The 56,817-nt window shown below is 69.1% G+C and carries 48 protein-coding genes (1 of these 48 cut by a window edge); 22 read left to right on the forward strand and 26 right to left on the reverse strand.

Annotated features, from left to right (window positions below):
* Positions 1–252 precede the first annotated feature (252 nt).
* The 6 genes from ABIC51_RS11980 to ABIC51_RS12005 all read left to right on the forward strand — a co-directional run bounded on the left by ABIC51_RS11980 (position 253) and on the right by ABIC51_RS12005 (position 7,926).
* The gene (locus ABIC51_RS11980; RefSeq protein ID WP_175897884.1) at positions 253–1,719 is read left to right on the forward strand and encodes a carbohydrate porin; all 1,467 of its coding nucleotides are present in this window, start codon (positions 253–255) and stop codon (positions 1,717–1,719) included.
* Positions 1,720–1,784: 65 nt separating this feature from the next.
* Complete coding sequence (locus tag ABIC51_RS11985; protein WP_146253404.1) at positions 1,785–2,918, forward strand: hypothetical protein; 1,134 nt, start codon at positions 1,785–1,787, stop codon at positions 2,916–2,918.
* An 11-nt stretch (positions 2,919–2,929) separates the two neighbouring features.
* Positions 2,930–4,228, forward strand: a complete 1,299-nt coding sequence (gene efeB, locus ABIC51_RS11990; protein ID WP_226152141.1) for an iron uptake transporter deferrochelatase/peroxidase subunit — start codon at positions 2,930–2,932, stop codon at positions 4,226–4,228.
* 65 nt (positions 4,229–4,293) lie between these two features.
* Positions 4,294–5,328, forward strand: coding sequence for an iron ABC transporter substrate-binding protein (locus ABIC51_RS11995; protein ID WP_354006489.1), 1,035 nt, complete (start codon positions 4,294–4,296; stop codon positions 5,326–5,328).
* A 2-nt stretch (positions 5,329–5,330) separates the two neighbouring features.
* Positions 5,331–6,848 (forward strand): ABC transporter permease, encoded by a 1,518-nt coding sequence (locus ABIC51_RS12000; protein ID WP_354006490.1) that lies wholly within the window; start codon positions 5,331–5,333, stop codon positions 6,846–6,848.
* Between the two features lie 28 nt (positions 6,849–6,876).
* On the forward strand, positions 6,877–7,926 hold the full coding sequence (locus ABIC51_RS12005) for an ABC transporter ATP-binding protein (RefSeq protein ID WP_175853347.1): 1,050 nt from the start codon (positions 6,877–6,879) through the stop codon (positions 7,924–7,926).
* Positions 7,927–8,036: 110 nt separating this feature from the next.
* Here ABIC51_RS12005 and ABIC51_RS12010 read toward each other — a convergent pair whose 3' ends face one another.
* The 9 genes from ABIC51_RS12010 to ABIC51_RS12050 form a co-directional block, all read right to left on the reverse strand.
* Entirely contained in the window at positions 8,037–8,552 is a 516-nt protein-coding gene (locus ABIC51_RS12010) for an SRPBCC family protein (protein ID WP_049097657.1), read from the reverse strand.
* A 44-nt stretch (positions 8,553–8,596) separates the two neighbouring features.
* Positions 8,597–9,229, reverse strand: coding sequence for a LolA family protein (locus tag ABIC51_RS12015; protein ID WP_027788221.1), 633 nt, complete (start codon positions 9,227–9,229; stop codon positions 8,597–8,599).
* Entirely contained in the window at positions 9,226–9,645 is a 420-nt protein-coding gene (locus tag ABIC51_RS12020; RefSeq protein ID WP_088611360.1) for a cupredoxin domain-containing protein, read from the reverse strand. Before ABIC51_RS12020 ends, ABIC51_RS12015 begins: the two co-directional genes overlap by 4 nt.
* Before the next feature lie 40 nt (positions 9,646–9,685).
* Positions 9,686–10,471 (reverse strand): anti-sigma factor family protein, encoded by a 786-nt coding sequence (locus ABIC51_RS12025; RefSeq protein ID WP_027788223.1) that lies wholly within the window; start codon positions 10,469–10,471, stop codon positions 9,686–9,688.
* The gene (locus ABIC51_RS12030; RefSeq protein ID WP_027788224.1) at positions 10,468–10,983 is read right to left on the reverse strand and encodes a sigma-70 family RNA polymerase sigma factor; all 516 of its coding nucleotides are present in this window, start codon (positions 10,981–10,983) and stop codon (positions 10,468–10,470) included. Before ABIC51_RS12030 ends, ABIC51_RS12025 begins: the two co-directional genes overlap by 4 nt.
* A 27-nt stretch (positions 10,984–11,010) precedes the next feature.
* Complete coding sequence (locus ABIC51_RS12035; protein WP_027788225.1) at positions 11,011–11,370, reverse strand: COG4315 family predicted lipoprotein; 360 nt, start codon at positions 11,368–11,370, stop codon at positions 11,011–11,013.
* A gap of 301 nt (positions 11,371–11,671) precedes the next feature.
* Complete coding sequence (locus ABIC51_RS12040) at positions 11,672–14,056, reverse strand: beta strand repeat-containing protein (protein ID WP_354006491.1); 2,385 nt, start codon at positions 14,054–14,056, stop codon at positions 11,672–11,674.
* A gap of 497 nt (positions 14,057–14,553) precedes the next feature.
* The gene (locus ABIC51_RS12045) at positions 14,554–15,798 is read right to left on the reverse strand and encodes an NAD(P)/FAD-dependent oxidoreductase (protein ID WP_226229851.1); all 1,245 of its coding nucleotides are present in this window, start codon (positions 15,796–15,798) and stop codon (positions 14,554–14,556) included.
* A 67-nt stretch (positions 15,799–15,865) separates the two neighbouring features.
* Positions 15,866–16,645: an ABC transporter substrate-binding protein gene (locus tag ABIC51_RS12050; protein WP_124672043.1), complete on the reverse strand. Its 780-nt coding sequence runs from the start codon at positions 16,643–16,645 to the stop codon at positions 15,866–15,868.
* 378 nt (positions 16,646–17,023) lie between these two features.
* Between ABIC51_RS12050 and ABIC51_RS12055 the strand changes: the two genes are divergently transcribed.
* The 5 genes from ABIC51_RS12055 (at position 17,024) to ABIC51_RS12075 (ending at position 22,399) form a co-directional block, all read left to right on the forward strand.
* Positions 17,024–17,986, forward strand: coding sequence for an ornithine cyclodeaminase family protein (locus ABIC51_RS12055; protein ID WP_354006492.1), 963 nt, complete (start codon positions 17,024–17,026; stop codon positions 17,984–17,986).
* On the forward strand, positions 17,983–18,777 hold the full coding sequence (locus ABIC51_RS12060; RefSeq protein WP_027788230.1) for a helix-turn-helix transcriptional regulator: 795 nt from the start codon (positions 17,983–17,985) through the stop codon (positions 18,775–18,777). The genes ABIC51_RS12055 and ABIC51_RS12060 overlap by 4 nt, the downstream gene beginning before the upstream one ends.
* A gap of 226 nt (positions 18,778–19,003) precedes the next feature.
* A complete protein-coding gene (locus ABIC51_RS12065; RefSeq protein WP_027788231.1) occupies positions 19,004–19,735 on the forward strand; it encodes a DsbA family oxidoreductase in 732 nt (243 codons plus the stop codon).
* Between the two features lie 136 nt (positions 19,736–19,871).
* Positions 19,872–21,311 carry a DHA2 family efflux MFS transporter permease subunit gene (locus ABIC51_RS12070; RefSeq protein ID WP_175862063.1) on the forward strand — a complete coding sequence of 480 codons (1,440 nt, stop codon included), beginning with the start codon at positions 19,872–19,874 and terminating at the stop codon, positions 21,309–21,311.
* Positions 21,312–21,610: 299 nt separating this feature from the next.
* A complete protein-coding gene (locus ABIC51_RS12075) occupies positions 21,611–22,399 on the forward strand; it encodes a sulfite exporter TauE/SafE family protein (RefSeq protein ID WP_027788233.1) in 789 nt (262 codons plus the stop codon).
* 154 nt (positions 22,400–22,553) lie between these two features.
* Here the strand turns inward: ABIC51_RS12075 and ABIC51_RS12080 are convergent, their stop codons facing one another.
* From ABIC51_RS12080 to ABIC51_RS12090, 3 genes are all read right to left on the reverse strand, one after another.
* The gene (locus ABIC51_RS12080; protein ID WP_175863752.1) at positions 22,554–24,389 is read right to left on the reverse strand and encodes a S10 family peptidase; all 1,836 of its coding nucleotides are present in this window, start codon (positions 24,387–24,389) and stop codon (positions 22,554–22,556) included.
* Between the two features lie 614 nt (positions 24,390–25,003).
* Positions 25,004–27,094 carry a D-(-)-3-hydroxybutyrate oligomer hydrolase gene (locus ABIC51_RS12085; protein WP_124533993.1) on the reverse strand — a complete coding sequence of 697 codons (2,091 nt, stop codon included), beginning with the start codon at positions 27,092–27,094 and terminating at the stop codon, positions 25,004–25,006.
* 136 nt (positions 27,095–27,230) lie between these two features.
* On the reverse strand, positions 27,231–27,596 hold the full coding sequence (locus tag ABIC51_RS12090; protein WP_021157129.1) for a BON domain-containing protein: 366 nt from the start codon (positions 27,594–27,596) through the stop codon (positions 27,231–27,233).
* A 423-nt stretch (positions 27,597–28,019) separates the two neighbouring features.
* On the opposite strand from ABIC51_RS12090, the gene ABIC51_RS12095 reads away from it, so the two are divergent.
* The 3 genes from ABIC51_RS12095 (at position 28,020) to ABIC51_RS12105 (ending at position 31,211) form a co-directional block, all read left to right on the forward strand.
* Positions 28,020–29,462, forward strand: coding sequence for a TAXI family TRAP transporter solute-binding subunit (locus tag ABIC51_RS12095; RefSeq protein ID WP_354006493.1), 1,443 nt, complete (start codon positions 28,020–28,022; stop codon positions 29,460–29,462).
* 94 nt (positions 29,463–29,556) lie between these two features.
* On the forward strand, positions 29,557–30,195 hold the full coding sequence (locus ABIC51_RS12100; RefSeq protein WP_027788237.1) for a DsbA family protein: 639 nt from the start codon (positions 29,557–29,559) through the stop codon (positions 30,193–30,195).
* Positions 30,196–30,263: 68 nt separating this feature from the next.
* A complete protein-coding gene (locus tag ABIC51_RS12105) occupies positions 30,264–31,211 on the forward strand; it encodes a LysR family transcriptional regulator (RefSeq protein WP_021157131.1) in 948 nt (315 codons plus the stop codon).
* A 31-nt stretch (positions 31,212–31,242) separates the two neighbouring features.
* Here ABIC51_RS12105 and ABIC51_RS12110 read toward each other — a convergent pair whose 3' ends face one another.
* The 4 genes from ABIC51_RS12110 to xdhA form a co-directional block, all read right to left on the reverse strand.
* Entirely contained in the window at positions 31,243–31,644 is a 402-nt protein-coding gene (locus ABIC51_RS12110; RefSeq protein ID WP_060193670.1) for a nuclear transport factor 2 family protein, read from the reverse strand.
* An 88-nt stretch (positions 31,645–31,732) separates the two neighbouring features.
* Positions 31,733–32,350, reverse strand: a complete 618-nt coding sequence (gene xdhC / locus ABIC51_RS12115) for a xanthine dehydrogenase accessory protein XdhC (protein ID WP_027788239.1) — start codon at positions 32,348–32,350, stop codon at positions 31,733–31,735.
* A gap of 84 nt (positions 32,351–32,434) precedes the next feature.
* Positions 32,435–34,798 carry a xanthine dehydrogenase molybdopterin binding subunit gene (gene xdhB / locus ABIC51_RS12120; RefSeq protein ID WP_027788240.1) on the reverse strand — a complete coding sequence of 788 codons (2,364 nt, stop codon included), beginning with the start codon at positions 34,796–34,798 and terminating at the stop codon, positions 32,435–32,437.
* A gap of 18 nt (positions 34,799–34,816) precedes the next feature.
* The gene (xdhA, locus tag ABIC51_RS12125; RefSeq protein WP_175897889.1) at positions 34,817–36,361 is read right to left on the reverse strand and encodes a xanthine dehydrogenase small subunit; all 1,545 of its coding nucleotides are present in this window, start codon (positions 36,359–36,361) and stop codon (positions 34,817–34,819) included.
* Positions 36,362–36,709: 348 nt separating this feature from the next.
* Between xdhA and ABIC51_RS12130 the strand changes: the two genes are divergently transcribed.
* Positions 36,710–37,924, forward strand: coding sequence for an MFS transporter (locus tag ABIC51_RS12130; protein WP_059698925.1), 1,215 nt, complete (start codon positions 36,710–36,712; stop codon positions 37,922–37,924).
* 96 nt (positions 37,925–38,020) lie between these two features.
* On the opposite strand, the gene ABIC51_RS12135 is transcribed toward ABIC51_RS12130, so the two are convergent.
* The 3 genes from ABIC51_RS12135 to ABIC51_RS12145 form a co-directional block, all read right to left on the reverse strand.
* Complete coding sequence (locus ABIC51_RS12135) at positions 38,021–38,617, reverse strand: RES family NAD+ phosphorylase (RefSeq protein ID WP_060174623.1); 597 nt, start codon at positions 38,615–38,617, stop codon at positions 38,021–38,023.
* A 9-nt stretch (positions 38,618–38,626) separates the two neighbouring features.
* Positions 38,627–39,298, reverse strand: a complete 672-nt coding sequence (locus ABIC51_RS12140; RefSeq protein ID WP_146253396.1) for a hypothetical protein — start codon at positions 39,296–39,298, stop codon at positions 38,627–38,629.
* Positions 39,299–39,411: 113 nt separating this feature from the next.
* On the reverse strand, positions 39,412–40,302 hold the full coding sequence (locus ABIC51_RS12145) for a DMT family transporter (RefSeq protein WP_146253395.1): 891 nt from the start codon (positions 40,300–40,302) through the stop codon (positions 39,412–39,414).
* 137 nt (positions 40,303–40,439) lie between these two features.
* Between ABIC51_RS12145 and ABIC51_RS12150 the strand changes: the two genes are divergently transcribed.
* Entirely contained in the window at positions 40,440–41,375 is a 936-nt protein-coding gene (locus tag ABIC51_RS12150; protein WP_027788246.1) for an AraC family transcriptional regulator, read from the forward strand.
* 18 nt (positions 41,376–41,393) lie between these two features.
* Here ABIC51_RS12150 and ABIC51_RS12155 read toward each other — a convergent pair whose 3' ends face one another.
* Complete coding sequence (locus tag ABIC51_RS12155; RefSeq protein ID WP_059487241.1) at positions 41,394–42,605, reverse strand: pyridoxal-phosphate-dependent aminotransferase family protein; 1,212 nt, start codon at positions 42,603–42,605, stop codon at positions 41,394–41,396.
* A gap of 755 nt (positions 42,606–43,360) precedes the next feature.
* On the opposite strand from ABIC51_RS12155, the gene ABIC51_RS12160 reads away from it, so the two are divergent.
* From ABIC51_RS12160 to ABIC51_RS12180, 5 genes are all read left to right on the forward strand, one after another.
* Entirely contained in the window at positions 43,361–44,344 is a 984-nt protein-coding gene (locus ABIC51_RS12160) for a LysR family transcriptional regulator (protein ID WP_049097407.1), read from the forward strand.
* Between the two features lie 30 nt (positions 44,345–44,374).
* The gene (locus ABIC51_RS12165; protein ID WP_027788249.1) at positions 44,375–45,373 is read left to right on the forward strand and encodes a 2-hydroxyacid dehydrogenase; all 999 of its coding nucleotides are present in this window, start codon (positions 44,375–44,377) and stop codon (positions 45,371–45,373) included.
* Positions 45,374–45,552: 179 nt separating this feature from the next.
* Positions 45,553–46,311 carry a 5,6-dimethylbenzimidazole synthase gene (bluB, locus tag ABIC51_RS12170; protein WP_175897890.1) on the forward strand — a complete coding sequence of 253 codons (759 nt, stop codon included), beginning with the start codon at positions 45,553–45,555 and terminating at the stop codon, positions 46,309–46,311.
* A gap of 240 nt (positions 46,312–46,551) precedes the next feature.
* Positions 46,552–47,721, forward strand: a complete 1,170-nt coding sequence (locus ABIC51_RS12175) for an MFS transporter (protein ID WP_021157147.1) — start codon at positions 46,552–46,554, stop codon at positions 47,719–47,721.
* A gap of 103 nt (positions 47,722–47,824) precedes the next feature.
* A complete protein-coding gene (locus ABIC51_RS12180) occupies positions 47,825–48,985 on the forward strand; it encodes an MFS transporter (RefSeq protein WP_021157148.1) in 1,161 nt (386 codons plus the stop codon).
* Between the two features lie 180 nt (positions 48,986–49,165).
* On the opposite strand, the gene fahA is transcribed toward ABIC51_RS12180, so the two are convergent.
* Genes fahA through ABIC51_RS12205 form a run of 5 tightly spaced genes read right to left on the reverse strand, consistent with a single transcriptional unit; the run spans position 49,166 to position 55,086 of the window.
* Positions 49,166–50,470, reverse strand: coding sequence for a fumarylacetoacetase (gene fahA / locus ABIC51_RS12185; RefSeq protein WP_027788250.1), 1,305 nt, complete (start codon positions 50,468–50,470; stop codon positions 49,166–49,168).
* Entirely contained in the window at positions 50,467–51,801 is a 1,335-nt protein-coding gene (gene hmgA / locus ABIC51_RS12190) for a homogentisate 1,2-dioxygenase (protein WP_059698909.1), read from the reverse strand. The genes fahA and hmgA overlap by 4 nt, the downstream gene beginning before the upstream one ends.
* A gap of 15 nt (positions 51,802–51,816) precedes the next feature.
* Positions 51,817–53,178, reverse strand: coding sequence for an MFS transporter (locus tag ABIC51_RS12195; RefSeq protein ID WP_060084026.1), 1,362 nt, complete (start codon positions 53,176–53,178; stop codon positions 51,817–51,819).
* Entirely contained in the window at positions 53,175–53,405 is a 231-nt protein-coding gene (locus ABIC51_RS12200; RefSeq protein ID WP_021157152.1) for a DUF2783 domain-containing protein, read from the reverse strand. The genes ABIC51_RS12195 and ABIC51_RS12200 overlap by 4 nt, the downstream gene beginning before the upstream one ends.
* Before the next feature lie 28 nt (positions 53,406–53,433).
* A complete protein-coding gene (locus ABIC51_RS12205) occupies positions 53,434–55,086 on the reverse strand; it encodes an FAD-dependent oxidoreductase (protein ID WP_354006494.1) in 1,653 nt (550 codons plus the stop codon).
* Positions 55,087–55,459: 373 nt separating this feature from the next.
* Between ABIC51_RS12205 and ABIC51_RS12210 the strand changes: the two genes are divergently transcribed.
* A complete protein-coding gene (locus tag ABIC51_RS12210) occupies positions 55,460–56,263 on the forward strand; it encodes an EAL domain-containing protein (protein ID WP_027788254.1) in 804 nt (267 codons plus the stop codon).
* Between the two features lie 145 nt (positions 56,264–56,408).
* On the opposite strand, the gene ABIC51_RS12215 is transcribed toward ABIC51_RS12210, so the two are convergent.
* Positions 56,409–56,817 carry the 3' portion of a GFA family protein gene (locus ABIC51_RS12215; RefSeq protein WP_027788255.1) on the reverse strand. The gene runs 2 nt beyond the window's last position, so only the last 409 of its 411 coding nucleotides appear in the window; only part of the start codon is in view: it crosses the right edge, with 1 base visible at position 56,817; its stop codon occupies positions 56,409–56,411.

Consider the following 56,817-nt stretch of genomic DNA (forward strand, 5'->3'; position numbering starts at 1 on the left):
AGCATTCATTTTCATTACGCCGATATTTACGGTTTACCTCTGCACTAAACACGCCAAACGCCCTGTCCGTAAGCCCCTGGATTACATTCGGTAATTTAATGCGAATCATTCTCGTTTACATTGACTTTCCCATTTGACACTCCTACGATGCGCCGCGTTGCGCTTCGCTTCGTGCCCTGGCCAATCGGAGCCGAGCGTCCGGACAGCGATCGACAAGCAGGACTCCACACTAATTAAAACCAGGGATTTGATATGAAGTTTGCGTCGTTCCAGGGAGACAGCGTCCGTGCCCGGATGCGCCCCGCCGCCTGCGCGGCCATCCTCGCATGCGCGTCGTTCGCGAGCGGCGCCGCTTTCGCCGACGTGCCCGTCGACGCACAACCCGAAGCACCCGAGGCCGACCTCTCGATCCAGGCGAAGCCGACCAACATGTGGACCGGCATCTGGACGCGCCAGAGCCTGCTCGGCGACATGGGCGGCATCCGCCCGTGGCTCGGCAAGTACGGCGCGACGCTGCAGATCACCGAAACCAGCGAATACCTCGCGAACCTGCGCGGCGGCCTGAACCGCGGCGGCGCGTACGACGGATTGACGACGGCCACGTTGACGGTCGACACGCAGAAGGCGATCGGCCTGGCCGGCGGCACGTTCAACGTCAGCGCGCTGCAGATCCACGGCACCAACCTGAGCGCGCGGAACCTCGGCACGCTCAACACCGCGAGCGGCATCGAGGCGCAGGGCACGACGCGCCTGTGGGAGCTGTGGTACCAGCAGTCGTTCCTCGACAAGCGCGTCGACGTGAAGATCGGCCAGCAGAGCCTGGACCAGGAATTCATGGTCAGCACGTATGCGAACACGTTCGTCAACACGATGTTCGGCTGGCCCGCACTGCCGTCGTACGACCTGCCCAACGGCGGCCCCGCGTATCCGCTCGCGGGCCTCGGCGTGCGCGTGCGCGCGCAGATCACGCCGAAGCTCACCGCGCTCGCGGGCGTGTTCGACGGCGACCCGCTCGGCAACAACCCGAACAACCTCAGCGGCACCAGCTTCAACCTGCACAACGGCACGCTCTATATCGGCGAGCTGCAGTACGCGCTGAACCAGCCGTCCGACGGCGAAATGGACACCGGCCGCTCGAACGGGCTGCCGGGCACCTACAAGATCGGCGTCTGGTATCACAACGGCCGCTTCGCGGACCAGAACGTGGGCACCGACGGACTGTCGCTCTCCGATCCCACGTCGAACGGCAACGCGCAGCTGCGCCACGGCGACTACAGCTTCTACGCGGTGGCCGACCAGATGATCTGGCGCCCCGACCCGACCGGCCCGCGCAGCCTCGGCGTGTTCGCGCGCGTGATGGGCGCGCCGGGCGACCGCAACCTGGTGAGCTTCTCGGCCAATGCGGGGATCGTGCTGAAGGCGCCGTTCGAAGGCCGCGACAACGACAGCGTCGGCCTCGGCGTCACGTACATCCAAGTCGGCAACCACGTGACCGACCTCGACCAGGCCGCGCGGACGTTCGCGACCGGCCCGTACGGCGTGCGCACCCGCGAGACGACGCTCGAAGCGACCTACCAGTACCAGGTGAACCCGTGGTGGATCGTCCAGGCCGACGCGCAGTACACGTTCAACGCGGGCGCCGGCCAGAACCCGAGCGACGCGACGCAGCCGCTGCGCAACACGTTCGTGCTCGGCGCGCGTACGACGATCACGTTCTGAGCGACGCGCCCACGCGACCCGTTTTTCGTGCGCCGCCCGGACGGCGCGCCCTCCAGGAGATTCAAATGATTCAATCCGCCCCGCTTCGCCGCCTCGCGACGGGCGCACTGGCCGCCGCCGCACTGACGGCCGCCGCCGGCGCACTCGCCGAGCCGCAAGGTTTCCTCGAGACGCTGCATCGCCACACCACGCTCGTCAACACGGTGCCCGACAACGGCGACCAGAACCCGTACGCGATCGCGGTCGCGCCGGTGTCGGCCGGGACGATCCAGGCGGGCGACGTGCTCGTCGACAACTTCAACAACGCGGCGAACCTGCAAGGTACCGGCAGCACGATCGTCGACTACCGCCCGTCGACGAAGCAGCTGAGCCTGTTCGCATCGATCCCGCGCGACCTGAAGGCGTGCCCGGGCGGCATCGGCCTGTCGACGGCGATGACGATGCTCAAATCCGGCTGGGTGATCGTCGGCAGCACGCCGAGCAACGACGGCACGACGAACACCAAGGGGGCCGGCTGCCTGATCGTGCTCGATCCCCAGGGCAAGATCGCATCGACGTGGTCGACCCCGAACATCAACGACCCGTGGGGCAACATGGCCGTGGTCGACCGCAGCGACAGCGCGACGCTGTTCGTCAGCATGGCCGGCTTCGGCGTCGGCCGCGCGGACGGCAACCCGCCCGTCTACAAGCAGGCGACCGTGCTGCGCCTCGATCTCGACGTGCCGGCGGGCAAGCCGCCCGTGATCAAGCAGGAAACGGTCGTCGCGAGCGGCCTCGGCGCGCAGGCCGACAAGGGCGTGTTCCTGGTCGGCCCGACCGGCCTCGCGTTGTCCGGCGACCAGAAGAAGCTGTACGTGTCGGACGCGATCGGCAACCGGATCGTCGAAATCGACGATCCGCTCACGCGCGACACCAGCGCGGGCGTCGGCCGCCAGGTCACCGCCGACGGTTTCCTGCGCCGCCCGCTCGCGCTCGCGACCGCACCGAACGGCCACCTGCTCGCGACCAACGCGCAGAACGGCCAGGTCGTCGAGATCGACCCAGTCGCCGGCAAGCAGCTCTACGCGCGCTGGATCAACACCGACAAGGCGCAGTCGCCCCCCGGCAACGGCAACCTGTTCGGCATCGCGATGACGCCCGAGGGCGACGGCTTCTACTACGTCGCGGACGACGTCAACACGCTGTTGCTCGCGAAGTAACGGAACGAACCATGGCAGACGATCACAACCAGCCGCCCCGCCCCGCACGGCGCGGCTTCCTGAAGGCGGGCGGCGCCGCGGTGGCCGCCGGCCTCGCGGCGGCGTCGATGCCGGCCGCGAAGGCGGCGGATGCCCCCGCCGCCGCACCGGCCCCCGCGCACGACGGCGTCGAGCCGTTCTACGGCCAGCACCAGAGCGGCATCGCGACGCCGCAGCAGCGCCACGCGTATTTCGCGGCGCTCGACCTGACGACGACGCAGCGCGCGGACGTCATCGCGCTGCTGAAGACCTGGACCGACGCCGCCGCGCGGATGACGCGCGGCGACACCGCGCAACCGCTCGCTGCGACGGGCGGCGACGAAGTCGCGCCGGCCGACGGGGGCGACGCGCTCGGCCTCGGCCCCGCGCGCCTGACCATCACGTTCGGCTTCGGGCCCGGCCTGTTCGCGCTCGCGGGCAAGGACCGCTACGGCCTCGCGAAGCAACGCCCCGCCGCGCTCGTCGACCTGCCGCGTTTCAACGGCGACCAGTTGCTGCCCGAGAAAACCGGCGGCGACCTGTTCATCCAGGCATGCGCGGACGACGCGCAGGTCGCGTTCCACGCCGTGCGCCAGCTCGTGCGGCTCGGCGCGAAAGCGACGCAGATGCGCTGGGGCCAGGCCGGCTTCACGTCGGGCAAGCCCGGCGAGACGCCGCGCAACCTGATGGGCTTCAAGGACGGCACGATGAATCCGCCGATGTCCGATCCGGCCGCGATGAACGAATTCGTGTGGGCCGGCAGCGAAGGCCCGGCATGGATGAACGGCGGCACCTACACGGTCGTGCGCCGGATCCGCATCACGCTCGAACACTGGGACAACACGGAGCTCGGCTTCCAGGAACAGGTGGTCGGCCGCCACAAATACAGCGGCGCGCCGCTCGGCCAGAAGGACGAGTTCGAGGCGCTCGACCTCGACGCGGCCGACAAGGACGGCAACCCGGTGATCCCCGACAACTCGCACGCGCGACTCGCATCGCCGCAGGTCAACAACGGCGCGCAGATCCTGCGCCGCGCGTACTCGTACAACGACAGCACGAGCTTCTACATCGAACGCTGGCCGCCGTGGCGCCAGCAGACCGAGTACGACGCGGGGCTGATGTTCGTCGCGCACCAGCGCGACCCGCGCAAGGGCTTCATTCCGATCAACGAGAAGCTCTCGAAGCTGGACATCATGAACCAGTTCACCACGCACGTCGGCAGCGCGATCTTCGCGTGCCCGCCGGGCGCGCAACCCGGTTCGTACATCGGCGCCGCGCTGTTCGACGCATGACGTCGCGCCGCGCAAGCCAACGCACACCTTTCCGGCCCGGCCGGATGCAACCTGCTGAAAACGACATGATCACTTCACCCGTTAGCCGCCCGCTGCGGCACCTGATTTCCGCGGCGGCCGCCGCGCTGATGCTGACCGGCGCGCTGCACGCCACCCGCACGCATGCCGCGACGCTCACGCTGTACAACGCGCAGCACGAGCAAGTCGTGAACCAGCTCGTCAAGGACTTCGAAGCGCAGAGCGGCATCACCGTGAAGGTGCGCTCGGGCGAGGGCCCCGCGCTCGCCGCGCAGATCGCCGCGGAAGGCGACCGCACGCCGGCCGACGTGTACTTCACCGAAAACTCGCCGGAGCTCGTGCTGCTCGACCGCAAGGGCCTGTTCGCGAAGACCGACGGCGCCACGCTGCAGTCGGTGCCCGCGCGCTTCAACCCGGCCGACGGCAACTGGGTCGGCGTGCTCGCGCGCGAGAACGTGCTCGTCTACAACACCGCGAAAATCCAGCCGCAGCAGTTGCCCGCGTCGCTGCTCGATCTCGCGAAGCCCGAATGGAAGGGCAAGGTCGGCGTCGCGCCGAGCGACGCGGACTTCCTGCCGCTCGTGAGCGCGGTGCTCGCGCTGCACGGCGAGGCCGCGACGCTGCAATGGCTGAAGGGCCTGAAGGCCAACGCGCAGATCTTCGACGACGACGAAGGCGTGACGGCGGCCGTCAACCGCGGCGGCGTGCTGACCGGCATCGTCAACAACTACTACTGGGACCGCCTGCACGCCGAACTCGGCGACAAGTCGACGCGCAGCGCGATCCACCACTTCGGCCACGGCGACGTCGGCGGTGCCGTCAACGTGTCCGGCGCCGCGGTGCTGAAAGCGTCGAAGCACCAGCCGGAAGCGCAGAAGTTCGTCGCGTATCTCGTCAGCGAGCGTGCGCAGAAGCTGATGGCGGGCGGCCATGTCAGCTTCGAGTATCCGCTGCATCCGGGCGTCGCCCCCGATCCGATCCTGAAACCGTTCAACGAACTGAGCCCGCCGGCGCTGACGTTCGAACAGCTCGGCGACGACAGCCAGGCCGGCAAGCTGCTGCGTCAGGCCGGCCTCCTCTGAGCATGAGCGACGCCGTGTCCCGCACGGCGCGCACCGCGCGCGACGGCGAGCGCACCGCGACCCGGCGGCGCCCGTCGCGCGCGCTCGTCGCCGCGGCCGCGTGCGGGCCGCTCGCGATCCTGTTGCCGCTCGGCTTCACGCTGTACCGCGCGGCCACCTTCGGCGTCGACGATGCGATCGAGCTGCTGTGGCGCCCGCTCGTCGGCGAGTTGCTCGTCAACACGCTGTCGATCACGCTCGCCGCGACCCTCGCATGCACGCTGCTCGGCACGGCGCTCGCGTGGTTCATCGAGCGCACCGACCTGCCGGCCCGGCCGCTGTGGACCGCGCTGGCGGCCGCGCCGCTCGCGGTGCCGCCGTTCATCACGAGCTATGCGTGGGTGTCGCTGAGCCTCGACCTGCAGGATTTCCTCGGCGCGCTGATCGTGCTGACCTCCGCGTATTTCCCGCTCGTCTACCTGCCGGTGGCCGCCGCGCTGCGCGAGCTCGACCCCGCGCTGGAGGAAAGCGCGCGCACGCTCGGCTGCTCGCCGTGGCATACCTTCTTCCGCGTCGTGCTGCCGCAGCTGCGCCCCGCGCTGTGCGGCGGGATGCTGCTCGTCGCGCTCGGCGTGCTGTCCGAGTTCGGCGCATTCCAGTTGCTGCGCTTTCGCACGTTCACGACCGAGATCTATGCGGAATACCGCACCGCGTTCGACGGCGGCGGCGCATCGCTGCTCGGCTGCGTGCTGATCGCGCTGTGCCTGCTGTGCCTCACGATCGAGGCGCGCGCACGCGGCCATGCGCGCTACGGTCATACGCACCGCGCCGCACGCCGCGTCGCGATGCGTTATCCGCTCGGCAACCTGCGCGGCCCCGTCACCGTCGCGTTCGCCACGCTCGCCGCCGCGACGCTCGGCGTGCCGCTCGCGATGATCGGCTACTGGCTCACGCAACAGGGCGCGGCCGCCGTCACGACGCTGCTCGCGCTGCCGCTCGCGTTCCTGCTGGTCCGTTATCCGGGCCGCGTCGCCACCCTTCTCGAGCGCACGGCGATGACCGTGCAGGGCGTGCCGGGCATCGTCGTCGCGCTGGCGATCGTGTCGATCACGGTGCGGCTGCTGCAGCCGCTCTACCAGAGCGCACCGGCGCTCGTCGCCGCGTACGCGATCCTGTTCCTGCCGCTCGCGGTCGTCAGCGTGCGCGCCGCGTTGTCGCACGTGCAGGTCCGGCTCGAGGAAACCGCGCGCTCGCTCGGCCTCGGCTGGCGCGCGACGCTCACGCGCATCGTGCTGCCGCTCGCGGCACCGGGCCTCGGCGCGGCCGCGACGATGGTGTTCATCTCGGTCGTGACGGAGCTCAACGCGACGCTGCTGCTGTCGCCCATCGGCACGCGCACGCTCGCGACGCAGGTGTGGAGCGATACGGCGACGCTCGCGTTCGCCGCCGCGGCGCCCTATGCGGCGCTGCTCGTCGCGCTGTCGCTCGGCGCATCGGGACTGCTGTTCCTGCTGCTCGGCCGCGCGTCGGTGCGCGATTGAGCGCCGCCCTTTTTCCCCGGAACCGCCCATGAGCGAACTACGCATCCACGGCCTGTCCAAATCGTTCGGATCGCATACCGTCCTGCACGACATCGACCTCACGGTGCGGCGCGGTTCGCGCCTCGCGCTGCTCGGCCCGTCCGGCAGCGGCAAGACGACCCTGCTGCGCGTGCTGTGCGGCTTCGAGCGCGCCGAGCGCGGCACCGTCGAAATCGACGGGCGCCGCGTGGCCGCACCCGACCTGCACCTGCCGCCCGAGGCGCGCCGGATCGGCTACGTGCCGCAGGAAGGCGCGCTGTTTCCGCATCTGTCGGTGGCCGACAACATCGCGTTCGGGCTGCCGCGCGCGGCGCGGCGGCGCCATCATCGCGTCGACGAACTGCTCGAGATGGTCGGGCTGCCCGCATCGTATGCGAGCCGCGCGCCGCAGCAACTGTCGGGCGGCCAGCAGCAGCGCGTCGCGCTCGCCCGCGCGCTCGCGCCGGAGCCGTCGCTCGTGATCCTCGACGAACCGTTCTCCGCGCTCGACACGTCGCTGCGCCACGAAACGCGCAGCGCGGTCGCGGATGCGCTCGCCGCGGCGGGCGCGACATCGGTGCTCGTCACGCACGACCAGCCCGAGGCGATGACGCTCGGCGACGAAGTGGCGGTGATGTGGCACGGCCGCCTCGTACAAACGGCCGCGCCCCAGACGCTGTACCGGCAGCCGGTCACGCGCGACGTCGCGTCGTTCGTCGGGCAGGCCGTGCTGCTCGCCGGCCGCGTGCGCAGCATGCGCATCGCCTGCGCGCTCGGCGAACTGCCGCTCGTCGCGCCGCTGCCCGACGGGCCGGCCGACGCGATGCTGCGCCCCGAGCAGATCGGCATCGTGCCGGTCACGCAGGCCGATGCCGCGCGCGGCCATACGGCGCGCGTCGAAGCCGCGCGGTTCGCGGGCCAGGATGCCGACGTGGTCGTGCGCCTCGATGCCGATCCCGAGGTGCTCGTGCGCGCACGCGTGCCGGGACACCGGTGTCCGGCCGTGGGCGAACGTGTCGCCCTGGTGGTGGATGGCGCGGTGATGGCGTACGCGCGCTGAGCGTTTGGCGTTTGGCGTTTGGCGTTTGGCGTTTGGCGTTCGGCGTTTGGCGTTCGGCGTTCGGCGTTCGGCGTTCGGCGTTCGGCGCTTTTACACACGTTCACGCGCATTCAGGCATCGGCGCAACCCGCATCCGGCAACGGCCGGAAAGTCCGGCCGTCCGTCTCGACGGCCGCGCCCAGCAGCCGCGCGAGCCCCTTCGCGCCTTCGCGCATCACGACGTCGTGATTCCATCGGAACAGCGGCCGCCCCAGCGGCTCCAGCCGGTTCATCCAGCGCACGTGCGTGCGGATGTGCCAGTCGTAGCGCACGATCGTGCGTGCGCCGTCGGCGGCGAACGACCAGCATCCGTCGCCCTCGATCGCGCCGCTCGCGCGGCCTTCGAGCGCATGACGCGGCTCGACGCGTCGCACGCGCATGTCGAAGGTCAGCCGGTACGGCAGCGCGCCCTTCCACGTGTACCGGTGCAGCGCGCCGACGCCGCGCACGTCGCCCGGCTCGATCTCGACGGTGCGTACGGCGCCCTTCCACCAGTCGGGCCAGCGGTCGACCTGGTAGATCGCGTCCCACACCGCCGCGAGCGGCGCGTCCACGCGCCAGGTCGTCGAGAACCGGTATTCCGCCATGCAGCCTCCGGCATGCCCGTCAGGGGCATGAGTCAGCGCACCGCTCAGGGCGCGAAGAAGCGTTCGGGAAACGCGACGTCGATCTCGACGTCGTCGAGCGTCACGGTTTCGAGCGGCACGTCGCCATCGTCCGCGAAGCTGACGACCTTCAGCGGAAAGCCGTCCTCCGTATCCAGCCACAGCCGGTAGCGATGCACGCCGTCGACCGCATGCGCGGGCGCGCCCGTAACCGACACGCGCAGCGCGGTCCGGCCGCCGACGGCCTCCTCGCCTTCGGTCACCGTCGAGCCGCCCTCCTGCAGCGCATGAACGTTGCGCAACAGTTCGCCGACGTCGGACCGGTCGACCCGGTGGCCGCTGCGGTCGCGCACGAGCGGATTGGACGGCGACAGCGTCAGCGCGGGCGGCGCATGCGCGCCGAACGGGCGCAGCCGCACCTTGCCGTCGCCGGGATCGTACGCGAGCACCGCGCCGTGATGCGGCGACACGAAATCCATCCGGACGAAGCCCGGTTTCAGGTATGCGTAGCGGAATTCCGTATGTTCGCCGCTGCGCGCGGACGAGCGGATCGTCGCGCGGTACGAGCGGACGTGGTCGAAATGCGCCTGCGCGACGGTCACGGGGTCGGCGGTCATGCTCGCTCCTATCAGGCTCGCGGCCAGCAACGCGGCGATCACGGCGCCGCCTCGACATCGAGCACGCCTTCCATCCCGCGCTCGCGATGGCTGCTGAAAAACAGCAGCCGATGCGTGCAATAGTAGGCGAACCGGCCCGGCTGCGCCGGCGTGAAGCGAAACGTCTTCGGCGTCGTGCCGAGTGCCGTGTGCACCGCGATGCCGGCCTGCGGCGCATCGATTTCGAAGCTGTGCGGCACCAGGCCGGGCTCGGCCGACACGGTCAGCTCGACCGGCACGTGCGCCCGCACGATCACGTGGTTCGGTCGGAAGAAATAGCTGCCGCCGACGATCGCGACCCGCTGCACGCCGTCGGCGTCGACGGGCACGCGCACGGGTACGTCGCCCTCCGCCCGGGCAAGCGCGGTGCCCGCGGCGAGTGCCGCCAGCAACGGGATCAGCACGAGCCCCTTCGTCATCGTCATCTTCATCTCGTGCTCCGTACCGGCGCCGCGCGCATCACCCCTTCCACGCGTCGGTCTGGCCGCCGAGCGCACCGCACGCTTCGATCGCGAGTTCGCGCAGGCGCCGTTCATCGCCCTGGCCGGACAACGCGTAGCCCATCCCGCGATCCGACCAGAAATACGTGTAGCGGTCGCCGGCCGACATCGCCCGCGGCGCGACGCGCCGTGCGTCGTAGGCCGTCATGTACAGCGTCACGCGCTCGCCGTCCGCGCGCTGGTACATGAGTTGCGCGGCTGGCCCCGCGTCGCCCGGGAGCAGCCGTCCGCCGAGCAGCGCGTAGCCGTATTCGTCGAGCGACGGCGCGCGCACGGGCCGCCCGAGACGCGCGGACAGCCACCCGGCGAGGCGTTCCGGGTCGCCCGCTCCGACTTCGACCGGATGTTCGCGATCGGCCACGTACGTCGCGTACGCGACATCCGCGCGCGCGGCGAACGCCGGTTCGCTGTCGAGCGCGACCCAGCCCGCGTGCAGCGCGATGCCGATCAGCAGCCCGGCCGCGAGCCCCGCGAGCGCATGGGCGATCCCGCGCCGACGCGGCGCGCGGCGCTGCACGAACAGCGCGGGCGCGGCACCCGGCAGCGGAAACAGCGCCTGCAGTGCGTCGCGCTGCGCCCGGTAATGCGCGAATCGTTCGGCCTCCTCCGGATCGGCCTGCACCCGCTCGAGCATCTCGTTTCGCTCGCGCCCGGACAGCTCGCCGTCCAGCAACGCGGACAGCAGTTGCGCCGACGCATCGTCGTCCCGCTCGTCGTTCGAAGGTTTGCGCGGTTCGTCCATCATGTCTTCCCGATCACCCGTAACGCGGGCGTGCCGTGCGCCGACGGCTCGTCCGACAGCATCGCGCGCATCTGCCCGCGCGCCCGTGCGAGGCGCGACATCACCGTTCCCACCGGGACCCCGAGCACCTGTGCGGCGTCGCGATAACTCAACTCCTCGAGCGCGACCAGCAGCAACACCTCGCGCTGCTCGACCGGCAGCCGGTACAGCGCGCGCTGCACGTCGCGCAGCACCAGCCCGCCGATCTCGCCGGCCGGCGCGGCCATCGTTTGCCACGGCGCCGTCGCATCGTCGACCGCGATCTCGTGCCGCGCGCGCAACTGGTCGATGAAGCGGTGCCGCAGCAGCGTCAGCAGCCACGCGCGCAGGTTGCCGCCATCGCGCGGCGGCCGGTTCAGCGCACGCTCGAGCGTGTCCTGCACGAGATCGTCCGCCCAGGCGCGGTCGCCCGTCAGCGCGCGCGCATAGCGCGTGAGATGCGGCAGCCACACCAGCAGATCCGATTCATAGCTCATCAGGATGCCTCGCGCACCGCCACGCGGTCACGGGCGCGCAACGTGCCACATGCCGCCGATCCCGTCGCCGCCCGCGTCGCCGGGCTTGCGATCCTGCTTCCAGCGATACAGCGGGCGCCCGCGATACGCCCATTGCTTGCGGCCGTCGTCGCGCGCGACGAGACTCAGTGCACCCACGGCCTTGTCGTACGCGTCGGCGAGCGCGGGCGGCCAGTTGGCCGCGCACGCGCTGTCGCACGCGCTCTTGCCGGGCGCGTCGCGATCGAACACGTACAGCGTCATGCGATCTTCGTCGACCAGCTTGCCGTCGCCGGCACGGGGCGGTTCCGCGGCGGCCGGCCGCACGATAGCCGCCGTCAGCGCGGCGGCAACGAGTATCCGTTTCATGTCCTTTCTCCTTGGCACGGCATCGCGACACGGCGGCACCGGCAGGGACGATCGGCTTCGTCGCGACCATTATCCCGCCGGCCGGTGCTGCCGGGATTCGGTATGTAAACGGACGAAGGAGGCCGATTATTCCGCGTCGGCCGACGAACGCCGGCCGCGGCCGTTCATGCCGCGGCCGTTCATGCGACGAAAGAAAGCGCGCCCCAAAAAGGACAACGCGGCATGACATCCCTGTCATGCCGCGTTGCGCGAACCGTTGCGCACGGCGGCCGATCTCGCGCCGCCGTGCGTGTCCGGCCGTTTACCTCGGCAGTGCGCCCGTCAGCGACTGGAGCAGCGACGACACCGGTGCGAGCGGGTTGCCCGGCGCGCTGTTGCCCGAATGCGGCGTGACCGACAGGCCCGGCGCGGAGCCGAGCGCCGTGCCCACCGTCGTGCCGACCGCGTTGACGACCGTCGCCGTCGCGTTGCCGCCCGTCGTCAGCAGCGAGCCAACCGCCCCCGCCGTGCCGCCGGCCGCGTTCGCGCCCGAGCCAAGCAGGCTGCCGCCCGCCGCTGCCGTCGAACCGGCCGCGCCCGACAGCGCGCCGGCCGCCTGCCCGAGGGCCACCGGACCGTTCGCGAGTGCGCCCGTCACCGAACCGAGCGCACCGGTCAGTGCGCCGGCCGGGTTGCTGCCGCCCGTCAGGCCGCTCACGAGGTTCGTGATCGGTGCGATCGGGTTGTTGCCCGCCGCGCCGGACAACGTGCCGACGACCTGGTTCACGACGCCTTGCACCGGCGCCAGCGGGTTCGACCCGCCGAGGTTGCCGAGCGTGCCGACCACCTGGTTCACGACGCCCTGCACCGGCGCCAGCGGGTTCGTGCCGCCGAGGTTGCCGAGTGCGCCCACGACGGAGCCGACCGCGTTACCCAGTGCGTTCGTGGCCGTGCCGACCGCATTGCTGTTGCCCAGCGTGCCGACGACCTGGTTCACGACACCCTGCACCGGGGCCAGCGGATTCGAGCCACCGAGGTTGCCGAGTGCGCCCGTCACCGAGCCTAGTGCACCGGTCAGCGCACCAGCCGCGTTGCCGCCCGTCGGCAGCGCGTTCTGCAGGCCGTTGACGAGGTTCGTGATCGGCGCGATCGGGCTGCCGCCACCGGCGCCGGACAGCGTGCCGACGACCTGGTTCACGACGCCTTGCACCGGCGCCAGCGGATTCGAGTCGCCGAGCGTGCCCGCAAGCTGCGTGACGACACCCTGCACCGGCGCCAGCGGGCTGCCCGCGCCGCCGACGTTGCCGAGCGTGCCCGTGATCGTGTTGACCGCGTTGCTGAGCGTGCCGGCCGGGATGCCGCTGCCGAGCGTACCGGTGACCTGGTCGACGACGTTCTGGATCGGGGCCAGCGGGTTCGAGCCGCCGCCGATGCCGCCCAACGCGCCCGTCACCGTGCCGAGTGCGCCGGTCAGCGCGCCTGCCGGGTTGCCGCCGCCGAGCGCGCCCGTGACCTGGTTCACGACGCCTTGCACCGGGGCCAGCGGGTTCGAACCGCCGCCGATGCCGCCCAGTGCGCCCGTTACCGTACCGAGTGCACCGGTCAACGCACCAGCCGGGTTGCCGCCGCCGAGCGCACCCGTGACCTGATTCACGACGCCTTGCACCGGGGCCAGCGGGTTCGAACCGCCGCCGATGCCGCCCAATGCGCCCGTGACCGTACCGAGTGCGCCAGTCAGTGCGCCTGCCGGGTTGCCGCCGCCGAGCGCGCCCGTTGCGGTACCGAGTGCGTTGCTTAGCGTCCCGGTCGCCGTGTTCAGTGCGCCGGTCAGCGCACCCGCGGGATTGCCGCCGCCGATAGCGCCCAATGCGCCGAGCGCACCCGTCACGTTGCCGATTGCACCGGTTACCGTGCCGGCCGGATTGCCAGCACCGAGCTCACCCGCCACGGTACCGAGCGCACCCGTCAATGCGCTGGCCGGGTTGCCGGTATTGAGCGCAGTCGTGACTTGATTGACGACGCCTTGAACCGCCCCCAGCGGGTACGAGCCGCCGCCGATACCGCCCAGTGCGCCCGTCACCGTGCCGAGTGCGCCGGTCAGCGCACCAGCCGGGTTGCCACCGCCGAGCGCACCCGTTACTTGATTGACGACACCTTGAACCGGCGCCAGCGGATTCGACCCGCCACCGACGTTGCCGAGCGCACCGGTCACCGTGCCGAGTGCCCCCGTCAACGCACCAGCCGGGTTGCCACCGCCGAGTGCACCCGTCACTTGATTGACGACACCTTGAACCGGCGCCAGCGGATTCGCGCCACCACCGACATTGCCCAGCGCCCCCGTCGCCGTGCCAACCGCATTGCCCAACGCCCCCGTCGCCGTATTCAGCGCACCGGTCAACGCGCCGGCCGGGTTGCCGCCGCTCAGCGCACCCGTCACCGCCCCCACGGCGCCCGACAGTGCCTGGCCGGGGTCGCCAAGGGACGTCTGGATCGCGCCCGCCCCGCCCGCCGCCACGGTGACCGAACCCAGCGGCGACGTCCCCGTCGCGACCAGCCCGACCGAGACGCTGTTCGTCGGCGGGTTGACGATCACTTGCGGGATCGGCAGCCCATCAAGGGGCCCCGCCACCGCGGAACCCGAAGCCAGCACCCCGAACACCGTCGCGACCGACAGCGCTGCACCCGTCAATTTCAGATTTTGTCCCATCTTTGTTTTTCCCCATCTCGGTTGGCACAACGTTGATAAAGCATGGGGACGGATTGCACGAAGTGTGCCAATTCGAAAAACCGGATTGATTCGTCTGTCTATTAGCGATCAATAACGCTTTTTTAATCGATTTCAGACGAAAAGCATGACCCCGGCATCGCAATCATCTGATGAAAAAGGGCATCGGAGCACGGATGTAACGTAACGTTTGCGAGCCCCGTGGTAACGTGTTCCGGTACATTCCGCGTAACACCGGAGCGCGCCGCCAGGGTGGTGCATCAGACCGTCACGAGCGGCTGCCGATTACGCATTTCAGCAAAATGAAAATGCATTGATAAATCGCCGATTTGCTGATTTTCTTTATTTGGCGATCATCTTTCTTGCCGATTACGCAGATCATTTCCGATTGCGCGATTTCCGGTAATCCGGATAGCAGAATGAAACATTGTAAAGGCCGCGTCGCAACCGGCGCGCGCGAGGCTGCGCGCGCCGCCGGATCAGCCGAAGCGTGCGGGCCGGTACGGATGGGGATCGATATAGGTCGGCGCGCCCGTCATCATTTCGGCGAGCAGGCGCCCGGTCGCGGGGCCGAGCGTGAGCCCGTGGTGACAATGGCCGAACGCGAACCACAGGTGGCGATGGCGCGGCGCGGGCCCGATCACCGGGCGCATGTCGGGCGTGCACGGCCGCATCCCGAGCCACGGCTCGGGATCGAGCCGCTCGCCGATGCCGAACGCGTCGCGCGCCAGCGGCTCCGCACGCGCGAGCTGCACGCCGGTCGGCGGTGCGCCGCGCAGCGCGATCTCGACGCCGGTCGTGAGCCGCAGGCGGCCGCCTTCCATCGGCGCGACGACGAAACCTTCCTCGGTATCACACACCGGCACGTTCAACGGCGCGCGCGTCGGCCGGTAGTGCATGTGGTAGCCGCGCTTCGCGCGCAGCGGAATCCGGTAGCCGAGCGGCGCGAACACGTGATCGGACCACGGCCCGAGCGCGACCACCGCCGAGCGCGCCGAGATCGGCCCGTGTTCGGTACCGACCTGCCAGCCGCCCTCCACCTGCGCGAGCGTCTTGGCATCGCCGAGCACGAACGTGCCGCCGTCGCGCTCGAACAACCGGGCGTAGGCCTTGGTCAGCCCGCCCGGGCTCGACACGGTCTTTGGGTCCTGCCAGTGGAATGCGCCGCAGAACGCGTCGCTGACGCCGGGCTCCGCCGCGCGCAACGCACGTGCGTCGAGCACCGTCATCCGCAGCCCGTGCGCGTCGGCCACGCGCTGCTGCACGCGCGTTTCCGCATCGAACAGCGCGGGCGAACGGAACGCCTCGATCCACCCGCCGTCGTGCACGAGCGGCTGCGCATCGGTACGCGCGAGCAGCGCGTCGTGCTCGACGACGCTCGCCGCGACGAGCGGCAGCAGGTCGCGCGCGGCGGCCGCGAGCCGCTGCGGCGACGATTCGCGCCAGAAGCGCGCAAGCCAGCCCGCATACGCGGGCAGCGCGCGGTAGTCCCAGTAGAGATCGACCGAGCGGTTGCGCGCATAGCGCAGCAAAGTACCGAGCCGGCGCGGAAACGCGTACGGCACGACCGACGAGCGTTCGATCAGCCCCGCATTGCCGTGGCTCGTTTCCTCGCCGGGCGCACGCCGGTCAACGAGCGCGACGCGCAACCCGCGATCCTGCAGATGCAGCGCCGACGACACGCCGACGATGCCGGCCCCCAGAACGATGACGTCGAAATCCATGGTTCCCCGTACTGCGTCGAGATTCGATGCGGCACGCACCGGCCCGGCGGCCGGCGCGCGGCGGTCATTACTTCGCGACGATGTCGCGCTTGAAGTACTTCTGCGACAGCGCGCCGAGCGTGCCGTCCTTCTTCAGCGCGTCGAGCGCGCCGACGATCTTCGCCTGCAGCGCCTTGTCGTTCTTGCGCATCCCGAAGCCCGTGCCTTCGCCGAGCGTCGCCGGATCCTTCAGCGGCTCGCCGACGATCTGGTAGTCGCGGCCGGCCGGCTTGTCGAGGAAACCGTCCTGCGCGGTCTGCGCTTCCTGCACGGCCGCGTCGAGACGACCCGCGACAAGATCGGCGTAGATCTGGTCCTGATCCTGGTACGACACGACGGCCACGCCCGCGTTGGCCCAGTGCGCCTTCAGGAAATCCTCCTGCGACGAGCCCTGCAGCACGCCGACGTGCTTGCCGCGCAGGCTCGCGACGTCGGGCCGCAGCGGCGAGCCGCGCTTCGCGACCATCACGATCGGCACCACGTAGATCGCCGGCGTGAAGTCGATGCTCTGCTTGCGCTTCGCGGTGATGTTCATCGCCGAATTGATCGCATCGAACTTGCGCGCCTGCAGCGCCGGAATCAGGCCGTCGAACGAATTCTCGACCCACACGCATTTCATGTTCAGCTTCGCGCACACCGCGTTGCCGATGTCGACGTCGAAACCCTGCAGCTGACCGGCCGGCGTCTTGCTCTCGAACGGCGGATAGGCGGCTTCGATCCCGAAGCGCAACGTGGTCTGTTCCGCGTGGGCCGTGACGGCCGCACAGGCGAGCGCCGCAGCGGCGCAGAGGGAGAGCTTCCAGTTCATGACGGTCCTTCCGTTCTGGATTGAGGCGATGAAGATTGGTACACGACGGCCGCGGCCGGGCGCCGGATCGGCATTCGAAGCAGGCGGTCGCCACACGGCGGCGGGTCGTGTCCTGCACGCGAAATATAGACTCAAAGTCTACGATAGACTATAGGGGATACGAGAATCGTGCCCCGATACGCGTCATCTGAAATTCGCCCGACATCGAAAACACCCTTGATTTATCGATGTTTTTCCCGAATCGAGCGATGAAACACAGTCTCGAAAAGAAAAATTCTCCCGATTTCGTTTGTCTATATTAGACTTTTCGTCCATCACGAACACTGCCGGACACGTCGATCGAGACAGTCCAGTCCGGCCCCGACCGGAGATGTCCCCATGACGCAAACCGCCCCGACCCTGCCGCTGACCGTCGACGAAGCCACGGTGCGCGCGGCCCTGCCGTCGCTCGACGTGCTCGGCACGCTGCGCAGCATGTTCGCGTCGCTCGACGCGGCGCGCGCGGTGCAGCCGCCGCAAACGCTCACGCTGTTTCCCGAGCAGGCCGGCGACTTCATCACGTATCTGGGCGCGCTCGCCGACGCGCAGGTGTTCGGCGCGAAGCTGTCGCCGTATGTCGTGACGGGCGGCAAGCCCATCGTCACCGCGTGGACCGCGCTGATGTCGATGCGCACGGGCCAGCCGCTGATGTGGTGCGACGCGGGGCTGCTGACGGTCGAGCGCACGGCCGGCACGACCGCGCTCGCGGTCGATTGTCTCGCGCCGGGCAACGCGCGCCATCTCGCGATCGTCGGCGCGGGCGCGGTCGGCCTCGCGCACCTGCGGCACACCGCGGGATTGCGCGACTGGGAGACGATCCGCGTGTACTCGCCCGCGCTCGCCGGCGACGCGGCGCAGCAGGCGGCGCTTGCGCAGCTCGACCCGCGCGCACGCGCCGCGGCGAGCGTCGAAGCCTGCGTGCGCGACGCGGACGTCGTGATGCTGTGCACGTCGTCGGGCACGCCCGTGCTCGGCGACGGGATGCTCGCGCGCCCCGCGCTCGTCACGTCGATCAGCACGAACGTCGCGCGCGCGCACGAGATCCCGCCCGCCTGGCTGCCCGGCATGGACGTGTACTGCGACTACCGGCACACGACGCCCGCGAGCGCCGGCGAGATGCAGATCGCGACGGCCGAGCACGGCTGGGAAGCCGCACGGATCGCCGGCGACCTGCCCGCGCTCGTCGCCGGCACCTGCCCCGCACCGTCGTACGCGCGTCACGCATTCTTCCGCTCGATCGGCCTCGGGCTCGAGGACATCGCGATCGCGCACGCGCTGTACGCGCACCTGACGCGCGCATGAGCGGCACGCGAGCGCGGGGCCGATACAATGGCGCAACCGCCGCGGCGGCCGCGCGCGGGCGCACGGGCATGCCGGCCACCGGCACGCCGCCTCGCCGGCCCGATGGGCCGCCCGGCCCCCGCCCACCCGAGATGGCGACACCGATGCGCAAGAAGAAATCCCCCGTCAAAGACCTGCTGCTCACCCGTTATGCGCCGATCGCCGACGGTATCGCCGCGCTGTTCTTCCCGTACGCGGAAGTCGTGATCCACGATCTGCACGACCAGACCGTGCTGTATCTCGCGAACAACCTGTCGAAGCGCGAGGTCGGCGACGATTCCGCGCTGGAGGAAATCGATCATTCCGCGCGCGAGCGCGTGATCGGCCCGTACGAGAAGCTGAACTGGGACGGCCGGCGGATGCGCTGCGTGAGCAACGTGCTGTTCGACGACGAAGGCCACCCGGCCGGGATGATGTGCATCAACTTCAACATCGCGGTGTTCGACGAGGTGCGCGCGACGCTCGACCTGTTCATCAAGGGTGCGGGCGTGGTCGCGCAGCCGGACGAGCTGTTCCGCGACGACTGGCAGGAGCGCATCAACACGTTCCTGCACGGCTGGCTGCGCGAGCGGCAGGTCGGGCTGAACGGGCTCACGCGCGAGCACCGGCGCGAGCTCGTCGAAGCGCTGTACGCGGAGGGCGCGTTCCGCGGCAAGAGCGCGGCGAACTACGTCGCGAATGTGCTCGGGATGGGCCGCGCGACGGTCTACAAACACCTCAAGCACCTGAAGGAAACTCAGGGCGACGCGTAAGGGAAACGCGGGGCGGGCGGGCTGGTTCGCCGGGACGACGAAACGCCCGATCGTCGGGACGCGCGGCGGCGGCCCGTATCGGCCATCGCTATCGGTGCGCCGCTTCCGTGTCTATGCTTCGTGATGCGGCGGGTGCCCGTTTCACGCGCCCGCCCGGCCTGGACGAAGCGTCGAAGCACAAAGTGATATAGTCCCGGTTACATTTTTTTGCTGCCCGGAATCGCCCATGACGACCGCTCCCGCCCCGATTGCCCGCCCGACCCTGACCGTCGAAATCTGGTCCGACCTGATCTGCCCGTGGTGCTGGATCGGCAAGCGCCGCTTCGACGAGGCGCTCGCTGCGTTCGCACACGCCGAGCGCGTCGACGTCGCGCTGCGCGCATACCGGCTGATGCCGGGCCAGCCCGTCGAGCCGGTCGAGGCGATGCTCGCCGGCAAGTACCGGATGTCGCCCGCGCAGGTCGACCAGATGCTGCGCCAGGTGACCGAGGCGGCCGCGAGCGTCGGGCTGCGTTACGACCTGCCCGGCACGCTCGTCGGCGACACGCTCGACGGCCACCGGCTCGTGAAGCTCGCGGAAGCGACGGGCCGCGCGCATGCGCTGACCGAGCGGCTGTACCGCGCGTATTTCTGCGAGCACGGTTCGCTGTTCGATCACGCCGAGCTGACCGAATTCGCGGTCGAAGCGGGACTCGAGCGCGCGGCCGTCGAAGACGTGCTGCGCAGCGACCTGTACCGCGACGAAGTCGAAGCCGACATCGCCCGCGCCGCGCAGATCGGCGGGCGCGGCGTGCCGCTGTTCGTGTTCGGCGGCCGTTACGCGGTGTCGGGCGCGCAGCCGGCCGACGCGTTCGCGCAGGCGCTCGACCAGGCATGGCGCGACGGCATCGTCGAACTCGACGGCAGCGACGCGGCCGCATGCGGCCCCGACGGCTGCGAACTGCCGGCGCGCGCGTAACGCCCGTCGCATCCGTCACGCGCGGCCCGCCCGGACGCGCGACTACGCATCGCTCCTGCCACAAACCGGCAGGAAGCCCGCGCCGAGGGGGCCTACAATGCATCCTTTCAAATAACTATCAGAAGGCTGCAAGCCCATGACCCACGGGATCCACGGCGAAAAGCGCTGGTACGCGCTGATCGTCCTCTGCCTCGGCGTGCTGATGATCGTGCTCGACAGCACGATCGTGAACGTTGCGCTGCCGTCGATCAGCACCGACCTCCATTTCACCGAAACAGCCCTCGTGTGGGTCGTCAACGCGTACCTGCTGACGTTCGGCGGCTGCCTGCTGCTCGGCGGCCGGCTCGGCGACCTGTATGGCCAGCGGCGCATGTTCCTCGCCGGCCTCGTCGTCTTCACGCTCGCGTCGCTCGCATGCGGCCTCGCCCAATCGCAGACGATGCTGATCGCCGCGCGCGCGGTGCAGGGGCTCGGCGGCGCGGTGGTGTCGGCCGTGTCGCTGTCGCTGATCATGAATCTCTTCACCGAGCCCGGCGAACGCGCGCGGGCAATGGGCGTGTACGGCTTCGTCTGCGCGGGCGGCGGCAGCATCGGCGTGCTGCTCGGCGGGCTGCTGACGAGCTCGCTGTCGTGGCACTGGATCTTCCTCGTCAACCTGCCGATCGGCATCGCCGTCTATGCGATGTGCGTCGCGCTGCTGCCGCGCCTGCGCGCGCCGGCCGGCACCGCACGGCTCGACGTCGCGGGCGCGGTCACCGTGACCGCGTCGCTGATGCTGGCGGTCTACGGGATCGTCGGCGGCAACGAAGCCGGCTGGCTGTCGACGCAGACCGTCGTGCTGATCGGCGCGGCCGTCGCGCTGCTCGCCCTGTTCATCGCGATCGAGGCGCGCGCCGCGCATCCGCTGATGCCGCTCACGCTGTTCGCCGCGCGCAACGTCGCGCTCGCGAACGTGATCGGCGTGCTGTGGGCGGCCGCGATGTTCGCGTGGTTCTTCCTGTCCGCGCTGTACATGCAGCGTGTGCTCGGCTACGGGCCGCTGCAGGTCGGTCTCGCGTTCCTGCCGGCGAACCTGATCATGGCCGCGTTCTCGCTCGGGCTGTCCGCGCGCATCGTGATGCGCTTCGGGATCCGCGGCCCGATCGCGGCCGGCCTGCTGATCGCGGCCTGCGGCCTCGCCCTGTTTTCGCGCGCGCCGGTGGACGGCGGCTTCGTCTGGCACGTGCTGCCCGGCATGACGCTGCTCGGCATCGGCGCGGGCGTCGCGTTCAACCCGATGCTGCTCGCCGCGATGAGCGACGTCGATCCGGCCGATTCCGGGCTCGCGTCGGGGATCGTCAACACCGCGTTCATGATGGGCGGCGCGCTCGGCCTCGCCGTGCTCGCGAGCCTCGCGGCCGCCCGCACCGACGTGCTCGCGGCCGCGAACGCCGCGCCGCTCGACGCACTGAACGGCGGCTACCATGCGGCTTTCGCGTTCGGCGCGGCATTCGCTGCCGCCGCCGCGCTGATCGGGCTCGCGCTGCGCATCCGGCGGCAGGACGCCGTCGAAGGCGCCGGCCCCGCGATGCACTGACGCCGACGAGCCGCAGGCGGCGGACGAATCCGGCCGTTTGCATCGAACCTGGGGCGCGCACCGTCGCGCCCTTTTTCTTCTTCCGGGTGCCGCGCACCGCCCGTCCTGTCGTGGCTGGCCGGCACCGGCCATCACGTTGGCCCTGCCCCGTTCAAACGCCCGTTTCACCGCCGCCTGCCGCCCGCGCCTTCCCGGCCGATTTTTAACGCAGTCGTACACCGACCCGCCACATTTGCGACAATGGCGGACTTTGACCCACGCGCCGCTACCGCCGAACGCCGCATAACCGCCTCCTTCCGATGTCGCTTCCCCATATCGATCTGCTGTACTCGTTGTCCGGCCTGTTCGTCGGCATCCTCGTCGGCCTGACCGGCGTCGGCGGTGGTTCGTTGATGACGCCGATCCTCGTGCTGCTGTTCGGCGTCCACCCCGCGACGGCGGTCGGCACCGACCTGCTCTATGCGGCCGCGACCAAGGCTACCGGCACGCTCGTCCACGGCCTGAAGGGTTCGATCGACTGGCGCATCACGGGCCGGCTCGCGACAGGCAGCGTGCCGGCCGCGGCCATCACGCTGTGGTGGCTGCACACGCACGGGATGAACACGCCGGGCACCGCGCGGATGATCCAGCTCGTGCTCGGCGTCGCGCTGCTGCTCACGTCGCTCGCGCTGATCTTCCGGCCGCAGCTCACCGCGTTCGCCGCGCGCAACCCGCTCGCGCCGAACCCCGCGCGCACGCTGTGGTCGACCGTGCTGACGGGCGCCGTGCTCGGCGTGCTCGTGTCGATGACGTCGGTCGGTGCCGGCGCGATCGGCGTCACCGTGCTCCTGCTGCTGTATCCGATGCTCGCGACGACCCGCATCGTCGGGTCCGACATCGCGCACGCGGTGCCGCTCACGCTGGTCGCCGGCATGGGCCACTGGCTGCTCGGCTCGGTCGACTGGTCGATGCTGCTGTCGCTGCTGCTCGGCTCGTTGCCGGGCATCGTGCTCGGCAGCCTGCTGTCGGCGCGCGCACCCGAGCGGCTGCTGCGCAACCTGCTCGCCGCGACGCTCGTCGCGGTCGGCGTAAGGCTCGTGCTCGCGTAGGCGGGCGCCGATCCCGCCCTTCACCCGCGGCTGCGCCCTTTCCCGGCCAGCGCATCCGACGCGCGGCGCCCTCCGCTGCCGATAAAAACAGCCCGACCGGCCTGCGCCGATCGGGCTGTCGTCCGTCCGGGGCGGCTCGAGCCGCCCGCCGCGCTTACTGCCCCTGCTGCTGCAGTTTCTGCTGCTTGAGCTGCTGCGTGCGCGCCTGCAGCTTCAGCACCCGCTGCAGGGCGGTGCGGTTCGCGAGGATCCCGTCGTAGAAGTTGGCGAGATCGCCCTTCAGTGCGGTCCGCGACGCGTCGTTCAGGTAGATCATGTGGCCCGACGGGTAGTTCTTGATCGTCAGGTTCTGCGCCTTGAGCGTCGGGTCGAGCGGCATCTGCGCGAGCGTCAGCTCCGTCTGGTGGAACGGCGTGACGGCGTCGAAATAGCCGTTCGCCGACAGCACCTTCAGGTCCGGGTTCACGCTCATCGTCGACGCCAGGTCGCCGGCCGTGTACAGCGTGTTGCCGCCGCCCTTGTTCGCGCCGGTCGGGTCGGTGTGGCTGAAGTCCCAGTTGTTGAAGACCTGGTCGTTCAGGTCCACGAACGACGACGTCGACGTGTACTTGAGGTCGGTGTTGATGTAGCTGTTCCACAGCACCGTGTACGCGCCGCCGACGTTCGTGATCGACGGATCGTTGCTGCCCGAGTTCGGCAGGATGTACGGCGCGATGCCCTTGCCCGTGAAGTTCGCGCGACCGTCGTACTGGCCGATCTGCGTGCCCGGCACGAGCGTCAGGAAGAACGTGTACGGCGGGTTGTCGTCCGACGACGGCACGTTGCCGAGCGCGGCCGGGTTGCCGAACGTCTGGATCAGCGACGTCGGGTCCGTGCCGATGTACGCGCCCATCTGCTGCGCGGTCTGCAGGTTCAGGTTCAGCCGCACGTTCACGAAGCCGCCGTCCTGCGGGTTCGGCTTCTGCGCGAGCGGCGCGAGCGTGTTGTCCGCGTAGTTGCGGGCCTGGATCATGTACGCGTCGAGATCGGTCGGCGTCGGGTTGAGCGTCGTCTTCTTCCAGTAGAACGCGTCGGCCGCGAGTGTCGGGAACGTGCCCGGCGCGGACAACGCATTCGCGTAGTCGAGGATCGACGACTGCAGCGTGATCCCGTTCAGGTCGATGCCGTCCTCGTGCAGCACCCACGACACGACCGCGCTGCGCGCGGTGCCGTACGACTCGCCGTACAGGAATTTCGGCGAATTCCAGCGCGAATACTTGGTCAGGTAGCGCTGGATGAAGCGGTCGATCGAGCGGGCGTCCTGGTCGGTGCCCCAGAAGTCCTTGTTCTTCGCCGGGGCGATCGCCGTCGAGTAGCCGGTGCCGACCGGGTTGATGAACACGAGGTCGGTACGGTCGAGCAGGCTGTCCGGGTTGTCGAGCAGCTTGTACGGCGCGGGCGGCGTGAAGTTCGGGAACGACGACTGCAGGCGCTTCGGCCCGTACGAGCCGAGCAGCAGGTAGACCGACGACGAGCCGGGGCCGCCGTTGTAGAAGAACGTGACCGGGCGCGGCTTCGACGGGTCCGGATTGTCCTGCGTGTACGCGACGTAGAACATCTTCGCGTTCGGCGCCGAGGTGACCGGGTCGATCGTCGTCAGGTGGCCCGTGGTAGCCGTGTACTTGATGGTCTTGCCGCCGATCGTGACCGAACGGTGGACGACAGCCGCCCCTTCCGTGGAATCCGTGACCGCGTCGTTCGGCCCGGTGCCGTACACGTCGTTGTCGACGTACGGCTGGTCAGCCGCTGCGGCCGTTGCGTTGGTGTTGGCCGACGTGCTGGCGCCGGCCGACGTCGCGGCCGCGGCGGCGGCCGAAGCAGCCGGGCTCGGCCCGTCGTCGCCGCCGCACCCCGTGACGAGCAGCGCCGCGGCCGCGGCTGCGGCGAGCGGCACGCTCAGTGTCGTTCCGAATAGCGCGAAACCGTCTTTCAAGGACTTCCGTGTCGTCATTATTGCCTCTCGAACAGAACGATAAATACCGCCGGTCGCAAAGGATCATTTGCGCCGGCGCTCCGCACCAGGAATGCATTCGTTATGCGACGCACTCCGAGTTTTTTACCGGATCGGTGAATACCGATCGGCACGATTTACCCCACCCATGTTTTTTTGCAACCGCACAATGGAATCAATTCCATTGCAAACGGCAATTCAATAATCCGCAGCAATACGAATTCATTGCGCGAATTTGCATGCACACAAAATCGACGGCAAAAACACACCCCGCAAGGCCCGCCCGACAAGGGCACCTCGCTTGGAACAGACGAACGATCCCCCTCGGCGAGATACCGATTAATCGCAGAATGGCGATCAACCGCGACTCGAGCCGATTTAACAAAATCGAAAGGATCGATTAACTAAACGGAAAGGAATATCTTCGTATCTGTAATTTATTAAATTAAGTGAAAATACCGGCGCATATTAGGGTTCTGATTTACCGCCGTAAAGTAAGAATTTGTTACAGCGCTCGCCATTCGGACAAAAGCCAATCCGGGACCGATTCCATTCGCACAAAGGAAAAAGCCGGACGGCTGTCCGGCTTCGTGCGGGCGGCGCGGCGGGCGCCGTCAGAGCGGCACGTCGATCGTGCCGGCGCCGGTCGTGATCGCGTTCGCCCCCGGCGCGGCCGAGATCGGCGGCAGGTTCGCGCTCGTCAGCGCCGGCGCGGCGCCCGGCGTGCCGCCGCGCGGCACCGTGCGGATCACCTGCGACGGCGGCAGCGGCGCACCGTTCTTCAGGTGCCGCCACATCAGGTTCAGCGCCTGCACGTTGTAGTAGTGAACCGGCACGAAGCGCGTGTCGAAGCCCGGCACCGGCAGGAACGCGTCGAAGTGCTGGCCGTTCGTCACCTCGTAGAACACGAGCCGGCTGCGCCCGCCTTCGCTGATGCCGTTCTGCGCGACGTACGCGCGCGATGCGTGGTTCACGGGCACCAGCGCATCGCTGCGGCCCTGGACGATGATCGCCGGCTTGCCCTGCAGGTTCGCGTTCACGCGCACCGCATCGACGTTCGCGGGCATCCCGAGCATCCCGTTCGTCCAGAGCCGGCGCAGGCACAGCGCGCCCGCGAAGCTCGCATCGGGTGTCGCGAGCCGGTGGTCGATACCCGCGCCCGTGTTGAACACGAGGTCGATGCCGGCCGTCGGCGGCACGCCGTTGCCGACGCCGAAGACGGCCGGCATCGGCGACGTGGCCGGCGCGGCGACGGCGCCCGTCGCCGGGTTCGTCGTCGCGAAGCTGAAATTGCACAGGTTGTCGGTGACGCGCGAGCGCGTGTATGCGTTCGCATACGTGACGGCGATCGCCGGAATCGCCTGCGAATCCCACATCGGCGCTTGCAGCAGGTCGGAATCGGCAAGATAGCCGGCCGCGTGGAGCTGCGCGAGCGCGTCGGCGGCCTGGCTTTGCGTATCGGCCCCCGACACGAGCCCGGCCGCGGCGAGCGTCGCGCAGCGCTGCGTGCGGATCGACTGCGTGGTCGCCGCCGGCAGCGCGCTCAGGTACGGCGCACCGGCAAGCGACGCCGACGCGGCCGCGCACGGCTGAAGCAGGTTCGCGAGGGTCGCGTAGTCGGCCAGCGGCCGGCCGAACGACGGCACCGGCTGGCCGCCCGAGCGCACGACCGCGTTCGGCGCCATCCGCACGTTGATTTGCGGCTCGCCGACCACGACCGCGGTGATCCAGCCGCGATTGTCCTGCTCGGCCGCCGCGAGCGACGCGCCGCCGCCGTTGCTGACCGACGCGGCGATCGTCGTGATGTCGCCCGCGCGATAGCGCACGCCGTGATGCGAGCTGTCGATCAGCGGGCCGAACTGCTCGTTGAGCGCCCAGTACGCGAACTCGACCGACTGCAGCGTCACGCGCCCCCAGTCCTGCTCGGGATTCTGCTGCGAATGCGCGTGCTTGAACGCATAGCGGTTCGGGAAGCGGGAATTGAAGGTGGCGAGATCGCCGCTCGTCACGTTCGCGGTGAACAGGCTCGCGGTGCCGGCCAGCACCGCGTTGGCGAGCGTGCCGTCGATCAGCGTGACGGTGTCCGACATGAGTTCGTGCGCGCCGTTGCCGCCGCCCTTGTCGTTGTAGGCAACCGCGCAGCCGCGCTTGAGCGCCCATTCGCCGGCCGCGGAAATCGCGCCGTACACGCCGCGCGAGCCCGACGACGTCGCGGTGACGATGCACGGCTGCGCGGGATTGAAGCTGGCGGGCACCTGCACGAGCAGCGTCACGTTCTTGCTGCCGCTGCCGTCGTCGGAGTATGCGAGATATTCGGTGCCGGGGATCTTGCCTTCGCCGAGCGTGGCGTTGCCGTCGAGATCGACGTTCGGCCCCCAGAAGCGGCCGTAGCCGCCGTTCGCGCTCATGTCGACGAGCGCGCGGTAGTTCGACCAGATCGCGAGGCGGCGCAGCTCGGCGCCCGTCGGCCGGGCGGCGTTCGCGAAGCCCGGCGCGGTGGCCGAGCCGAGGCCCGTCTTGCCGAGGCCGGCCGTCAGCAGGTCGTCGCTCGCGCCGTCATAGGCTGTCGTGCGCACGCTGCCGGACACGAAACCGGGCAACCGGTTGCGCTCGGCCGATTCGTCGCCGTTGCAGGCGCCGAGTAGCGCGATCGCGGCCAGCGCCGCGCCGAAAACCATCCGCCTACCCCACCCGAGCCTCGTCATCGCCGCCCTCTCGATATCGTTATCGGTCCGCCGCCGCTTCATGCGGCTTGCGGCCTCTCAAGCGCAAACGGGCCCCGGCATGCCGGGGCCCGCCTGGAAACGGGCGCACGCGGCGCTCGCGCGCCGCCGCCCGGCATCACTGCTGCTGAACCGTCAGCTTGTTCGTGACCGACGTCACGCCCGCCACGCCCTTGGCTGCGGCTTCGGCCTTGTCGATCTGGTCCTGGGCCGGCATCGTGCCTTCCAGCGTGATCGCGCCGCCCTTCGAACGCACGACGAGGTTCGACACGTTGACGCCCGATTCCTTCGAAATCGCCTTGCGCACCGTATAGCCGAGCTTGCGGTTCGCCTTCTTCGCGGTTTTCGCGGCGGCCTTCGGCGCGCTGGTCGCAGCCGCGGGCGCTTCCGTTGCCGCCGCATCGCTCGACTGCGCATACACGCTGCCCGACAGACAGGCCGCCACGGCGGCGACACCCAACGCTCTCAACACGATCGACTTCATGCTATCTCCTTATCACTCCGGAACGGCCGTGCACAGTACGGCCGGATACCCCCAAAAACAGCCGCCCCGCGCGCGAACGGGCGGGACAGCCGGTGTTTTCCACGGCGATACGAGAGAGGCAAGACGGGCTGGCGGACGGCGCACGCGAGAGCGGGCCGGCCGGGCCGGACAGCCGCCGGCCGGACGCGCCCGGTCTCATTGCGTGCCGGGTCGCGCGCGAATCGGGCGCGGCTGCGTCGCACAATGTAATCCAGCGCCCGCGGAAGCGCAAAGCTTTTGACGCGGCGGCCCCCGCCGCTGTCGTCGCGCCGCCGCGCCGCACTCGCGCACGCACCGCGAAACCGGGTACCATCGCCGCGAGAATCCGCATCGTCCGCGCCGACCGTCACCGATACGTCACGCCAGCGTCATCCGCCGCCCCCCATGAAGCCAGCCCGCCCCCGCCCGCCTCGCCGCATCCTCGCCCGCTTCGTCGCGGTGTCGTGGCGCGACCTCGCGCTGTCGATCGGCCCCACCGTGCTGCTCGCCGCCACGGCCGTCTGGCTCGCGGTCAAGCTGATCCAGCCGGCCCCGCCGTCCACGCTCGTGATCTCGTCCGGGCCGCCCGGCAGCACGTACTGGAACGCCGCGCAGAAATACAAGACGATCCTCGCGAAGAACGGCGTCACGCTCGACGTCCAGTCGTCCGAAGGGTCCGCCCAGAACCTCGCGCGGCTGTCGAACCCGAACGCGCCGGTCGACGTCGGCTTCGTGCAGAGCGGCATCGGCCCGAAGGAGCGCGACGAACACCTCGTGTCGCTCGGCAGCATCGGCTACGTGCCGCTCGCGATCATGTACCGCGGCCCGGTCGTCGCGCGCCTGTCCGACTTCAAGGGCAAGCGGCTCGCGCTCGGCGCGGAAGGCAGCGGCGCGCGCGAACTGAGCCTCGCGCTGCTGAAGATGAACGGCCTCGTGCCGGGCGGGTCGACCGAACTGCTGCCGACCGCCGGCGAGGATGCGGCCACCGCGCTGCTCGACGGCAAGATCGACGCGGCATTCCTGTCCGGCGACTCGACGCAGATCCCGGTGATGGCGAAGCTGTTCCGCGCACCGGGCGTGCACGTGTATTCGTTCACCCAGGCCGAGGCGTACGCGCGGCGCTTCCCGTACCTGACCGCGATCACGCTGCCGATGGGCGTCTACGATCTCGGTCGCAACCTGCCGCCCGCCGACATCCACACGGTCGCGCCGACCATCGAGCTGGTCGCACGCGACTCGCTGCACCCCGCGCTGTCCGACCTGCTGATCGAGGCCGCGCGCGAGGTGCACGGCCACGCGACGATCCTGCAGCACGCGGGCGAATTCCCGTCGTCCGTCACGCGCGGCTTCCCGCTGTCCGACGACGCCGCGCGCTACTACAAATCCGGCAAGACCTTCCTGTACCGGCGGCTGCCGTTCTGGGTGGCGAGCCTCGTCGACCGGCTGCTCGTCGTGGTCGTGCCGCTGATCGTCGTGCTGATCCCCGGGCTGCGGCTCGTGCCGTCGCTGTACGGCTGGCGCGTGCGCTCGCGCATCTACCGCTGGTACGGCGCGCTGATCGCGCTCGAGCGCCGCGCGCTCGGCGAGCACACGGCCGAGGAGCGCGTGCAGCTGCTCGACGAACTCGACGACATCGAGGAAGCCGTGAACCGGATGAAGATGCCGCTCTCCTATGCGGGCCAGTTCTACGTGCTGCGGGAGCACATCGGCTTCGTGCGCGAACGGCTCACCGCGCACGACCACGACACGCCGGCCGGCCCGCCGGGCGCCGGCGGCCCGCCGCAGGCACGTGCCGACGCCGCGCCGCCGGCCGGCACGCCCCCTCGGGCGACTCCCGGTTCCGCTTGACCGGACGATCCGCGATCATTGCCGCATGCGTGCACCGCCGCGTAACATGGAGGCCGCCGCCAGACGCCGCACGCCCCATCCACTGGAGATCGACATGACAACCGGCCTCGATATCGCCCAGCCCGCCTGGTTCTTCGACTTCGTGTCGCCGTTCTCCTACCTGCTCCTCGAACAGCACGACAAGTGGCCGGACGTGCCGTTCGAACCCGTCGCCGTGTCGCTGCCCGACCTGCAGCGGCACTGGGGGCAGCGCCCCAGCGCCGACGTGCCGGCCAAGCGCGTGTTCACGTACCGTCACGCGCTGTTCCGCGCCGAGCAGCTCGGTATCCGCTTCAAGATGCCGCCCGCGCACCCGTTCGAGTCCGACAAGGTGCTGCGCCTCGCGATCGCGCTGCGCGCCGACATCGCGACCGTGCTGGAGATGTTCCGCTTCATCTGGCGCGATGGCAACGATCCGTCGACGCCGGAAGGGTTCGCGGCATTGTGCGAGCGGGTCGGCGTCGGCCACGGCGACGAGCTGATCGAATTCGAGGAGACCGCCGCGCAACTGGCACGCAACAACGCCGACGCGATCGCGCTCGGGGTGTTCGGCGTGCCGACGTTCTGGATGAACCAGCAGCTGTTCTGGGGCGAGGATGCGCTGCCGATGGTGCTGTACTGCGCGCGCACGCCGAACTGGCTCGAATCGCGCGAGGTCAAGCGGATCAGCGCGCTGCCGAAGGGCCGCGCGTGATGGCCGGTATCACGCACGGCAACGCGCGATTACGGTAACGTTACGCGTCACCCGAATCACCCCCACCGATGGAAGACGACGACCGTACCGCCTCGCTCGATATCTGGCTCGTGCGTGTGCTGCGCACGCTGCTGCTCGAGCGCAGCGTCACGCAGGCCGCGCTGCGGCTGAACCAGACCCAGCCCGCGATCAGCACCGCGCTGCGCAAGCTGCGCGAGACGCTGAACGACCCGATCCTCGTGCGCGGCAAATCCGGCATGGTGCCGACCGAATACGGTGCGTCGCTGCTCGAGGCCGCGCAGCGCGCGCTGCGCGAGGTCGATTTCATCGCGACGCCGCACGGCGACTTCGATCCGTCGTCCGCACGGCGCACGTTCCGCGTCGCCGCGCCCGATTACCTGAACGATTTCTTCATGCCGACGCTGATCGAGCGCTTTCGCGACGCGGCGCCGCATGCGCACCTGGAAATCGATTCGCTGAATCCCGCGCTCGATCACGCGGGCGCGCTCGAATCCGGCGCGCTCGATCTCGTGATCGGCAACTGGCCGAAGCCCGACCCGCAGTTCGCACGCCAGGACCTGTTCTCCGACACGATCGTGTGCCTGATGCGCGATGCGCACCCGCTTGCGCGCGGGCCGCTCACGCGCGAAGCGTACGCGTCGGCCGCGCACGTCGCGCCGACGCCGTACACCGGCGACAAGCGCAACGCGATCGAGATCGGCCTTGCCCGCGCGCACCTCACGCGGCGCATCGTGACGACGCTTCCGTACTTCGGGATCGTGCCGCAGGTGCTGCTGCAATCGGACCTGATCTTCACGACGACGCGCCGCTTCGCGACGCATTACGCGCAGTTGCTGCCGCTCGTCGTCGTCACGCCGCCGGTGCCGTTTCCACGCATCAAGAGCTACCTGCTCACGCACCCGCAACCCGACCGGCCGACCGACATCGCGTGGCTGTGCGCGCTGATGCAGAGCGTGTCCGACGAGCTGACGGTCGCCCGCGGCCGCAAGCGCTGAGCCGCAAGCGGCGCAGCCGCGGCGCGGCCGCTCAGGCCGTACAGAAGGTTTCCTGCAGATGGGTCCAGCGCACGACGCCCGCCGCGTCGCGTTCGAACACGGCGGTCGCGCGGCGCGCGGGCAGCTCGCCCGAGGCCGCGTGCTGCGCCTCGAGATAGGTGAGCGTCGCATGCGACGCGTCGGCGGCGAGCACGCGGGTGTCCGACAGCGTGATGCGCAGCCCCGGCTTCGCGCCGGCGAGCTTCGCGAACAGCGCGCGCGTGCCGTCGTGGTCGACCTCGCGGCCGTCGGTCAGGATCATCGTGAAATCGGCGGAGAACGAAGCGAGCAGCGCGTCGAGCGCCCCGGGCGCGGTATCGACGCCGGACAGCCAGCGCTCGATGGCGACGAGGCTCGCATCGAGCGTGTCGAGATAAACCTGGTGATCGGACATGGTGCGTGCACGGTAAGGCGCAGCCCGGTGCCGCGCGTCGTCGTGCAGTGTATGCAAAAACGCGCGGCCATGCGCTGGCCGCGCGGTGCTACCGCGCGCAGGACACGTCGTCGCGCGCACGCCCCGCCGCGGCGGCCTTCACGTCCGCCACCGGCATGCCCGAGCGCGCCTGCAGCAGCTCCGCGCACACGGCCACCGCGATCGCGCCCGGCGTCTTGTCGACGATGCCCGCGACGCCGATCGGGCACACCATCTCGACGAGCCGCGCCGGATCGACGCCGCGCGCGGCAAGCCGGCGCTCGAACTTCACGCGCTTGGTGCGCGAGCCGATCATCCCGAAGTACGCATAGTCGCGCCGCCGCATGATCTGCGCGGCGAGCGAGAAGTCGAGCGCGTGGTTGTGCGTCATCACGAGGAAATATGCGCCGGGCGGCGCCGCGTCGACGACGGCCTCCGGCGTGTCGGTCGGCTCCGGCTGCACGTTCGGCGGACATTCGTCCGGGAACAGCTCGTCGCGCGTGTCGACCCACTGCACGACGCACGGCAGCGCGCCGAGCAGCGTGACGAGCGCGTGACCGACGTGCCCGGCGCCGAACAGCACGATGTGCATCGGCGCCGGCGTGCCGCTCGCGCGGTTGCGCTGGCCGGTGCCCTGCGCGAACGCCGGGGGCGGCGCGGTGCGAAGCGAGCGTGCGGGGCCGTTCATGTCAGCCTCCGCCGAGCCGCCCCAAGGAGGCTGACCGCCCCCATCGGAAGCAGCGAACGAAGCGAGCGCGGGAGCCGTTTCATCTCAGCCTGCCTGACCGGCGCGCGCCGCACGCACCGCGCTGACCGCGCGCAGGATCGACTCGCCGGTGGCCGGCGCGTCGAGCGGCGGGTTCACCTGGTAGTCGCCGACCGCGGCCACCGCGTCACGCACCGCGAAGAACACCGAGAACGGCAACAGCAGCGGCGGCTCGCCGACGGCCTTCGAACGGTGGATGCTGTCCTCGACGTTGCGGTTCTTGAACAGCTGCACGTTGAACTCGGGCGGCGTGTCGTTCACCGTCGGGATCTTGTACGTCGACGGCGCATGCGTCATCAGCTTGCCGCCCTTGTTCCACCACAGCTCCTCGGTCGTCAGCCAGCCCATCCCCTGGATGAACGCGCCTTCGACCTGGCCGATGTCGAGCGCCGGGTTCAGCGATGCGCCCACGTCGTGCAGCGCATCGACGCGCAGCGTGCGCATCTCGCCCGTCAGCGTGTCGATCACGACTTCCGACACGGCCGCGCCGTACGAGTAGTAGTAGAACGGCCGGCCCTGCAGCTTCGACTGATCCCAGTACAGCTTCGGCGTCGCGTAGAAACCGTCGGACCACAGCTGCACGCGCGCGAGGTACGCCTTCGCGACCACGTCGCCGAACGGCACGCCGTTGCCGCCGACCCACACGAAGTCGTTGCCGAACTTCACGTCGGCCGCATCGACCTTGCCGTCGCCGAACTGCTTCGCCGCGAACACCGCGAGCCGCTCGCGCAGCTGGCGCGCCGCATCCTGCGCGGCCTTGCCGTTCAGGTCCGAGCCCGTGGAAGCGGCCGTCGCGGACGTGTTCGCGACCTTGCTGGTGTCGGTCGCCGTCACGCGGACCCGGCCGAAGCGGATGCCGAGCTCGTGCGCGACGACCTGCGCGACCTTCGTGTTGAGCCCCTGCCCCATCTCCGTGCCGCCGTGGTTCACGAGCACCGAGCCGTCGGTATAGATGTGCACCAGCGCGCCGGCCTGGTTGAAGTGCGTGACGTTGAACGCGATACCGAACTTCACCGGCGTGAGCGCGATGCCCTTCTTCAGCACCGTGTTGCGCGCGTTGAATTCGCGCACGCCCGCGCGCCGCGCGCGGTAGTCGCTCGTCGCCTCGAGTTCGCCGAGCAGCTCCTGCAGCACGTTGTCCTCGACCGTCTGCCCGTAAGGCGTCACGTTGCGTTCGGTCTTGCCGTACAGGTTCGCGTAGCGCACGTCGAGCGGATCGCGATCGAGCGAGCGCGCGATGTCGTCGAGGATGTACTCGATCGCGAACGCGCCCTGCGGGCCGCCGAAGCCGCGGAACGCGGTGTTCGACTGCGTGTTGGTCTTGCCGCAGTAGCCGGCGATGTTCACGTCGCCGAGCCAGTACGCGTTGTCGAAATGGCATACCGCGCGCGTCATCACCGGGCCCGACAGGTCGGCCGAGAAGCCGCAGCGCGACGTCATGTCGAGCGCGACGCCGTCGATGCGGCCGTCGTCGTCGTAGCCGACGTCGAAGCGGTAATGGAAGTCGTGGCGCTTGCCGGTGATCATCATGTCGTCGTCGCGATCCGGACGCAGCTTTACCGGACACAGCAGCTTCCACGCGGCGAGCGCCGCGCAGCACGCGAACAGGCCCGACTGCGATTCCTTGCCGCCGAACCCGCCGCCCATCCGGCGGCACTCGACGAGCACGTTGTGCGACGCGACGCCGAGCACGTGCGCGACGAGGTGCTGCATCTCGCTCGGGTGCTGCGTCGAGCAGTACACGTGCATTCCGTCGTCGTCCTTCGGCACCGCGTACGCGATCTGCCCTTCGAGGTAGAACTGCTCCTGGCCGCCGAGCAGCATTTCGCCCGACTCGCGGTGCGGCGCGACGGCGAGCCGTGCGGCCGCGTCGCCGCGCGCGAGCTTCAGCGGCGGGATCACGTAGGTTTCGGCCGCGCGCGCTTCCTGCGCGGTGAGAATCGCCGGCAACTCCTCGTAGTCGACCTGTGCGCGGCGCGCGGCGAGCCGCGCGGTTTCGTGCGACGTCGCGACGACGATGAACATCGGCTGGCCGACGAACTGCACGATGCCCTTCGCGAGCACCGGGTCGTCGTGGATGATCGGGCCGCAATCGTTGACGCCCGGGATGTCGTCGGCCGTGAACACGGCGACCACGCCCGGCGTCGCGCGCACCGCGTCGAAGTTCATCGACACGATCTTCGCGTGCGGCTTCGCCGACAGGCCGAGCGCCGCGTGCAGCGTGCCCGCGACGATCGGGATGTCGTCGGTGTAGGTGGCACGTCCGCTGACGTGCAGGTGCGCGGATTCGTGCGCGCGCGAGACGTGGACCTGCGCGGCGTCGGCTTGCGGATCGAGGGTGTTCAGGAACGGTTCTGCTTGCTGGTTCATGTTCGGGGTTCTCCGTCTTCAGACGCGCGCCGCGTCGGTGCCGGTTTCGGCGGCCACTTCACGCACATTCAGGGCTTGCGGCGGCAGCGGGTCGTGCGGGCGCGTCTCCAGCCAGAATCGGTACATCAGGTTCTTCGCGGTATCGAGGCGATACGTGCTCGTCGCGCGCATGTCGGACAGCGGCTGGTAGTCGCGCTCGAGCGCCTGCATCGCGGCCTGCGCGGTGGCTTCGTGCCACGTCGCGCCGTCGAGCAGGCTTTCCGTGTGCGTCGCGCGCTTCGGCGTCGCGGCCATCCCGCCGAACGCGATGCGCGGCTCGCGGATCGTGTCGCCGTCCGCGATGAACGCGAACGCCGCGCACACTGCCGAGATGTCGGAGTCGAACCGCTTCGACAGCTTGTACGTGCGGAACTGCAGCTTCGCGCGCGCGCCGGTGCGGGTCGGCACCTTCAGGCCGACGACGAATTCGTGCGGCGCCATGTCCTTCTGCTGGTAGCCCGTGTACAGCGCCTCGAGCGGCAGCTCGCGCACCGTGTCGCCACCGCGCAGCACCACGCGCGCGCCGAGCGCGATCAGGCCCGGCATCGAATCGCCGATCGGCGAGCCGTTCGCGACGTTGCCGCCGATCGTGCCGGCGTTGCGGATCGGCAGCGACGCGAAGCGCTTCCACATTTCGGTCAGCTCCGGATACGTGCCGGCCAGCGCCGCATACCCGTTCTCGACCGTCACGCCCGCACCGATCTCGATCCAGTCTTCGCCGTGCACGACGTGCTGCAGTTCGGCGATCTGGCCGACGTAGATCAGGTCGTCGAGCCGGCGCATCTGCTTCGTGACCCACAAGCCGATGTCGGTGCTGCCCGCCAGAATGTGCGCGTCGGGCCGCTCGACCTTCAGCGCGGCCAGCGCATCGAGCGTGCGCGGCGCCGCGAAGCGCGCGCCGTCGAGCGTCGTGTAGTCGAACGTGTCGTCGCGCTTGAGCGACGCGAGCGTGCGGGCCAGCGCGGCCGTGTCGACCGGTGCCGACGGCGCCGGCCCATCGAACATCTGCACGGCCGCGTCGACGATCGGCCGGTAGCCGGTGCAGCGGCACAGGTTGCCGGTCAGCGCATCGGCGATCTCGGTGCGCGTCGGTACGTCCTTCGCCTTCGCGCACGCGCTGCCGCAGCCTTCGTGGCCGTGCTTCTCGTACAGCGCCCACATCGACATCACGAAGCCCGGCGTGCAGAACCCGCATTGCGAACCGTGACAGTCGACCATCGCCTGTTGCACCGGATGCAGCGCGCCGTCCGGCTGACGCAGGTCCTCGACCGTCAGCAGCGCCTTGCCGTCGAGCGTCGGCAGGAACTGGATGCATGCGTTGACGGCCTTGAACTCGACCGCGCCGGTGTCGGTTAGCTCGCCGACGACGACCGTGCATGCGCCGCAGTCGCCTTCCGCGCAGCCTTCCTTGGTGCCGGTGCAATGCGCGTCCTCGCGCAGGTATTGCAGCACGGTGCGGGTGACGTCCGCGCCGCTGACTTCGCGAATCGCGTGACGATGGTAGAAGCGGATCGGCTCACTCATGTCTCGAGGGTTCTTCAAATGGGGGGCAAGGCGGCCTGCGCAGTGCGCTCGACCGACGTTTTTCTGACAGTTTGCACGCTATCACCATCAAATTTCGCAACCCATAGCCCATCACGCATGGGGCCCATATAACTGCCGCGATATGAACGCCGGGGAACGCCGGGGCCGCCCGCCGCCCTTTCCGCACGGTGCCCTGCACCCGTTCCCGACGCCTTCGACACCGTCCGCCATCGTCAAAAACGGGGCGCGATTAACTAAATGGTACCTGCGTGAAAACCGGTTCCATGGGAAAATCCCGATTCCCTTTTTCGCCGTCTTCCGTTCGTTTCGTTCATTCGTTCCGACCCCATGTCAACCGATTCCGCCACACCGCCGCGCAGCGGGTTCGCGGTCACGCTGCAAATCGTGTCCGTCGTCTGCTTCACGTTCATCTGCTACCTGACCATCGGCCTGCCGCTCGCGGTGCTGCCGGGCTTCGTCCATGACGACCTCGGTTTTTCCGCGATCGTCGCGGGCGGCGCGATCAGCGTCCAGTATTTCGCGACGCTCGCATCGCGGCCGCTCGCCGGGCGCTTCGCCGATACGCTCGGGCCGAAGCAGACGGTGCTGCGCGGGCTGGTCGGCTGCGGGGTGTCGGGCGTGCTGCTGCTCGTCGCGCTGCTGCTCGCGCACTGGCCGGTCGCGAGCCTCGTGCTGCTGGTCGCGAGCCGGCTCGTGCTCGGCGTCGGCGAGAGCCTGTGCGGTACCGGCGCGATCCTGTGGGGCATCGGCCGGGTCGGCGTCACGCACAACGCGAAGGTCATCTCGTGGAACGGGATCGCCACCTACGGCGCACTCGCGCTCGGCGCGCCGGTCGGCGTCGCGATCGCGCATACGCTGAATCCGGCGCTGATCGGCGTGATCGTGATCGCGCTCGCCGCGACCGGCTTCTATCTCGCGCGCCTGATCGATTCCGTGCCGCTCGTGCACGGCGAACGGATGTCGTATGCGAGCGTGTTCACGCGCGTGCTGCCGCACGGCCTCGGCCTCGCGCTCGGCTCGGCCGGCTTCGGCTCGATCGCCACCTTCGTCACGCTGTACTACGCCGCGCGCCACTGGCCGAACGCCGCACTGTCGCTGACCGTGTTCGGCACGCTGTTCATCGGCGCGCGCCTGCTGTTCGCGAACACGATCAAGACGTATGGCGGCTTCCGCGTCGCGATCGTGTCGTTCGCGTTCGAATGCTCGGGCCTCGTGCTGCTGTGGCTCGCGCCGGTGCCGCACGTCGCGCTCGTCGGCGCCGCGCTGACGGGCTTCGGCTTCGCGCTGATCTTCCCGGCACTCGGCGTCGAGGCCGTCGCGCTCGTGCCGCCCGCGAGCCGCGGCGCGGCGCTGTCCGCGTACTCGGTGTTCCTCGACCTGTCGCTCGGCATCACGGGCCCGCTCGCCGGCTATGTCGCGGGCGCGTTCGGTTATCCGCAGGTGTTCCTGTTCGCGGCGGTGGCCGCCGCCGCGGGCGTCGCGCTGTCGATGGTGCTGTACCAGCGGCAGGCGCGGGTTGCGGAGAGCGGCGCGGCGGCATGAGCGCCCGAGCCGCGGGATACCGCGCGAGCCCTCGTTCCGACGGAAGGCCGCACGGGGCCATTCGTCGGCGTCCGACGAGACACGGCTTGACGTGACTTAACGCGGCAGTATGTTGAAGTCCCGCAGCACGCGGGCAGCGTCGACGTGGCGCCGGAACGGCACGGCGCGCTCGAGCATGAGCTTCGGTTCGGCACGATCGAAAAGCACGAGCGCTTCCGACGTGTTGAGATGGCGTGACATATACAGAAAACCGTCGACCCGGCGGCCATGCCCGTGCACGGCGAGCGACCATTGCTGCGGGATGTCGTACGGTACGACGGTCGACAGCGCGCCGTCGCCGCCAAGGTTTTTCAGCGGCAAGCCGTGCAGGACGGCCACCGTCAGCGGAGAGCCGGTAAACGACAGCACGAAGCGCTCAAGCTCCGTCGTCACGAGCGGAAAGCCGCCAACGGCGAGATCGGCGACTTCGTCGTGCAGCACCGTCTCGGCAAACGCACAGTGCAGGTCGAAACCGAAATAGCTGGTGCCATACCGGCGCCGCTTGCGCGGGTCGTCGAAACGGTTGCCGCCCGACTTGCCGAAGTACGGCTCGCCCGTCTCGTACCGGGAAACGCGCACCAGCGCCGCCGGCGGAATCGTCCGCGTAACCAGCGTCGCATTCGCGAAGTGTTCGCTCGGCGGCCTCAACGTCAACCGCGCCTCCTAGCGTTCCGCGAACGCCGCCGCGGCACGCTCGACCTCGGCAAGCTTCCCCTGCGACAGCGCCTTCAGCGGCGTGACGTTGCCGAGGGACGCCTTGGGCGTCGTGAAGAATTGCCATTTGCTCCACCCCGGCAACGCGCCCAGGCATTGCGTCACCTTTCCGAGCGTCTTGCGATCGATATCGCCCGTCAGATAAAAGGCCGGGTAGTACTGCGCCGCCCCCACGTCGACCGCGAAGATGCGCCCCGACACGACCGCCTTGCTGAGCGCCTGCCGTGTCATGCCGAGCCCCGCCCAGATCTCCGCGGCCGGCAGCAGCGCGCCCTTCGCGACGAGCGCCCGCCGTTCGGCCAGCGCGCGCTGCTCGAAATCGGCGGCCGCGGCATCCGCGCGGGCCACCGGCCTCGCAGGCTGTTTCCTGCGAACGGACGGTTGCCTGTCGCGGGTCGCGGCGGCAGCGATGCCGAACGTGATCGTGCCGGCCAGATCGATGACCTGGGCGATGCCGACCTTGAACAAGTGCCCCAGCTGTTCGTCCGACAGCCTGAGCAGCGCCCGGGCCCGATCGGGCCCGAGCATGGTCGCGGCGCCGACGGCGCTGCGCAGCGCCTCCTCGGTCTCGACATCGAGAACCGCAGCCACGCCTTCAAGCGCATGAGCCTGCCTGACCATCGCTACCTCCTTGCACGACCGGAAGCTCGAGACTAGGCTCGATTCGGAACCAAGTCAACCATGACAACCAAACTGACGACCGGGCAGGCGACATCGGGCCGCCCCCTCATCCGTCACGCCGTCCTCAGAAACAGCCTCCGCGTCAGGTCGAACGCGACCAGGTTGCCGGCCACCACCAGCAGCAGCCCGACCACCGCGAGCGGCGACCACTGGTAACCCTCGTACACCGTCGACACCGCCAGCGCGACGATCGGGAACAGCACCGTGCAGTACGCGGCACGCTCCGGCCCGATCCGGCCGACGAGGGTCAGATAGGCGGTGAATCCGATCACCGAGCCCGGCACGGCCAGGTAGACGAGCGCGCCGAGATAACGCGGGCTCGTGTCGAGCGTGAACGGCAAGCCGGCCGCTGCGCTGCCGACGGTCAGGATCGCCGCGCCGATCAGCATCGCCCAGCCGTTGGTCGCGAGCGGGTGCAGCCCCATCGACTGCATCCGGCTCGACAGCAGGTTGCCAGCCGAGAAGCACATCGTGCCCGCCAGCGCGATCGCGAGCCCCGTCCAGGTCGCGTGGTCGTCGAGATGGCCGGCCATCTGCTGCCAGAACAGGCATGCGATGCCGGTCAGGCCGAGCAGCGCGCCGGCGATCGCCGACGGCCGCAGTGGGCGGCCCATGAACAGCCGGCCGTTGATCGAATTCAACAGCGGCGCGGTCGAGAAGATCACCGCGACAAGGCCGCTCGGTACGACCTGTTCCGCGTAGTAGAAGCACAGGAAGTTCAGGCAGAACAGCGCGAAGCCCTGCGCCAGCAGGAAACGCCACGCTTCGCGCGGCGGGCGCACCGGCCGGCGCATCACGCGCAGCAGCGCGAACAGCACGGCGGCCGCGAGCCAGAAGCGCCAGGCGATCGACACGGGCGGCGGCACGGAGCCGAGCTGCCACTTGATCGCGATCCAGGTGGTGCCCCAGATCAGCACGGTGACGAAATAAAGCGATAGGTTCATGGCGGCAACGATCCAAAAAAGCGGGTGAAACGGGACTCCGACTATGCCGCCGCCCGGCGCGCGCCGATTGTCCGGAATTGCGGTCTTTTTCGGGCCGCCGCCCGCAGCGCCGCCCGCCCGCTTATACTCGGCCCATCATGAGCCTCACCCTTTCCGCGCCCCCCATCGACCACCCCGCCGCCCTGGCCGGCGGCGATCTGCCGTTCGGCCTGCAGTCGGTCTGCCGCACGCTCGCCGACGCGAACGCGACGCTCGAGCGCTTCGCGTGGCTCGGCGACCATCTCGCGATCGCCGAATGGACGCGGATCACCGACGAAAGCGAGACGATCTACGAGCAGCCGGGCCACCACACGCTGTCGTGCTACCTCGACGGCGGCTACCAGACGGAACGCCAGCGCGTGCCGCGCTACGGCGCGCCGAGCCTGCTGTGCGCGCTGCCGGGCGACCACGAATCGCGCTGGTGGGTGCGCGGCGAGATGCACTTCATCCACCTGTATTTCCTGCCCGAGCACTTCACGCAGCGCGCGATCCGCGAACTCGACCGCGAGCCGCGCGAGCTGAAGCTCGCCGACCGCACTTACTTCGAGGATGCGCGCGTCGCCTCCCTGCTGCGCTCGCTCGCGCTGGACGGCTGGGACGATGCCGACGAGCGGCTGCGCGTGAACGAGACCGCGCACGAGGTGCTGAGCCTGCTGCTGCGCGGGCAGAGCACGACCCGCACCGACACGTCGTTCCGCGGCGGGCTCGCGCCGGCCGTGCGCCGCCGCGTGCGCGACTACATCGACACGTACCTGACGCAACCGCTGACGCTCGGCGAACTCGCCGACGTCGCCGCGCTGTCCGAGTACCACTTCTCGCGGATGTTCCGGTTGTCGTTCGGCCGGGCGCCGCACGCGTGGGTGGCCGAGCAGCGGCTGGCGCGGGCGCGCGAGCTGTTGCGCACGACGGCGCTGCCGCTCGCACAGATCGCGGCCGACTGCGGCTATGCGAACGCCGGCCACTTCAGCCATCGCTTCCGCGACGCTCACGGTACGACGCCGATTACCTACCGGCGTGCGATGCAGGGCCGCTGAGCGCGGCCCCGGCGCGGCTTACGCGCCGCGTCGCGACAGTTCCTGTTCGAGCGCCGCGACGCCGGCCGGCAGGTCGACCGGCACCTTCAGGTCGACCATCGTGCGGCCGAACGCATGCAGCGTGCGGAACAGGTTGTGTTCACGGCACTGCTCGCCCATCTGTCCGATCCGCACGATCGGCAACCCGAACGAGCCCGAGATCTCGACCTGGTACTGCTTCGAGATGTGGCCGCAGACCATTCCCGGCGTCAGCCCTTCCGGCGTCTCGATCCCGACGACCGAGTTCAGCCGGCAATCCTTCGGCGCATAGAGCTTGAGCCCCATCGACTCGACGCCTGCCTGCAGCGCGAGCGAGCAGCGCAGGTGGCGCGCGAAGCGGCTTTCGAGCGTCTCCGCGCAGACGAGCCGCAGCGCTTCGTGCAGCGCGAGCACGCCCGACACGGGCGCCGTGTAGTGATAGCCCGCGTTGTGCCAGAAATTCTCCGCGAGCGCCATGTCGAGGCACCAGTGCGCGTTCGGTTCGGGGCGCTGCTTCATCCGGTCCCACGCGGCGTCGGAGAACGCGATCAGCGACACGCCCGGGATCGACGACAGCCCCTTCTGGCCGCCGGTGATCACCGCGTCGATGCCCCATGCGTCCATCTCGAGCGGCATCGTCGACAGCGTGCACACCGCGTCGACCACGACCAGCGCACCGGCCGCCTTCGCGAGCGCCGCGATGTCGCGCAGGTCGCGGTTCCACACGGTGTTCGACGTCTCGCCCTGCACGATCGTGACGATCTCGGGCCGCTCGCGCGCGATCGCGTCCGCGATCTCGTCGAGGCTCGCGACCGCGCGATCAGCCACTTCGAGCGTCGCGACGTCGGCGCCGACGCGCGTGGCCATCTCGGCCATCCGCGCGCTGAAGAAGCCATTGCGGATCGACAGCACGCGGGTACCGCGCCACGCGAGGTTCGAGATCGCCATTTCCATCGCGGCCGAACCGGGGCCCGCGACGCCGAGCACCCACTTCGTGCGGGTCTGGAACACGTAGCGCGCCATCTCCTTCACCTGCTCGATGATCTTCGCCATCGTCGCGCCGAGGTGGTTGATCACGATCGTGTTCGCCTTCGCGACGGCGGCCGGGATCGGAACCGGGCCGGCCCCCATCATCAGCAGCGGTTCTTCGGGCAGGATCGCGTCGAGCGGCACGACGACGGGACAGGGAATCGGCGAGTAATCGATGGACATGGCAGGTAAAAGGTGAGGAAAGGAAGTGCACGGACGCTCGCCGCGCAGCATGGCGAACTGATCGATCATTCCGTGTTCCGCCGCCTCGCGCAAGAGGCACGCACGGCCGGACAGCGCAACGCTGGCCCGGTCGCCGGACCGGGCCAGCCAGCCGTGCGCGTGCCGCACGCCAGCCATTCGAAATGAGAAACGATTGCGGGCCGGGTTGTGAAACGGTTCCATTCGTACGCCAGGCGCCCGATTTTCTCCGTCAATAACACAACGAATCGTCGAAACCGCCGGTTCAACGCGACTTCTGTATCAAAAAAATAGACCGAATCCGCCCTAAAAATCGCTTCACGGAATCCTGCACGCAAAACAGACGTGCGGCCCCAAAAAACATCCATTACTTCCGCATGTATTGGGGCACGCTTCCCGTCAATACCGGAACAAGCACGCCAGAATTGCATACAACTCATTGATTAAAATAGGAAATACCCGAACAACCGCGCTTACTCTAATACCCTGCCGTCTTTGAACGGCAGGCATCGATACAGCACCGCGTTTAACGCGTTACTCCCTATTTCGATTTTCCGCAACCCGCCCCTTTTCTCAGGTTGACGGATATCGCTTCTGTATTGAACAATCGTCTGCGGAATCGAAAAAAACGATTTTTCGATACGAAGGAAAACTGGGTGCCGCGCGATACGCTTTCGAGGTTGCGCGGCGAAAAGCATCAACCATAATCAATCAACCGGGCCAGAAATACGCAAGCCATGAACCAGATTCAGACCATGCGTGTATTCGTCTGCGTCGCCGAGCAGCAGAGCTTCCGGCGCGCGGCGCACCATCTCGGCGTGTCCAATGCCCTCGTCACGCGTTCGATCGCGATGCTCGAGGGCCACCTGAACACACGGCTGATCCACCGCACCACGCGCAACCTGTCGCTTACCGAGGCCGGCGTGCGCTACCTCGACGGGTGCCGTGCGCTGCTCGAGGAATTCGACCACCTCGAATCGTCCGTCGCGCATGCCGTGCGCGAACCGGCCGGCACGCTGCGCGTCGTCGCGTCGGGCCTGCTGTCGCCGCTTGCACTGACGCCGCTCGTCAGCAGCTTCCGGCACCGCTACCCCGAGTTGCGCGTGCAGCTGACCGTCTCCGAGGGGCCGCTCGACGTGCTCGATTCGGGTTACGACGTCGGCATCGTCACGGGCAACCGGCTCGACGGCAACCCGACGCTGATCGGCCACGCGCTCGCGCCGAACCCGTTCGTCGCGTGCGCGGCACCGGCCTATCTCGAGCGACGCGGCGAGCCGCGCTTGCCCGACGACCTGCCGGGCCACGACTGGGTCACGCTCGCATCGCACCAGCATGCGCCCGCGTGGCAACTGGTCGGCCACGACGGCATCGCGCATTCCGTCACGGTGCGCCCGACCTGCACGGTCAACCAGCTCGCGCTCGTCCAGGCGGCCGCCGTGGCCGGGGCCGGCATCGCGGTGCTGCCCGAGCCGTGCGTCGCCGACGCGCTCGCGAACGGCACGCTCGTGCGGCTCATGGCCGGCTACCGGATCGACGATCCCGACACGCAACTGTCGCTCGTCTACCCGAACCGCCAGTACGTACCGGCCCGCACGCGCAGCTTCGTCGAGCACGCGCTCGACCACTTCAGTGCGCAGCCGGCCCGCGAACGAACCGACTACGGCTTCCTGCGGCCGCCGCGCGGGCCCGACCGCTCCGACATCGTCACGGGCCTGCAGTAAACTGCGCGCGTCAGCCTTCGGAGGTGCAGCGTGCGCGTGATCCTGTTCAGCAGCCGGCAGTACGACGACGATTCGTTCGCTGCCGCCAACCGGCAGTTCGGCTATCGGCTGCACTTCCAGCCGTCGCACCTCGACGCGGAAACCGCGATCCTCGCGCACGGCTATGAGGTCGTCTGCCCGTTCGTCAACGACACCGTCGACGCGGCCGTGCTCGAACGGCTGGCCGACGGCGGCACGCGCCTGATCGCGCTGCGCTCGGCGGGCTTCAACCATGTCGACCTGGCCGCCGCCGAGCGGCTCGGCATCACGGTCGTGCGCGTGCCCGCCTATTCGCCGCACGCGGTGGCCGAGCACGCGGTCGCGCTGATCCTCGCGCTCAACCGCCGCCTGCCGCGCGCGGTCGCGCGCACCCGCGAAGGCGACTTCTCGCTGAACGGCCTGCTCGGCTTCGACTTGCACGGCAAGACCGTCGGCGTGATCGGTACCGGCATCATCGGCAGCGTGTTCGCGAAGATCATGATGGGCTTCGGGATGCATGTGCTCGCGCACTCGGTGCCGCCGTACAACGACGAACTGATCGCGTTCGGCGCGCGTTATGTCGAGCTCGACGAGCTGCTGCACCACGCCGACATCGTCAGCCTGCACTGCCCGCTGCTGCCGTCGACGCACCACCTGATCAACGAACGGACGCTCGCGCGGATGAAGCATGGCGCGATGCTGATCAACACCGGGCGCGGCGGCCTCGTCGATGCGCAGGCGCTGGTCGATGCGCTCAAGAGCGGCCAGCTCGGCCATCTCGGGCTCGACGTGTACGAAGAGGAAAGCGGGCTCTTCTTCGAGGATCACTCCGACCTGCCGCTGCAGGACGACGTGCTCGCCCGCCTGCTGACGTTCCCCAACGTGATCGTCACGTCCCACCAGGCGTTCTTCACGCGCGAAGCGCTGGCCGAGATCGCGCACACGACGCTGCTGAACATCGAGGCGTGGCATGCGGGCACGCCGCAGAACGTCGTGACAGCGAATCGCTGACAAACCGACGAAAACGGCTCATTTGACGGTTGCCGGCGCCACCGCAATCGTTTGCTTGTGGCCGTCGCCGCAAACGAAGCGCGTTTCATCAACAATTTCGCGCTTTGTTTCGACTGATGTAACGATTCCGGTGCGCCGTCTGCTATCGTTGCGCCGACGTTATCCCGCCCCTCCCGCTCATGCGTTTCGACGACTCCGACATCGCCGCCGTCTACCGCGCCATTTTCGAACGGCGCGACATGCGCCACTTCACGCCGGCGCCTGTCGATCCCGCCGTGCTCGCGCGCCTGCTGCGCGCGGCGCATCACGCGCCGAGCGTCGGCTTCATGCAGCCGTGGCGCTTCATCCGCATCACCGATCCCGCGCTGCGCACCGCGATCCACGCGCTGGTCGAGGCCGAGCGCCGCGCGACCGCCGACGCACTCGGCGAGCGCCAGGACGAATTCATGCGGCTGAAAGTCGAAGGCGTGCGCGAATGCGGCGAGTTGCTGATCGTCGCGCTCGCCGACGGCCGCGAGCGTCACGTGTTCGGCCGCCGCACGCTGCCGGAAATGGATCTCGCATCCGCCGCGTGCGCGATCCAGAACATGTGGCTCGCGGCCCGCGCCGAAGGGCTCGGAATGGGCTGGGTCTCGCTGTTCGACGTCGACGCGCTGCGCGCGCTGCTGCGCATGCCCGACGGCGCGAAGCCGATCGCCGTGCTGTGCGTCGGGCACGTCGACGCGTTCTATGCGAAGCCGATGCTCGAGCAGGAGCGTTGGGCCGCGCGGATGCCGATCGAAGCGTGCCTGTTCGAAAACGGCTGGGACGATCCGGCCCCGATCGATGCCGCCGGCGCGCCTTCGTCGCGCGCGGACGCGACAGCGGACCCCGACTCGGCAAGCACACCGGGCGCGTCGACCACGGGCGTCGACGGCTCCCCCGAACACATCGCCTGACGAGCACGCGGTCGCCGGCATCGTGCCGGCACCGCGGCACATTCACCGCGGCAAGCCCGGTTGAATCCCACACTGTGAGCTTCACGCGCGCAGCCTCGTCGCACGCCGGCAACATCCGTTTTGGCCCCAAGCATAGGGGTTTTCACTGAAGTAGAATCGCGGCTGTCGTTCGCCTTCCCGCCCGCCCGTCCCGCGCATCCTGCGCCAGCCCGAGCGGCGGCTTTTCCCGAGCCCACCGCGATGCCCTTACCTCTTTTCGCCCTCGCCGTCGCCGCATTTGGAATCGGTACCACCGAATTCGTGATCATGGGGCTGCTGCCCAACGTCGCGCGCGATCTCGGCGTGTCGATCCCGGCCGCCGGGATGCTCGTGTCGGGTTACGCGCTCGGCGTGACGATCGGTGCGCCGATCCTCGCGATCGTCACCGCGAAGATGCCGCGCAAGCGCGCGCTGATGGGCCTGATCGGATTGTTCATCGCGGGCAACCTGTTCTGCGCGATCGCACCGGGCTACGCGGTGCTGATGGCCGCGCGCGTCGTCACCGCGTTCTGCCACGGCGCGTTCTTCGGGATCGGCTCGGTGGTCGCGAGCAACCTCGTCGCGCCGAACCGCCGCGCACAGGCGATCGCCCTGATGTTCACCGGCCTCACGCTCGCGAACGTGCTCGGCGTGCCGCTCGGCACCGCGCTCGGCCAGGCATTCGGCTGGCGCGCGACGTTCTGGGCCGTCACCGGCATCGGCATCGCCGCGGCCGCCGCGCTCGCGGTGTGCCTGCCGAGGAACCTCGCGATGCCCGACACCAGCATCACGCGCGAATTCAGCGTGCTGAAGCACCCGCAGGTGCTGATGGTGCTCGGCATCAGCGTGCTCGCGTCGGCAAGCCTGTTCAGCGTGTTCACGTACATCACGCCGATCCTCGAGGACGTGACGGGCTTCTCCCCGCGCCAGGTCACCTACGTGCTGCTGCTGTTCGGCCTCGGGCTGACGGTGGGCGGCACGCTCGGCGGCAAGCTCGCCGACTGGCGCCGGATGCCGTCGCTGATCGCGACGCTCGCGCTGATCGGCGTGGTTCTCGCGCTGTTCGCGGGCACGATGCACCTGCCGTTCGCCGCGCTCGCGACGATCTTCGTGTGGGGCATCCTCGCGTTCGCGATCGTGCCGCCGCTGCAGATCCTGATCGTCGACCGCGCAAGCGATGCGCCGAACCTCGCATCGACGCTGAACCAGGGCGCGTTCAACCTCGGCAACGCAACCGGCGCCTGGCTCGGCGGGATGGCGATCGGCTCCGGCGTGTCGCTCGTGAGCCTGCCGTGGGTCGGCGTCGCGATGGCCGTCGCCGCGCTGGCGCTCACGCTGTGGTCGGCGTCGCTCGAACGCCGCCCGGTGACCGTGCCGACCGAATACGTGTAACGCCGCCCCGCGCGCATTCGTTGCGCGCGCAACGCCAGCAACACCATTCGAACCTGATGGCCTTCATGGACCTTTCAAGGTCCGCGGTGTAGCATCCCGGCCGATGAAAGCCATTCTCAATCGCGATTTCCTCGCGCTGATCCTGAGCGTCGCGGTCGTCGGCCTCGGCACCGGCGCCACGCTGCCGCTCACCGCGCTCGCGCTGACCGAGGCCGGGCACGGCACCAACGTCGTCGGCATGCTGACCGCCGCGCAGGCCCTCGGCGGCCTCGCGATCGTCCCGTTCGTCACCGCGCTCGCGCGCCACATCGGCTCGCGCCGCGCGATCGTCGTATCGGTCGTGCTGCTCGCGGCAGCCACGGCGCTGATGCAGTTCACGTCGAACCTGATCCTGTGGGGTGCGCTGCGCGTGCTGTGCGGCGCCGCGCTGATGCTGCTGTTCACGATCGGCGAGGCGTGGGTCAACCAGCTCGCCGACGATTCGACGCGCGGCCGCGTCGTCGCGATCTATGCGACCAATTTCACGCTGTTCCAGATGGCGGGCCCCGTGCTGGTGAGCCAGATCGCCGGTGCGACGAGCATCCGCTTCGCGCTGTGCGGCGCGCTGTTCCTGCTCGCGCTGCCGACGCTCGCGACGATCCGGCGCGCGCCGCTCGCCGGCGACGACGCGCATCACGAAGCCCACGGCCGCTGGCTCGACGTGCTGCCGCGCATGCCCGCGCTGATCATCGGCACCGGGTTCTTCGCCCTGTTCGATACGCTCGCGCTGTCGCTGCTGCCGCTCTACGCAATGGATCACGGCGTCGCGAGCGCCACCGCCGTGCTGCTCGCGTCGATCATGCTGTTCGGCGATACCGCGATGCAGTTCCCGATCGGCTGGCTCGCGGACAAGCTCGGCCGCGAACGCGTGCACCTCGGTGCGGGCTGGATCGTGCTGGCCGGCCTGCCGCTGCTGCCGCTCGTCATCGCGAACCCGTGGCTGTGCTGGCCGCTGCTGTTCGTGCTCGGCGCGGCGGCCGGCAGCATCTACACGCTGTCGCTCGTCGCGTGCGGCGAACGCTTCCGCGGCGCGGCGCTCGTCACCGCGAGTTCGCTCGTGTCGGCATCGTGGAGCGCCGCGAGCTTCGGCGGCCCGCTGGTCGCCGGCGCGTTGATGGAGCAACTGGGCAGCAACGCGCTGGTCGGCGTGCTGGTCGTCTGTGTCGCCGCGTTCGTCGCGGCCGCGCTGTGGGAGCGCCGCGCCGCGTTGCAGCGCGCGGTCTGATATCGGCGCTGTCGATGTCGATGTCGATGTTGCAAACGCAGACGCAAACATTGACGCTCGCACTCGGCGCCCCACACGGACGCACACGCGCCGCCCCCGGCCTGCCAAACGAAAACGGCCCGCGCAATGCGGGCCGCCCTGTCCTTCCGGACGACTTGTTGCGTGTCGCGCCGCGCCTCGTCACGCGCTCCGCGCGGGCAGGATCTTGCCGGCACACGTGCCGAAGCCGACGCGATAGCCGTCGCCCTGGCACCATCCGGCGAGCGTGAGCTCGTCGCCGTCCTCGATGAATGCGCGACTGCCGCCGCCGTTCAGCGCAACCGGCTCCTTGCCGTTCCACGTCAGTTCGAGCAGGCTGCCGAACGAATCCTTCGTCGGCCCGCTGATCGTGCCCGAACCCATCAGGTCGCCCACGCGCGTGTTGCAGCCGGCCACCGTGTGATGCGCGAGCTGCTGCGCCATCGTCCAGTACATGTGCCTGAAATTCGTGCGGCAGATCGACGTCGCCTCCGCCGCCCCTTCCGCGCGCAGCGTCACTTCGAGCGCGATGTCGAACGCATGCTTGCCCGCATGCCGCAGATACGCGAGCGGCTGCGGCGACTGCTCGGGCTGCGCGACGCGGAACGGTTCGAGCGCATCGAGCGTGACGATCCACGGCGAGATCGTCGTCGCGAACGTCTTCGCGTTGAACGGGCCGAGCGGCACGTATTCCCACTGCTGGATGTCGCGCGCGCTCCAGTCGTTCAGCAGCACCATCCCGAAGATATGTGCTTCCGCGTCCTCGCACGCGATCGGCTCGCCGAGCGCATTGCCGCGGCCGACGATGAAGCCCGTCTCCAGTTCGATGTCGAGCTTGCGGCACGCGCCGAACACCGGACGCTCCTGGTCGGGCAGCTTCAGTTGCCCGTTCGGGCGCCGCACCGGCGTGCCGCTCACGACCACCGACGACGCACGGCCGTTGTAGCCGATCGGCATCTCCGACCAGTTCGGCAGCAGCGCGTTCTTCGGATCGCGGAACATCGAACCGACGTTGGTCGCATGCTCCTTCGACGAATAGAAATCGGTGTAGCCGGGAATCTCGACCGGCAGATGCAGCGTCGCGTCGCGCTGCGCGACGAGCACCTGCGCGCGCAGCGCCGCATCGTCACGCAGCCGCGGGTTGTCGCGCGAGAACAGGTCCGACAGCTGCACGCGCACGCTGCGCCATGCGTCGCGGCCGAGCGCGATGAACGGATTGAGCGTCGGCGCGGCGAACACGTCGGCGCCGGCCGGCAGCGTCACGAGGCCCGCGCGTGCGAGCGCGGCAAGATCGACGATCCGGTCGCCGAGCGCGACGCCGGCGCGGCGCGCCGTCTGCTTCGCATCGCTGAAGATCCCGAACGGCAGGTTCTGGATCGGGAAATCGCAGGCGGGATCGTTCGCCGTCTCGACCCAGCTCTTGCGGGCCGGGTCGAGCGTCGCGCGCCAGTCTTGGGTATCGCTCATCTTTGCTCCGGGTTGAAGTGTTTCCTGATGCCTTGCCAGCATTCGAAGTAGTCGGCCTGCAGCTGCGCGGTGTCGAGCGCGTAGCGCGTCGGCCGGATCAGCGTGCGGGTTTCGAACATGAACGCCATCGTCGCGTCGACCTTGTGCGGCTTGCTCGTATCGCTCGCGGACGCCTTCTCGAACGTGTCCGCGTCGGGCCCGTGGCCCGACATGCAGTTGTGCAGGCTCGCGCCGCCCGGCACGAAGCCTTCGGCCTTCGCGTCGTACGCGCCGTGCACGAGCCCCATGAACTCGCTCGCGACGTTGCGGTGGAACCAGGGCGGGCGGAACGTATCCTCGGCCGCGAGCCAGCGCGGCGGGAAGATCACGAAGTCGATCGTGTCGACGCCCGGCGTGTCGCTCTGCGACTGCAGCACCAGGAAGATCGACGGATCGGGATGGTCGTAGCTGATCGAGCCGATCGTGTTGAACAGGCGCAGGTCGTATTTGTACGGCGCGTAGTTGCCGTGCCACGCAACGACGTCGAGCGGCGAATGGCCGATGTCCGCGCGCCACAACCGGCCGTTCAGCTTCGCGATCAGCTCGAACGCGCCTTCGCGGTCTTCGTAAGCGGCCTGCGGCGTCAGGAAGTCGCGCGGGTTCGCGAGACCGTTCGAGCCGATCGGGCCGAGGTCCGGCAGACGCAGCAGCGCGCCGAAGTTTTCGCAGATGTAGCCGCGCGCATTGCCGTCCGGCAGCGCGACGGAAAAACGCACGCCGCGCGGGATCACCGCGATCTCGAACGGCTCGACGTCGAGCCGGCCGAATTCCGTCGCGATGAACAGGCGCCCCTGCTGCGGCACGATCAGCAGTTCGCCGTCCGCGCTGTAGAAAAAGCGGTCCTGCATCGAGCGGTTCGCCGCGTACAGGTGGATCGCGCAACCGTTCATCGCGGCGGCCGACCCGTTGCCGGCCATCGTCACCAGCCCTTCGACGAAATCGGTCGGCTCGACCGGCATCGGCAGCGGGTCCCAGCGCAGCTGGTTCGGCGGCGTCGGCGGCACGTCGGCCGAGTCGCCGAATTCCGACACGAGCCGCTGCGGGCCCGCGTACGGCTCGAACGGCCGATGCACGGCCGCCGGGCGAATGCGGTACAGCCACGAGCGGCGGTTGTGGCCACGCGGCGCGGTAAACGCGGTGCCCGACAGTTGCTCCGCATACAGCCCGTACGGCGCGCGCTGCGGCGAGTTGCGGCCGTGCGGCAGCGCGCCGGGCAGTGCCTCGGTCGCGAATTCGTTCGCGAAACCGCTCAGGTAGCCGGCGTTTGCCGGTTTCGACAGGTCAAGCGTCATCGTTTCCTTTCTCCCTCAATTCGTGGCGGCGGTCGGCGCCTGCACGCCGTTGCGCCGCGTTACGCCCGCAAGCCCGAGGACGAACAGCGCCGAGCACAGCACGGGCACCGCGGCCGCGTGGAACAGCGCGCCGTTCGACCAGTTGAGCGCAATCAGTTGCCCGCCGACGAGCGGCCCGAGCACCGAGCCGATCCGGCCGATGCCGAGGCTCCAGCCGATGCCCGTCGAGCGCAGCGACGTCGGGTAATACTGGCCCGCGAGCGCGTTCACGGCCGGCTGCCCGCCGACCACGCAGAACCCGCCCGCGAACACGACCACCAGCAGCCACGGCAGCGCATGCGCGACCGAGCCGATCAGCCCGACCGACACCGCGGCGCACGCAAAGCAGGCGAACAGCACGCGCACGAAGCCGTAGCGTTCGATGAACCAGCCGAGCGACAGCGTGCCGATCACGCCGCCGGTCTGCAGCACCGTGCCGACGATCACGGCCGTACCCGGCGAATAACCGGCATCGCGCATCACCGTCGGCAGCCAGTTCGACAGGAAATACAGGTCGATCAGGTTCATGAAGCTGATCGCCCACAGCAGCAGCGTGACCGGCAGGCGGCCATGGCTGAACAGCTCGGCGACCGGTGCGCCGGTCGCGGCCCGCTCGCGCACGACGAGCCGCGTGTGCGCATCGATGCCGGCCTGCGGCGCGAAACCCGCGAGCCAGTCGCGCGCCTGCGCGACGCGCCCTTTCAGCACCAGAAACTGCAGCGATTCGGGCAGCCGCGCGACCATCGCGATCGTGAGCACGAGCGGCACCGCGCCGCCGACGAAGAACACCGAGCGCCAGCCGAGCGCCGGAATCAGCGCGGCGCTGATGAAGCCGCCGAGCGCCGCGCCGAGCGTGAAGCCGCACGACACGATCATCATCCGCTTCACGCGATGCGCGGCCGGGCTGAACTCGCCGACCAGCGCCATCGCGTTCGGCATGATGCAGCCGAGGCCGAGGCCCGTGACGAAGCGCAGCGCCATCAGCACCGGGATCGAACCCGCGAACGGCGTCGCGAGCATCGTCACCGCGAAGAACAGCGTCGAGCCGATCAGCACCGGGCGCCGCCCGATCCGGTCGGCCAGCACCGACAGCCCGAGCGCGCCGAGCAGCATCCCGAACAGGCTCGCGCTGAACACCGGCCCGAGCGCCTGTTTCGGCACGCCCCATTCGGCAATCACGCTCGGGGCGACGTAGCCCATCGCCTGCGCATCGAACCCGTCGATCACGAGGCACAGCCCGCACAACACGAGCAGCATCCAGTGAAAGCCCGGGCGATGGGTCTCGTCGATCACGTGCTCGACTTCGAGCACGCGTGCGTCGGCCGGCGCCGCGCTCATTGCGCGACCTCGGCGGCCGGATGCACGGGCGGCGTCACGCCCTGGCGCGCGAGCGCCATCGCTTCGCGCAGCACGTCGGCGTCGCCGATCTGGTTCGCGAGCAGCAGGATCAGCTTCGCGTTGACGAGCTGGCTGTCGGCGTCGGACAGGTCGCGATGCATGTCGATCAGCGCTTCGTAGAACGCGTCCGGGTCGGCCAGGCGAGGGCGGGTGTCGAGTGAGGGCATGACGGAGTCTCCGGTGTCTTTATCGTATTCAGCGTGCGCAGGTCGCGCGCGCCAGTGCGTCGGAAAGCGCCTGACGCTCGAGCGTGCGCATGCGGGCGCAGACATGCTGGTCGGGGCGCAGCAGGTAGAACGTGCCGGGCTTCGCGTCGTAGCGTTGCGCGGCGAAACCGTCGACGTCCTCCACGACGTCGACACCCGCGACCGGCTGCGCGTGCCCGGCCGGCACGACGAGCACGGGCCGCACCGGCAGCGCGAGGCCGTCGAGCGCCTGCGCGAGCGCGCCCGCATCGCCCGGCAGCCCGAACAGCACGCCGGTGAAGCCGCTGCCCAGATGCTGGAGCAGCCAGCCCGACGCGCCCTGCGCACGCACCGGCGCATCGGCTGCCGCCGCGCCCGGGCGCATCGCGCCCGCGAATGCGTCGCCATTGCGGTCCGGCGTGTTCAGCGGCGAATCGGCCAGCACCGCCGGCACCGACAGGCGGCCGCTGTTCACGAGCTTGCGCGCGAACTCGCAGTCGCGCGCGAGCTTCAGCGTCGCGTCGCGGAATACGCGCGACACCGGGCTTTTCGGCGTGATGAAGTCCGTCGAGCGCGTCGAGTTGCGGATGTTCTCGTCTGCGGCGAACTCGCGCTCGCTCGCATACGTATCGAGCAGGCTGTCAGCCGAACGGCCGTCGAGCACGAGCTTCAGCTTCCAGGCGAGGTTGTCGGCGTCCTGCACGCCGCTGTTCGCGCCGCGCGCGCCGAACGGCGACACGCCGTGCGCGGAGTCGCCCGCGAACAGCACGCGGCCGTGGCGGAACGTATCCATCCGCTGGCAGCGGAACGTATAGACGCTCACCCATTCGAGCTCGAACTCGACGTCCGGCCCGAGCAGCGCGCGCACGCGCGGGATCACGCGCTCCGGCTGCTTCTCGGCGACCGGATCGGCATCCCAGCCGAGCTGGAAGTCGATGCGCCACACGTTGTCGGGCTGGCGATGCAGCAGCACCGACTGATTGGGGTGGAACGGCGGGTCGAACCAGAACCAGCGCTCGGTCGGAAACTCCGCCTTCATCTTCACGTCGGCGATCAGGAAGCGGTCCTTGAACGTGCGCCCGCGGCTTTCGAGGCCCATCATCGTGCGCATCGGGCTGCGCGAGCCGTCGGCCGCGATCACGTACTGCGCGCGCAGCGTCGCGATGCCTTCCGGCGTCTCGATCGTCAGCACCGCGTGTTCGGCCGCCTGCTCGATGCCCGTCACCTTGTGCTTCCAGCGGATATCGATGTTCGGCAGCTCGAACGCGCGGTCGGCCAGATAACCTTCGACGTAGTACTGCTGCAGGTTGATGAACGCGGGGCGCGCATGCCCTTCCTCGGGCAGCAGGTCGAATGCGTACAGCTGCTCGTCCTGCAGGAACACCTTGCCGACGTGCCAGCTGACGCCCTTGTCGACGAAGCGCTCGCCGCAGCCGAGCCGGTCGAAGATCTCGAGCGTGCGCTTCGCGAAGCAGATCGCGCGCGAGCCGGTGGACAGCGTGTCGTCGTCGTCGAGCAGCACGACGGGCACGCCCTGCTGCGCGAGGTCGATCGCCGCCGCGAGACCCACCGGGCCCGCGCCGACGACGATCACCGGGTGAACGGTCGCGTCCTGCGCACGCGGACGGTATTCGAACTTCAGCGTCTGGTAATCGATGCTCATGGTCGCCGTCCGCCCCTCAACCCTGCCGGGCGGGCGCCGGCTCGCCCGTCATCCCGCCCGTCGCCTGCCGGCGCGCCGCGCCGCCGTCCCGCGTGCCATTCCTGTCAACCGCCACGTCTCGCTCCTTGCTTCCTGTTGATTCGCGAACGGCGCCGTTTCGCGGCGCCCGCCTGCCGCATTTCTTGATCGGCGACAAATTCTGGATTTACGAATAGTAAAACCAATTACGAATAGTGAAATCAACGTAAACCCTAGGCGAAGGCTCGGAGACGGGATAACCATATAAGTGAAACGCCGAGCCGACCTTGGCCGGCACTGCTAATATCAAGCTACGAGGCGGCCCGTTCGGCCGCCGTTTTTCCTTCTTACGCCGATGATTCCGCCCACCATTCCCGAGCTGGTCGCCCGTGCCGGGCAACTGCCGTATCTGCGGGATCACCTCGCGCTCGCCGATGGCGGCACCGCAAGCGCGAACCTGCCCGAGCGCACGCTCGGCAGCGCCTACGAACCGATCTACGACGTGACGATGCCGGGCGCGCCGCAATCGACGTCGTTCGCCGACGCCATCGAGCGCTATGGCGACGAGCTCGGCTTCCAGGCCGTGACGGTCGTCACGGGCGCGCCGCACGATCCGGTCGACTCGGCCGTCGACGACCAGACGCTCGTGGCGATCGACCGCCTGTCGCGCGCGCTGCACGCGATCAATTTCTTCGGCGCCCAGCGCCACGGGCTGTTGTTCCTGCGCGTGCACGAACGCCTGCTGAAAAGCGTGAAGTACGACCACGGCAAGCATTTCTCGTCGGTGCTGCAGCGCTTCGGGCTGCCGACCGAGCGGATCGTGATCGAGCTGCCGGCGGTCGCGGTCGCGCACAAGACCTTCCTCGGCTACCTGACACGCAGCTATCAGCATCATGGCTTCAAGGTGGCGGACAAGCTGCCCGACCCGGGCCGCATCCTCGCGGTCGAATCGGACATGGCGCGCCCCGACTACATCAAGATGGATGCGGGCATCGCGTTGCGCGACGGGATGGTCAAGGCGCTCGTCGCGTATGCGCAGCGCGTGCGGATTCCGCTGATCTTCGACGGTGTCGTCGACGAAACGCAGTGCGAGCTGCTGCGCCAGCACGACGTGCGGTTCATGCAGGGGCCGGTGTTCGCGAAGGTCGTGACGGCCTGAACGGATGAGGTAGCCGGCGCACGCGTAGAGCGGCGCGCCGGATGCGCGGCGAGGGTGTAGCGCCGCTTGAAGCAGGATGAAGCGATCGGGTGGCCGTGCGCGACCCGCGGCTCGACGCCTGCCCGTCAGTGCAGACGGTTACCGCCTACGCGCTTCCGCCATCGTCGTACTTGGGCAGATCGTCGTCGATCTCGATGCCCGGGAAACGATCCCCATACCAGACGTGCCAGGCCGGCCGTAGCCGCGACGGCTCATCGAGCGTGGCGTAATTGATCTCGACCGTTTTCGGCGCGTCGATCAGCCGGTATTCGAGCTGCGCGCCGCAACGGCCGCAGAAGCGCCGCTCGCCCCACGCGCTCGACGCGTAGACGGTCGGTTCGCCCTGCAAGTATTCGAACGCGTCGATCGGCACCGATGCCGATGCGACGACCGCCGCACCGGTCGTGCGCTGGCAGAGCCGGCAGTGGCAGAAGCCGGCGTCGGTCGGGACTTGGGCGATACGGTAGCGGATTGCGCCGCACGCGCATCCGCCTTCCATGGATTCCGGGTGAGAC

Origin of the sequence: Burkholderia sp. 572, from assembly GCF_040545135.1 — a bacterium.
In the GTDB taxonomy this organism is placed as follows: domain Bacteria; phylum Pseudomonadota; class Gammaproteobacteria; order Burkholderiales; family Burkholderiaceae; genus Burkholderia; species Burkholderia cepacia.

What these genes read in the sequence shown, in the direction of transcription:
- hmgA (WP_059698909.1), bottom strand. Translation starts at nt 51,801, where the DNA reads ATGACGCTTGACCTGTCGAAACCGGCAAACGCCGGCTACCTGAGCGGT.
- ABIC51_RS12155 (WP_059487241.1), bottom strand. Translation starts at nt 42,605, where the DNA reads ATGTCCATCGATTACTCGCCGATTCCCTGTCCCGTCGTCGTGCCGCTC.
- ABIC51_RS12060 (WP_027788230.1), top strand. Translation starts at nt 17,983, where the DNA reads ATGAGCGGCACGCGAGCGCGGGGCCGATACAATGGCGCAACCGCCGCG.
- xdhC (WP_027788239.1), bottom strand. Translation starts at nt 32,350, where the DNA reads ATGAACGGCCCCGCACGCTCGCTTCGCACCGCGCCGCCCCCGGCGTTC.
- ABIC51_RS12175 (WP_021157147.1), top strand. Translation starts at nt 46,552, where the DNA reads ATGCCCTTACCTCTTTTCGCCCTCGCCGTCGCCGCATTTGGAATCGGT.
- ABIC51_RS11980 (WP_175897884.1), top strand. Translation starts at nt 253, where the DNA reads ATGAAGTTTGCGTCGTTCCAGGGAGACAGCGTCCGTGCCCGGATGCGC.
- ABIC51_RS12065 (WP_027788231.1), top strand. Translation starts at nt 19,004, where the DNA reads ATGACGACCGCTCCCGCCCCGATTGCCCGCCCGACCCTGACCGTCGAA.
- ABIC51_RS12180 (WP_021157148.1), top strand. Translation starts at nt 47,825, where the DNA reads ATGAAAGCCATTCTCAATCGCGATTTCCTCGCGCTGATCCTGAGCGTC.
- bluB (WP_175897890.1), top strand. Translation starts at nt 45,553, where the DNA reads ATGCGTTTCGACGACTCCGACATCGCCGCCGTCTACCGCGCCATTTTC.
- ABIC51_RS12145 (WP_146253395.1), bottom strand. Translation starts at nt 40,302, where the DNA reads ATGAACCTATCGCTTTATTTCGTCACCGTGCTGATCTGGGGCACCACC.
- ABIC51_RS12160 (WP_049097407.1), top strand. Translation starts at nt 43,361, where the DNA reads ATGAACCAGATTCAGACCATGCGTGTATTCGTCTGCGTCGCCGAGCAG.
- efeB (WP_226152141.1), top strand. Translation starts at nt 2,930, where the DNA reads ATGGCAGACGATCACAACCAGCCGCCCCGCCCCGCACGGCGCGGCTTC.
- ABIC51_RS12050 (WP_124672043.1), bottom strand. Translation starts at nt 16,645, where the DNA reads ATGAACTGGAAGCTCTCCCTCTGCGCCGCTGCGGCGCTCGCCTGTGCG.
- ABIC51_RS12095 (WP_354006493.1), top strand. Translation starts at nt 28,020, where the DNA reads ATGAAGCCAGCCCGCCCCCGCCCGCCTCGCCGCATCCTCGCCCGCTTC.
- ABIC51_RS12025 (WP_027788223.1), bottom strand. Translation starts at nt 10,471, where the DNA reads ATGATGGACGAACCGCGCAAACCTTCGAACGACGAGCGGGACGACGAT.
- ABIC51_RS12105 (WP_021157131.1), top strand. Translation starts at nt 30,264, where the DNA reads ATGGAAGACGACGACCGTACCGCCTCGCTCGATATCTGGCTCGTGCGT.
- ABIC51_RS12010 (WP_049097657.1), bottom strand. Translation starts at nt 8,552, where the DNA reads ATGGCGGAATACCGGTTCTCGACGACCTGGCGCGTGGACGCGCCGCTC.
- ABIC51_RS12085 (WP_124533993.1), bottom strand. Translation starts at nt 27,094, where the DNA reads ATGACGAGGCTCGGGTGGGGTAGGCGGATGGTTTTCGGCGCGGCGCTG.
- ABIC51_RS12090 (WP_021157129.1), bottom strand. Translation starts at nt 27,596, where the DNA reads ATGAAGTCGATCGTGTTGAGAGCGTTGGGTGTCGCCGCCGTGGCGGCC.
- ABIC51_RS12000 (WP_354006490.1), top strand. Translation starts at nt 5,331, where the DNA reads ATGAGCGACGCCGTGTCCCGCACGGCGCGCACCGCGCGCGACGGCGAG.
- ABIC51_RS12080 (WP_175863752.1), bottom strand. Translation starts at nt 24,389, where the DNA reads ATGACGACACGGAAGTCCTTGAAAGACGGTTTCGCGCTATTCGGAACG.
- ABIC51_RS11995 (WP_354006489.1), top strand. Translation starts at nt 4,294, where the DNA reads ATGATCACTTCACCCGTTAGCCGCCCGCTGCGGCACCTGATTTCCGCG.
- ABIC51_RS12020 (WP_088611360.1), bottom strand. Translation starts at nt 9,645, where the DNA reads ATGACGAAGGGGCTCGTGCTGATCCCGTTGCTGGCGGCACTCGCCGCG.
- fahA (WP_027788250.1), bottom strand. Translation starts at nt 50,470, where the DNA reads ATGAGCGATACCCAAGACTGGCGCGCGACGCTCGACCCGGCCCGCAAG.
- xdhA (WP_175897889.1), bottom strand. Translation starts at nt 36,361, where the DNA reads ATGAGTGAGCCGATCCGCTTCTACCATCGTCACGCGATTCGCGAAGTC.
- ABIC51_RS11985 (WP_146253404.1), top strand. Translation starts at nt 1,785, where the DNA reads ATGATTCAATCCGCCCCGCTTCGCCGCCTCGCGACGGGCGCACTGGCC.
- ABIC51_RS12055 (WP_354006492.1), top strand. Translation starts at nt 17,024, where the DNA reads ATGACGCAAACCGCCCCGACCCTGCCGCTGACCGTCGACGAAGCCACG.
- ABIC51_RS12130 (WP_059698925.1), top strand. Translation starts at nt 36,710, where the DNA reads ATGTCAACCGATTCCGCCACACCGCCGCGCAGCGGGTTCGCGGTCACG.
- ABIC51_RS12005 (WP_175853347.1), top strand. Translation starts at nt 6,877, where the DNA reads ATGAGCGAACTACGCATCCACGGCCTGTCCAAATCGTTCGGATCGCAT.
- ABIC51_RS12070 (WP_175862063.1), top strand. Translation starts at nt 19,872, where the DNA reads ATGACCCACGGGATCCACGGCGAAAAGCGCTGGTACGCGCTGATCGTC.
- ABIC51_RS12075 (WP_027788233.1), top strand. Translation starts at nt 21,611, where the DNA reads ATGTCGCTTCCCCATATCGATCTGCTGTACTCGTTGTCCGGCCTGTTC.
- ABIC51_RS12205 (WP_354006494.1), bottom strand. Translation starts at nt 55,086, where the DNA reads ATGAGCATCGATTACCAGACGCTGAAGTTCGAATACCGTCCGCGTGCG.
- ABIC51_RS12030 (WP_027788224.1), bottom strand. Translation starts at nt 10,983, where the DNA reads ATGAGCTATGAATCGGATCTGCTGGTGTGGCTGCCGCATCTCACGCGC.
- ABIC51_RS12200 (WP_021157152.1), bottom strand. Translation starts at nt 53,405, where the DNA reads ATGCCCTCACTCGACACCCGCCCTCGCCTGGCCGACCCGGACGCGTTC.
- ABIC51_RS12140 (WP_146253396.1), bottom strand. Translation starts at nt 39,298, where the DNA reads ATGGTCAGGCAGGCTCATGCGCTTGAAGGCGTGGCTGCGGTTCTCGAT.
- ABIC51_RS12040 (WP_354006491.1), bottom strand. Translation starts at nt 14,056, where the DNA reads ATGGGACAAAATCTGAAATTGACGGGTGCAGCGCTGTCGGTCGCGACG.
- ABIC51_RS12150 (WP_027788246.1), top strand. Translation starts at nt 40,440, where the DNA reads ATGAGCCTCACCCTTTCCGCGCCCCCCATCGACCACCCCGCCGCCCTG.
- ABIC51_RS12210 (WP_027788254.1), top strand. Translation starts at nt 55,460, where the DNA reads ATGATTCCGCCCACCATTCCCGAGCTGGTCGCCCGTGCCGGGCAACTG.
- ABIC51_RS12100 (WP_027788237.1), top strand. Translation starts at nt 29,557, where the DNA reads ATGACAACCGGCCTCGATATCGCCCAGCCCGCCTGGTTCTTCGACTTC.
- ABIC51_RS12035 (WP_027788225.1), bottom strand. Translation starts at nt 11,370, where the DNA reads ATGAAACGGATACTCGTTGCCGCCGCGCTGACGGCGGCTATCGTGCGG.
- ABIC51_RS12110 (WP_060193670.1), bottom strand. Translation starts at nt 31,644, where the DNA reads ATGTCCGATCACCAGGTTTATCTCGACACGCTCGATGCGAGCCTCGTC.
- ABIC51_RS12045 (WP_226229851.1), bottom strand. Translation starts at nt 15,798, where the DNA reads ATGGATTTCGACGTCATCGTTCTGGGGGCCGGCATCGTCGGCGTGTCG.
- xdhB (WP_027788240.1), bottom strand. Translation starts at nt 34,798, where the DNA reads ATGAACCAGCAAGCAGAACCGTTCCTGAACACCCTCGATCCGCAAGCC.
- ABIC51_RS12195 (WP_060084026.1), bottom strand. Translation starts at nt 53,178, where the DNA reads ATGAGCGCGGCGCCGGCCGACGCACGCGTGCTCGAAGTCGAGCACGTG.